Genomic DNA, 56,472 nt, shown 5'->3' on the forward strand with positions numbered 1-56,472 from the left:
ATTGGTTCTCTTCTTAGATCTGTTAAAAGGGGTAGCAGCAGTGTGGATAGGTAGGAAATTTGGCGGCGAAGCTATAGCCTCCATGGCTGGACTAGCAGCGGTGATTGGACATAATTGGCCCATTACAATGAAGTTTAAAGGCGGCAAAGGGGTTGCTACTACCATGGGCGTTGGCATCATGACGAATCCTTTTTTTGCGGCTATTTGCATTGTTTTGTCTATCCTTATAATTGCATTGACAAAATATGTGTCGCTGGCCTCTATAACAGCGGTGCCTATCTGGACAATTCTAGTATGGGTTACTGGAGAACCAAGTCAACATATTTTCTTAGGATTAGCGCTTAGTATATTGGTTTTATTTCGACATCAAACAAATATAGCGCGAATTTTTAAAGGAACTGAAAATCGTTTTTCTATAAGAGATAAAATGAAAAAAGAGGAGTGCTCGAAATGAAATCCCATCAGATCACAATTATGGGAGCTGGTAGTTGGGGAACGGCACTAGCTACTGTTTTAGCGAAAAATGGTCATTTTGTAACACTTTGGATGAGAAGTGAAATTCAAAAGAAACAAATTAACCAGAGTCAAGTGAATAGCAAATACTTACCAGATATAATACTCTCACAAAGAATAGTTCCAGAAACTAATGCGGTGCGGGCGTTGTATGATGCAGAGGTAGTCATTTTTGCCATTCCTACTCAACAGATCCGATCCGTATTAAAAATGTATAAAGAAGCTATTCCTGATAATGCACTTATTATTAATGTAGCAAAGGGCATAGAAAAAAGAACTCATTTGAGGATCTCTGAAATTATTGAGGAAGAAATTGGGAAGCGGGATTTTGTAGTCGTTTCTGGCCCTTCTCATGCTGAAGAAGTGGCTATGTGTCTGCCAACGACCTTGGTTGCTGCTTCTTCTTATCGAAAAGCAGCGGAAAAAGCACAGAGTTTGTTTATGAATGAATATTTACGAGTTTACACGAATCCAGATGTGGTTGGAGTGGAGTTAGCTGGTGCTCTTAAAAATGTTATTGCTTTTGGGGCTGGTATCGCTGATGGTATTGGATACGGTGATAATGCTAGAGCAGCACTAATGACGCGGGGGATCACAGAAATGGCGAGACTGGGCAATGTTATGGGAGCACGTTTAAATACTTTTGCTGGTCTTTCGGGTATCGGTGACTTAATTGTAACTTGCACGAGTATGCACAGTAGAAATCGTAGAGCTGGTATTTTAGTAGGGCAAGGAAAATCACTGGAAGAAGCCTTAGAAGAAGTAGGTATGGTGGTAGAAGGTGTTTCTACCGCTCAAGCAGTACATGAATTAGCCGAAAAACAACAGGTAGAGGTTCCTATTGCCAAGGCTATTTATGATGTATTATACCAAAACGAAGATGTGAAACAAGCGGTCTACAATTTGATGACCAGAACCAAAAAAAATGAAATGGAAGAAGTGGTAGAGGACTATGGGATGGATTGGAATGCATAATAAGATACTCTAAAATAAACCTTGCATGTTTCTTTAAATTCTATTATAATGTCCTTGTGTTCCAAAATGATTAACCTTAATCGGGCTGTGGCGCAGTTTGGTAGCGCGCATGACTGGGGGTCATGAGGTCGCAGGTTCAAGTCCTGTCAGCCCGACCATCTACCAAAATAACCGCAAAACATTCGTTTTGCGGTTATTTTATCATGATTTAATGAGAAACTCATGAATATATGTATACTCATGGTAGGTCAATTATTTTGGGAATCCTAAAATGTGAATGGAGGAGTTTGATGGGGGAAAAGAAGTTTCACCCGGGTTGGCCGGTAACGATTGCTGGAGTAGGCGTTAATTTAATGCTAGGAGTTTTATATACTTGGAGGGTTATTTCTGCGGCTTTGATTGATCAGCTAGGATGGAGTGCAACGGTATCTCAGGTACCATATATGTTTGCATGTGCCATGTTTGCGTTTTCAATGGTTCCAGGTGGGCGTCTTCAGGATCGATTAGGGCCTAAGCCAGTTATCATAACCTCAGCTATTTTGGTTGGAGTTGGGTTTATTGTATCGGGTCTTTTTTTAACACCAATTGGTCTTACGATATTTTTTGGTATTATTGCAGGCATGGGAATCGGCACAGGGTATGCAGCCCCAACGCCAGCTGCAGTTAAATGGTTTAGTCCTAAGAAAAGAGGATTGATTTCAGGAGTTGTTGTTAGTGGATTTGGATTAGCACCGCTCTATATTGCTCCTTTAACGAATTACCTTCTGAGCACTCAAGGAATTCAGCGTACTTTCTTTATTCTAGGAGCCTCTTTTTTAATTCTTATTATGATCCTAGCACAGTTTATCAAGAATCCTCCTGTTGGCTATACACCTCCAGATGAAGACGAAGTACCGATGAAGAGTAGTGCAGTAGATACTGTAAGTTTAAAAATAGATTATGAATGGCATGAAGTCCTTAAAACAAAACAATTTTATCAGTTGTGGACTATGTTTTCCTTTGGAACTTTTGCAGGCCTCTTAATTATTGGGCAGCTATCAAAAATAGGACTAGAACAAGCTGGAATGGAAAACGCCTATATATTAGTTGGAATATACGCTTTTTTTAATTTTGCAGGGCGTATTGGATGTGGCGTTTTGTCTGATAGATTTGGAAGGATGCACACACTATTAGCAATGTTTATACTACAGGTGATTGTCTATGCATTTTTCTCGACATTCACGAGTCCTCCAATTTTGATGATGGGAGTATCTGTAGTTGGTTTTACTTTTGGTGGGATGTTAACCATCTTCCCGTCAGCAACCGTAGATTATTTTGGAATCAAAAATTTCGGAATGAATTATGGAATGGTTATTACGGCTTGGGGAATCGGCGGTGTACTTGGTCCTTTGTTGGGTGGTATAGTTCGTGATATGACAGGCACTTATGGTATTAGTTACCTTGTGTCAGGGGTTCTAAGTGCAACAGGAGCTGTGCTGACGTTGATTACCAAACCGCCAGTTGAAGAGTCTAAAGAAGCTGAGATTGAAGTGAAAGCAGCAACACCTTGAGAATTGGAGACCTGAGGTCATCATTTAGCAAGTGGGACGGACAATAAAACCTTGAATGCGTTTCTCTAAGGATAGAGAAGTTGTAACAACTGTATAAACATCTGCGTTGGATGGACCTATATGTGCCCATTTTTCCATTTCATCTACACGTGCATGGTCGCCTTGGGCTAATATTTCAACGGATCCATCTTTTCGATTTCGAACCCAACCTGTTAGGTGCAAAGCTAAAGCTTTTTCTCTGGCGCTATAACGAAAGGCTACTCCTTGTACATGACCAGTTATAACTATTTTTATGGTTTTCATGTTTTTCACTCCCGAGTATATTTTTATGGTTATACCCTTTTTCTATAAAATAATCACAGGTTTTGTTGTATGAAAAATGAATAGCTGTAAGGAAAAAGGGTAAGATTAAAAAAATATGTTGGGGGTGTGCAGCATGCAAAAAGTGAAGCTAATGGAAAAAGTACCAGATTTTACAAGGCTGGACCAGCATGAAAACTGGATAAAGCTCAGTGAACTTAGAGGCAATAAAGTGATTCTTTATTTTTATCCGAAAGACAATACTCCAGGATGAACAACTGAAGCCTCTGAGTTCAGAGACCATTATAAAGCTATTAAAGAAATGAATGCGATAGTCCTTGGTGTCAGTCGTGATTCCCTTAAATCACACCAAAAGTTCGCAGAAAAAAATCAATTGCCGTTTTCTTTGTTAGTTGATGAGGATGAATTATTACATCAGCAGTTTGATGTTATAAAAGAAAAAAAGATGTTTGGAAAAATTGGTATGGGAACTGAGAGATCCACTTTTATAATTGACGAAAAAGGTGTTTTAATTAAAGAGCTAAGAAAAGTTAAAGCGAAAGGACATGCCGATGAGATAGAAAAGGTAATAAAAAAGTTGGAGGAGCGGTAAAAACAACTATATTTTCACTCTTTCTATGAGACGGTTATGTTAGCTGTTTGATCAGTTTATCATACCTGTCTCTTTTATTATGTGGTACAATATAATCTGCAATAAGATTATACCAATAAGTGGTGATAGGAATGGAAAAGAAACGAAAGCGTAAGAGCGGACAAAAGTTCATGATGATGATATTGGTTATTCCTATGATCGTTATTGTTACCTTGTATTTTTTTATTCGATTAAACCCAGTTATAAGTCAGTTTAGAGTTAGGACAGATATCGTAGAGTATGGAACTCTGGAGGCAAATATAGAAACATTAGGCGTTGTCATAAGAAATGAAAGTCCATACCCTGTGCCAAAAGCAGGTCATATTAACTGGAGTGTTAACAAAGGGGAAAAGGTGGCACGTCAACAAAAAATAGCGGATGTATTGGTATCGGAATCTGATCAGTCGTTGATAATGGAGCATGAAATGATAAGAATAAGAATGGATTTAGTTGAATCTGGAGAAGATGTGGAATCTTTTTCAGCTGAAACGGTAAATCAGTTAGAGACAAGAATCAAAAATTTAATTGCTGATTTGACTTTGAACATGAAACAAAATCAATTTGAGCTCGCTTATAAGAATCGGTATATATTAGAGGAAACTGCTAGGCAATTAGAAATATTAGAAACAAGCCAAGAATTGCCAGAAATGAACTTGAAAGAACTCAAAGACCAAAAAATTGAAATAGAAAAAAAATTGGATGCATTTTCAAACGAAATAAGATCGGAAAAAGCAGGGATTTTTTCGATAGGAAGTGATGGATTTGAAAATGATTTAATTGCCTTAGAAGAAGAAACGTTTGAAAAGCAGATGGAAAAAGTGCTAGAATTATTGGAGATGAAATCCAGCATCGAAACAGATGAACAGCATTATCGAATTATTTCAGAACATCGTTGGAATTTCGCAACAAAAGTTCCGGTGGAATATGAGTCTATGTATGAAGTAAATAAACGTGTATGGGTGCGAGACTTACATGAGGACCGAATGATTCGAGGGATTGTATCGAAGATTCATGAAGCACCTGAAAGCCCTCCTTTGATGATACTTGAGTTTAATGTACCCATAGAAGGATGGCATGAAAATAGGATGTTAAATCTAGAGTTGATCCCTCATCGATTTGAGGGGCTAATTGTACCTAGGTCCTCTATTGTTGAACAATACGGGATTAACGGTATTTTTAGGGTAGATGTCAATGGATACGCGGTTTTTATGCCCGTTGAAGAGATAGGAAGAAATGACGAAGTCGTTGTTCTTAAGGAAGGACTTGTTGAAGTGAAGCCCAACAATGATCCAGAAGGGGAAGCGGAGATGGTGGAAACATTAAGAAGGTACGATCGTTACATTCTAAATCCTGAAGACATTCAGGAAGGTCAAAGAGTAAGATAGGAGGTATTGGAAAAGGTGAATTTATCTGAAAAAATTCAATTAGTAAAAGAAAATATCGCTGAAGCCCAAAAAAAATCATACGACCCTGAACAAGAAATTCATATGATAGCGGTTACTAAAACTATTCCTACAGAGGTAATTCAAAATGCGATCCATCACGGGATAGTGAACCTGGGAGAAAATAAAGTACAGGAGCTAGTGACAAAGTTTGAAGCTATTGGAATGGAATCACAATGGCATATGATTGGACATTTGCAGCGAAATAAAGTAAAATATATAGTTGATAAAGTTAGTCTTATTCATTCCTTAGATTCTGTTTCCTTAGCTAAAGAGATCAATAAAAAAGCTGGTGAAAACAATCGTAAAATGGAAGTGTTAATTCAAGTAAATGTATCAGGAGAAGAGAGTAAGTATGGGGTGGATCCAGCATCTGTATATCATTTCATTGAGCAATTAGAGCCTATGAAGTGGGTGGATATTAAAGGCCTAATGACAATGGCTCCTTTCACATCCAATAAACAGGTGACAAGAGATTGTTTTAAAAGACTTTTTGAATTGAAAGAAAAACTAGAAGCCGATAAATTTGAACATGCTGAAATGAAATATCTTAGCATGGGTATGTCTAATGATTACAAGATAGCTGTAGAAGAAGGGTCTAACATGGTTCGGATAGGTAGTGCCATTTTCGGCAACCGGAATTATGATTAAGAGAGGAAGGTTGATATGGCGGAAAAATTTGTAGATAAAGTAAAACACTTTATGGGATTGGATGTCTTTGAAGATGAAGATGATGAGGAAGTTTATACGGAACCCTTATATCCATCCCAAGAAGACATGAGAAATGATAGTCAGCAAAAGACTAATAAGGTGGTTAATATTCACACAACTAGTCAGATGAAAGTAGTTATTTTTGAGCCAAACGCCTATGATGAAGTGCAGAATATAGTGGATAATTTAAAAAATAGGAAGCCGGTCATTGTTAATTTGGAAACTTTGGAGTCGGATGTAGCTCGAAAAATATTTGAATTCTTGAACGGGGCTATTTATGCACTGGATGGCAGCATTCAAAAAGTATCATCAGATATCTTTATTTTAGCGCCCAATAACGTAGAAATAGCAGGGAACATCAAAGAAGAGCTTAAAAGCAAAGGGGTATTCCCTTGGCAAAACAGATAAAAGGAGTGTGAAGGTTTGTTTTCGACAGCAACAGTGATTATGGCAGTTCATTATTTTGCTCGCCTCTTAAATTTCTTTATATTGATTAGAGTGATATTCTCGTGGATTCGAGTGAATCCTTATAGTCCATTAGGGCAATTTATTTATGGAGTTACAGAGCCAATACTTGCACCAATAAGAGGCATGATCCAGAATGTTTTTAAGTATCAAGGAATGATTGATTTTTCACCTATCCTTGGCATTGTTCTTGTTAACATGATGTCAAATTTTGTTATTAATTTGCTAAGATAAATACTGTTTACACTAAAAGGATTGAAATAGTCTAATGAGTGATATCAACTTAAAATTTATTCCAGATCACCTTGTGCGAAAGAATTGGGAAACCATTCTAGATCAGGCATATCGAGCAGTGGAAAAATATCAACCAATCAATACTTCTTTTTTAACACCAGCAGAATGGATATATGCTGAAGATATTTTAAATGGAGTATCCGACTTAAGCTACTCTGTATATGGAGGATATGATAAAGCAGAAAGAAAAGTCATAACAATGAAACATTGTGATTTAACAGAGGTTTCTTTAAAGCCCTCTATTCATATCCTTTCTATTGAATATGCTTCTAAATTTCATACTCTTACGCATCGCGACTATTTAGGATCAATACTTTCTCTTGGCATAAAGAGAGAAAAAATTGGAGATTTACTTGTAAAAGAGAAGAGTGCCATCGTTTTTGTATTGGATGAAATGGCGAAATACATCGCTTTGCATCTCACTAAAATTGGGAATTGTCCTGTAAAAATCAGTGAGATGTCAAATGAGGAAGTACACTTTATAGAGCCAGTGTACACAGTTGTAAAGGGATCTGTTGCTTCTTTACGGGTTGATTCTCTGATTTCTTTAACATATAAGCTATCTCGAAAGGAAGCACAAACTCTGATTAATCAAGAAAAGGTAAAAATCAATTGGAAGTCCATTCATAAATCCATGGTGGAACTAAAAGAAAATGATACGCTATCAGTAGCTGGTTATGGTAGAGCTGTTCTTTTGGAAGTTGGAGGAACTACTCGATCAGATAGAAGGCACGTTAAGATTGGACGTCGATGCTAAATTGGAGGATATGCTATGATAACACCCCTGGATATTCAGAATAAAGAGTTTAAAAAAAGTGTACGGGGATACAATGAATCAGAAGTAGATGCTTTTTTAGATGAAATCATGGCCGATTATGAAATTCTTTATAAAGAAAACCTTGAAATGAAAGAAAAATTGGAGATTGATGAAAAACAAGTTGAGAAATATAAACAAATGGAAAATACATTAAAAGAAACACTAGTGGTGGCACAATCGACTGCTGAAGAAATGAGAATGAATGCTGTTAAAAAGTCGGATGTAATTATTGAAGAAGCAGAATTGAAAGCAAAAAAAATGATCAGCGAAGCAAGAGTGGATTTAGATAAAATTTATCAACAATATGATGAAATGCTACGACAAGTTCAAATATTTAAAACCCGCTACAGAACACTCTTACAGTCTCAAATGGATTCTTTGCTTGAAGATGTTGAATCCTTAGCTGATGAACTGAAAACTAAATATCCCGAAGAAAAAAATAGCATAGATTCCCAATCCTCAGAAGTTAGGAGCGAAACATCTGAATGAAATGGTTTATTATTATAGGGACTATCTTGCTTGATCAGGTGAGTAAGTGGATTGTCCTTCGTCATTTAAAGGAAATAGGGCAGAAGCCAGTAATAGAAGGTTTTTTTCATTTACGCTATCTTGAAAATCGCGGAGCCGCTTTTGGTATTTTGCAAGATCAGAGAACTTTTTTTATTGTGATGACGGTATTGATTGTGGGGGGGATTTTTCTATTTTTCATTAAAACTCCTCAATTAAACCCATTATTAATGCTTTCCCTAAGTCTAATAGCAGGTGGTGCCATAGGTAATTTTATTGACCGTTTGTTTTTGGGGTATGTAGTTGATTTTCTGGATTTTCAGATATGGCCGGTATTCAATATTGCTGATATGGCAATTGTTGGTGGTCAGGCATTATTAATTTATTTTATTTTAAAAGACCAGCCAATTTCTGAAGGGATGAAGTAAATGAAAAGTATTTTATTTCAAGTAGATAACGAAAGCGACGGATTAAGACTTGATCAATTTCTTGCAAGTATGATGGAATCCTATAGCCGAAGTTTTTTACAAAAGTGTATCACAGAACAAAAAGTATTAGTGAATGATGTGGCAAAAAAAAGTAGGTATATGGTGAAGGAAGGAGACTACATAAATGTTAAAATCCCTGAACCTGAAAATGTTGAGATTGAGCCACAGAATATACCGATAGACATTATATATGAGGATGATCACCTTGTAGTGATTAATAAGGCACAAAATATGGTTGTTCATCCATCGGCAGGTCATAGTAGCGGTACTTTGGTGAATGCACTATTATTTCATTGTAAAGGGAAGCTGTCTGGCATTAATGGCATGATAAGACCTGGAATTGTACATCGGATAGACAAAGATACATCAGGACTATTAGTAGTGGCTAAAACAGATCAAGCTCATAGTTCTTTGTCATCTCAATTAGCAGATCATTCGATGCAACGAAGTTATGAAGCCATAGTACGGGGAGTGATAGCTGAGTCTCACGTAACCATAGAAGCTCCCATTGGCCGTCATCCCAGTCAAAGAAAAAAAATGGCCGTTGTAAAAGATGGTAAACCTGCCGTTACCCATATAAAGGTCCTTAAAAATTATGCGGCTCATACCCACGTGAAAGCTGAATTAGAAACAGGTCGCACCCATCAAATTCGTGTGCATATGGCTTATATAGGGCATCCGATTATAGGAGATGAATTATACTCCAGACCTGGACGTAGGTTTAATTTAAAAGGTCAAGTGCTGCATGCAAGAGAATTAGGCTTTACTCATCCTGCTAGCGGGGAGCATTTGCAGTTTAAAGCACCTGTACCTGAAGATTTTTTAAAAGTCCTAACATCCTTGGAAGAATAAAGGTATTTTAAAACCCCAGTAGAAGGAGATCCTTCTACTGGGGTTTTTATAAAGACAAAAATAGAGAGATTTTAATAAATAGAGCTACTAAAAGCATTGCCTCCAGGCTTTCTTTCTTTAAGCAAAAGATCTGCCATTTCATCTGCTATTTCCCGGCACTTAATAAACTCTTCCTCTTTGGGTGTAGATAAAGCCTCAACAGATTCTGCTACTTGTTGCCACTTGATTTTTTCAGCAAACTTATTAAGGCTAGAAACACCTCCTCCACTCCAAGAAGCAGTGCCAAAAATACCAAGGTAACGGTCTTTAAGCTGAGAGTTTTCAATCTTGCCTACAAGAGTTTCCATAGTGGGGAATAAACCAGTATTGTAAGCGCAACTACCAAGAATAACCCCTTTAAATCTCCATAGGTCACTAATGATGTAGGACATATGAGTTTTAGAGGCGTCATAAATACGAATATTCTTAATGCCTCGATCTGAAAGTCTACGGGCAATTAAATCTGCCATTTGCTGGGTATTGCCATACATAGATCCGTAAGCGATAACTACGCCTTCCTCTGTGGCAGCTCTAGACCATCGATCGTAATAATGCATGATCATTTCTGGTGATCTTCGCCAAACAGGTCCATGTGTTGGTGAGATGATTGATATGTTGATTCCAGATTCTTTCACCTTTTTGAGGGCTTTCTGCACCATAGCTCCATATTTTCCGACAATATTAGAATAATACCTTCGAGTTTCATCCATATAGAACTCTAGGTTAACTTCGTCATCAAATACGCCTCCATCAAGAGAACCAAATCCACCAAATGCGTCTCCTGAAAAAAGAATTTGAGCTTTGCTTTCATAGGTCATCATGGTTTCAGGCCAGTGTACCATGGGCGTCATAATAAATTTAAGTTCGTGAGTTCCAAGAGACAAAATATCCCCTTCTTCAACTATCAAATAGGAGTCCATTGGGCCATAAAAATTTTCTAGGATTTCGAAGGTCTTTTTGTTTCCGACGAGTTGCATATTTGGATAGCTTGCTTTTAGGGCTTTGATGGCTCCAGAATGATCTGGTTCCATATGATTAATGATGAGATAATCAACAGGCTTTCCCTCTAATATGCTATGAATTTTTTCGATATATTCATTAATTTTTGTGTTTTTTACGGTATCGAAAACAGCCACTTTTTCATCCTTAATTAAGTAGGAGTTATAAGAAACGCCTTTATCAAGAGGCCATAAATTTTCAAAAAGATAAGTTTCTCGATCGTTGACGCCAATATAGTAGATGGACTCAGTAACATTGACAGTTGTTAACATAGTACCGCCTCCTTTATTATTTTTTATATGCGGATGTAGATAGTATATCATAATTTAGGATAATACAGGTGTTAATTTCATATCTCTTTGTTGAGTTATAGTTGACTTTGATTTATAATGGTACCGGTATTAACATATGTCATACAGACATAAAATTTGAAGAAACAGGAGGAATAAATGATGTTAGAACTACTAAAAAACAGAAGAAGCATAAGAAAGTATACATCTAAATTAGTTGAAAAAGAAAAAATTGATCTAGTGTTACAAGCGGCTTTGCTATCTCCTTCCTCGAAAAAAAAGCAGCCTTGGGAATTTCTTTTGATTACGGAGAGGGACATAATTACAAAACTCGCATACTCAAAAGAAGCAGGAGCAGCATTTGCGAAAGAGGCTCCTGTTGTTATTTTGGTTATGGCGGATGAAACACGAAGTGATGTGTGGGTGGAGGATGCCTCTATTGCATCAACGCTAATTCATTTACAAGCTCACTCCTTGGGATTAGGATCTTGTTGGATTCAACTTAGAAATCGATCTTTTGATCAAACTAAATCAACAGAAGCATACATTCGAGAAGTTCTTTCGATTCCTGAAAATATCAAAATAGAGGCAATGATCTCCATAGGCTATCCCGCAGAAGAAAAAGAAGCCTATAGCGAGAAAGATTTGCGTTGGGATAAGGTATTTGTAAATCAGTATGGCAAATCCATAGATTCATAAGGAGCCTGACTCATGCGATTTTAGTAAAGAAGATAATCGAAATGAACATAAAATGAATCATGAGACAGCGTATCAAAGCCATACCCTTGTGATTTTAGATTTCGAATAATGGATGGTAAAGCTTTAACTGTTGTGGTTTTGGAGCCTGAATCATGAAATAGTATAATGGCATTGTGGTGACCAGAAACATATTTCATAGTATTTTCAATAATGATATCCGCATCTAATGTTATGGCGGCAGCGTCCGTTGAACTAGAGGTCCAGTCAAAATACTGCATTTCTTTTTCTTGTAAGGCTTGCATAATTTCAATCATAATGTATGGGTTCTTTTGTTGCACTTGACGATAGATCCGATTGTTTGAACCTGCAGGAAAACGAAAGACCTTAGGTCGGTAACCGGTAGAGCATTCTAGGAAATTCTGTAACTTTAGTACATCCTCCATAAATGCTTCTGGAGACTGATAGATGAGATTATAATCGTGAGAGAAAGTATGATTCCCAAGTTCGTGGCCTTCCTCTACAATGCGTTGGTACATTTGATGAGCAAAGTCTGTATCATAGCCATTGACGAAAAAAGTAGCTGGTACATTTTGTTGTTTAAGAATATCCAAGATTTTTGCCGTGTTATGACTTGGCCCATCATCAAAAGTCAGATAAACAATACGGTCATCTTTACGATTGCCTGTACGGGTACTTCCTGTATGCCTTAAAGTAATTTTTTTTTTAGCTCTTGATTTTCTTCTTTTAAAGCTTCTGCTTCCTCTTGTAAACTCTGAAAGGCTCGTTGTGATAATTCTAATTCATGTTGAATGGATTCTAAATGATGGTTGATCGCTTGTTGTTCATCCTGCAGTTTTTGCTGAACATTGCTATAAGCTTCGCTGTTAAGGTTAAGATCAGTCTGTATTTTTTGAGTATTCCCGTAAAGGTGAAAAACTGAAAAAGTATTGAGAATCAAAAGTGTTGCAAGCAAAATATTGAAACTGGGGTGGTTAATAAAAGTTTTCATCTGGGCCAATTCCTTTCAAGTGGTGATTGATTGAATAGTGCTGTTATTTCTCTCAATTATCATAAAGGTAGTATAAAGCCATGTCAAGATATATGAAGATATTTAACGAATCATATAGTTCCTAATGAAAAGGATAGAAAGATGAAAATGTATTGAACTTGCATAGCAAGTTTGATAAAGGGTATGATAAAAATAGAAGTGTAAAATAAAGGAGGTGCATATTCCGTATGAGAATAAAAAAAATAACCTTAGTTTGTGTTTTATTCCTTTCAATGATATTGATGATTGCTTGTAGCTCCAAAGAAGATTTGTCGTCGGAAGTAGTAACACACCTGAAAGATGTTGAAATTTCAGAGTATTTCCCTTTTCATCCAGATACGATATTGACCTATGAAGGAAAAGGAAGCGAATATGCAGATCAAGTTGTTTTCTTTGATTATCAAGAAGACAGCAAAATCCAACGAAGGGTTCAAACTACGGGAACTACAATGGGACAAGTAATACAAGTAGAAGATGAAAAAATAGTTATTTCTAATGAACAAGAAGAGTTCTATTCATTTTTTCCATTATTAAGAGAAACACCAAATTCATCAGAGGTATTGTTGATGAAACCCCTAAGCGTTGGAACTGAATGGAAGCTAGATGATGGAAGAAAACGCTCCATAACTAAAGTTCAAGCTCAAATATCCGTTCCTTATGGTGATTTTGAAGCAATTGAAGTAACAACAGAGTTAGAAGACGCCGTTCACCGAAGCTATTATGTGAAAGGGATTGGTTTTGTTAAAGGAATTCTAGAGTCGGAAAATGGCGTTGAACCTATCACAACCGTATTGGTATCAATGGAAGAAAATGCTTCATGGGAAACAAATTTAAGAGTATATTTTCCTGAATGGGAAGAACAGCAGAGTGTATATAAAGATTTTACGGTATCATTAGCGACGAACGAATCGATTGAAGCTGTGTTAACAAAATACCTACAGCAACAACCAGATATGAATACCGCCGCTGCAGTTTTGCAGGAAAATATTGTTATCCAGAACATTGAACGAAAGCCAGAAGAGCATCTAGTAAAGGTTGATTTCAATTCCGAACTAATAGAAGTAGGAATGGGAAGTGATTTTGAAAGCCAAATGTTACAGTGCATTGTGAATACCGTGGGTGAATACTACGGGGTGAATCGTGTGCTTATAACCGTTGAAGGTGGTCCTTATGAAACGGGGCACTATTATTTAGGCCCAGACGACTACCTAGTACCAGATACAGCAAATGCTAAAAAAATATAATTAAAGGCTATCTTTTCCTGAAGGAAAACATGGTACTACTATTTTTAAGTAGAATCTCGCCAAATACTTATTGAAGAAGTTTGATTTGGCGAGGTTTTTTATGCCATAAAAAATATCATGTGCAATGTTGTTAAGGATAGGATGAAGATGCTTAGGATGGGTACTGTGGACGTTTTTTAAATATGTTTTCCAATGGTGAGTTATCGTAGGTGGAAAGAATTTTTCTGATTTATTTAAAGATAGAATGGTATAAATTTGAATAGTAGGATTTTGCCAGGTATAATTAAATTTTGAGAGGAGGATGTGGAGAGTGAATAAATATTTCACTGTATTGATTGGAGGCATTCAAGGAGAAGGGGTTGCAAGCGTAGGCATTTCATTAATGAAAGCACTGTCCCGAAAAGGGTATTATACATTGAGTGAGCGAAAATTTTCATCAAGGATTAAAGGTGGAAATACACACATTGCCATTACAATTGCAAAAGAAGAGGTAAATCATGTTGAAAGCAGTTACGATGTTATTGTGGCAATGGATCAGGAGAGTATTCACTTAAATATGCATCAGCTAAAATCCAACGGTATTTTGTATTTTGATGAGGATATGACAAGAAATGAAGAGTGGGTTGATCGTCTCCATAGTATTGCTTTACCCTTGTCAGAGATAGCGAAAGATAATGGAAAAATATTTATGAAAAACACCAGTGTAGTTGGATATTTAGGAAGAATTGTTGGATTAGAAACAGAGGATCTAATAAAACTGATAAAAGAAGCTTACGCGGGTAAAGGGGATGAAATCCTTGAACAAAATTTAGCGGTACTATCAACTGCTATAGAGCATGCTTCAACTCTTATCAATAGGGCATCTTATTTTGATACTGATATTCAAGTAACCAACAAGAAAATGATAATGATTGGAAATGAAGCAATCGCTATTGGAGCAGCAATGGCAGGTTGTCGATTCATAGCTGGATATCCTATCACACCAGCATCGGATGTGATGGAGAATTTAGCTCGGATTTTTCCATCTTTAGGTGGTAAGACAGTACAGACTGAAGATGAAGTGTCAGCCATCGCCATGGTCCTTGGTGCCGCTCATGCTGGTGTTCGAAGCATGACGGCAACATCAGGGCCAGGAATGACTCTAATGGCAGAAGGCCTAGGATTGGCAGGTATGACAGAGACACCAATGGTGGTGATAGATGCACAAAGGGCAGGCCCTAGTACAGGAATGCCAACTAAGATGGAGCAAAGTGATTTATCTTTTTTATATTATGCAGGCCACGGTGAATACGCTGCCATTATTTTATCGCCATCGACTATTCAAGAGTGTTATGAAATAACAATAGAAGCTTTTAATTTAGCAGATCAATACCAATGTCCAGTTATAATCCTAACGGATTTAAATCTTAGTTTATCAGCAAAAACCTTTGATCAACTACGGTTTTTTGAACCTATCATTGAACGTGGAGAATTTGCCAGTTCAGAACTCCTCGATTCTTTTTATGATGGAGGGTTTCCCAGATATCAGTTAACAAAAAATGGTGTTTCAGCCAGAGCGTTACCAGGGACAAAGGGTGGTCAACACCAGGTGACGGGATTGGAACATAATGAATTGGGACGACCTTCAGATCATCCAGAGAACCGCAAAGTTATGATGGAGAAAAGAATGAAGAAAATTACGCCCTTAGAGAAAAGACAATCTATTACGGTAGAAGGTAATAGGACAGGAGATATCTTGTTTTTAACCTTTGGATCTCTTTACGGAATAGTAAAGGAAGCTCAGTTAAGAACAGAAAAGTCAGTTGATATAGCTCGAATTGGACAAATAAGGCCATTACCGCTTCATCAATTAGAAGAATTGCTGGAAAAGTATAAAAGCATAATCGTAATAGAGTGTAATTATCATGGCCAATTAGCTAAAATCATTTGTCAGGAAACGAAACAGCCAGAAAAGATAAAAAGCGTAACCAAATACGATGGGAATACTTTTAGCGTGGAAGAAATCATAGAAGCAATGGATAGGTGGTGTCAATAATGGAAATGAAGGATTATGGAAATGGATTAAATCCTACCTGGTGCAAAGGTTGTGGACATTTTTCCGTCCTTAGATCTTTACAAACAGCTGCTGCAAGAATGAATATTTCAAGAGAAAGTCTAGCTGTTGTTAGTGGAATTGGGTGTTCTGGTCGAATCTCAGGTTATATGAATGCCTACTCCTTTCATAGTGTACATGGTAGAAGTTTACCTGTGGCTCAGGGTATCAAATTAGCAAACCCTGACTTAACCGTTGTAGCAGCTGGTGGAGATGGAGACGGTTTTGCCATAGGAACGAGTCATACGGTACATGCTATTCGAAGAAATATTGATATGACCTACATTGTCATGAATAACCAAGTCTACGGCCTGACTAAAGGCCATGTTTCACCAGTAAGTGACCAGGGTTTCAAGACAAAAACGTCACCAAAGGGTTCTGAAGATATGCCGATAGAGCCAGGTTTATTAGCATTAGCTTCTGGTGCTTCCTTTTATGCTCAGGGCTTCTCAGCACAACAGGATGAATTGATAGAATTGATACAAAAAGCAATTCAGCATCCAGGTTTTTCTTTAGTTCAAGTGTTTAGTCCATGTGTAACCTATAATAAAGTCAATACCTATCAGTGGTTCCGTGAGCATCTTAAATCCGCTGAACAAGAACGAAAAAGTGATGCATCAGATTATTTGGGAGCAGTACAGTTGTTAAAAGAAACAGAAGGTTTATGTACTGGCATTGTATATCAAAATATAAACAAACCTTCTTATGAAGTTCTTCACAAGGATGTAGAAGATAAGAATTTGACATCCCAAAGACATCAAATGACGGAAGATATTTTTCAGCAAATTACAGAACGGTTTATGCTATAAAATTCGCCTCCTAAATATTGTTTTAGGGGGCACTTATATGGGCAGCGATTCATTGAAATATTGCATGATGTATGAGAGAATACTTAAAGATAGTGAGGAAGAACCTCCTCAATTTTTTAGAAAGAGGTGTGTGAATGAATAAATACCTTAAATATGCAATTGTAGTTCTAGTGTTGGCAGCGGTTATATTTCCCTTCGCTCGAAGAGGGTATCGAATGTATCAATATACTCAAGCCGTAGATCAAATAGTACTTAAGGGCGGAGATTTGCCTGCCTTAGAGGATGGAATTTTTCAAGGGAGCTATGATGCCGTTTTGGTGAAGGCTTTTGTCACAATTTATGTGGAAGATGGAAAAGTTCAAGATATTCAGTATGAGCATATTCATGAACGGGGAGCTCAAGGAGAAGTAGTAGTAGAAAGAGTCATGGAAGAGCAATCACTCCAAGTAGACACAATATCAGGTGCAACAGACAGCAGCAAAGTGTTGCTGAAAGCCATTGAAAATGCCTTGTTTAAATCAAATTAATAGTGGAGGAAAAAATGGAATACTTTTTATTTTTGATCAGTGCATTAATGGTGGTTGTAGCTGGTACAAAACTAGCTGATTATGGAGACATACTGGCAACTCATACATCCTTAGGATATACATTAGTGGGTGGGGTTTTGATAGCAACCGTTACCAGTCTTCCAGAAATCTCTAGTAGTGTTTCGGCTGCAATGATGGGGTCTCCAGATCTTGCATTTGGAAATCTATACGGTAGCAACGCTTTTAATATTGTGATTATTGCTATAGTAGATATTGTTCAGGGTCCTGGGAGTCTTTTGAGAATGGTTCGAGAAAGTCATATTCTATCTTCTGTATTCGGTATTATTATGACCGTTATTAGTATCATGGCCATTGTACTGGTTCCATATGGAATCTTTGAAATTACAATTGGATGGGTTAGTAGTTTCAGCGTCACCATCATGATCGTTTATTTAGCTTCTATGATTTTGATGGTGCGTTATGAAAACAAACATCCTATAATATCCAAAGAATCGGAGACCTCCAATAAAACAAAGGAATCCAGTAATTTGATTGTTGAAACATCAATTAAATTTATTGGGATGGCAGTGGTTATTGTGATAGCGGGGATACAATTATCCGTCAATGCAGATATCATTGCTGAAAGTACAGGCTTAGGGCATGCCTTTATAGGGACACTTCTAATGGCAGGAGCTACATCACTTCCAGAATTGGTAGCATCTATAGCGGCTATTAGAATTGGTGCCTACGATATGGCTGTTGGAAATGTGTTAGGCAGCAATCTTCTCAACATATTGATTATAGCGATAACAGATTTATCTTACCTACAGGGATCTATATACGGATCCATTAGTCAACAACATTTATTAACTGCAATGATAACTATTCTTCTTAGTGGAATTATTGTAATAGGGTTGTTCTATCGGTCTAAACGAAGTTTTATGACAATGGGATGGGATTCTATTTTAGTGATCCTATGTTATTTGATGATGCTACATATGTTACTTGCCATCTAATCCTAATCTAGGAGGGGGCACCATTGAAAATTGTAACCAACGAGCAAATAAGAACATTAGATAAAAGAACAATAGAAGAGTATGGGATTCCAAGTCTTCTTTTAATGGAACATGCAAGTTTAGCCCTGGCCCATGAGATAATAAAACATACGTACAATAATAAAAGGACGGAATACGTTATTTGTTGTGGTCCAGGAAATAATGGCGGTGATGGTTTAGCATTAGCGAGACATCTACTGAGAAACAATGAAAAAGTATGGGTATTTTTATTCTCAGATCCAGAAAAATTAAAAGGAGATTGTAGACAAAACTATCAAATCTTATCAAGACAGGCAACGAACATATACTGTATATACGATCATTGTATGAATAACTCCCAGAGACATATGAAAATTTTTGAAGAAAAGCTAAAAGAGGATAATATTGTGGTTGACGCCCTGTTTGGGACTGGATTAGATCGAAAGATAAGAGGTGTATCGTTAAAAGCCGTTGAAAAAATAAATTTATCTTCTTGTGAGGTATTATCCGTTGATATTCCTTCGGGAGTCAATGGGAACACTGGTGAAATTATTGAGCATGCAATTAAAGCCGATAAAACCATATCTTTTCAGTTACCTAAAGTGGGCAACCTTCTATATCCTGGAGCTGCTTTGAATGGTGAATTAAGTGTAGTGGATATTGGAATACCTAATAACCTAATAAAGGGAACAGAATTTGTCGCTATGAAAACAAAGGCAGAAAACCTTGCTTCATGGATACGCCCTTGTAATAAAAACGATCATAAAGGACATGGGGGAAATATTCTTATAATGGCTGGATCCAAAGGAATGACAGGAGCTAGCGTGTTAGCGGCAAAAGCATCTTTGCGTAGTGGTGCTGGGCAGGTTCGAATAGTCTGTGAAGAAAACCTTAACGATCTTTATGAGCAAATGATACCAGAAGCAACAACCGTCTCTTATTCGACGTATGAAAATGGATATTTAACATGTAAGGCCAGAGAGATAGTGAAAAACCAAATAGCAGATGCCAGTGTAATTGTAGTTGGTCCAGGCTGGGGAAAAAGTATGGGGCGTGAAGATTACCTATCTTTTCTATTACAAAGTACAGACAAACCAATGATTCTAGATGCAGATGCTTTAAATATTTTGTCGAAACACAAAAAATGGATTGGAGCAAGGACCCGTTCATGGATCATGACTCCTCATCCCTTAGAAATGGCACGTCTAACAGGTCTAACCGTAGAAGAAATTAATAACAATAGGTTGGAAGTAGCCAAGAATTTTGCTGAAAAGTGGAAGATAACTATTCTTTTGAAAGGTGCAGGAACAGTGATTGCTGATGAAAATGGTGAAACCTGGGTGAACACCACGGGAAATCCAGGTATGGCTACTGCTGGCAGCGGTGATGTCTTAACTGGAGTAATCGCTGCTCTGTGTCATCGGACTAATAGTAGAGTAAGAGCCGCCGCTGCTGCAGCATACATTCATGGACTTTCAGGAGATATTGCTGCAGAGACAATGGGAATGATAGGTATGAAGGCTGGCGACTTGATAGAATTTTTACCAAAGGCTTTAAAAAAAGTAATCGAGTGACCAATGTGGTCACTCGATTTTTTAAAATGGTGCAAATCCTTGATCAAACCAGTTCGTTTGCATTGCTTGCTGATATTCTTCATGGAAAAGGCGACGATGCTCATTTTCCCATTGGAATAAGGTCGTGAGCAACTTTTTGCCCTTTGGATCATCTGTTTGTTCTGCAGCTTTTTTATAGTATTCAGCAAAGTCGTTTTCAATTAAATAGGCCATTCGTAAAATAGATAAATCTGCGTGGCTGTGTAAATTTTTTTCATGGACATTTTCATTTAGCTTTCGTTTTTCAAAAAGAGATTCATCAGGATTTTTTGAAACTTCGTCACTAATATCTAACCATTCGCCATGATCATTTAAAGAATCTAGTTGCTTTTTTAAGATCTCGTAATGTTCTTTTTCAGTCTCAGCTAAGGACTTGAACCATACCTTAGCGGTTTCATTGTCAACCTGATCCGCAAAACTCTGATAAAATCGTTGTCCTTGAAGTTCCATCGTCATAGCAAATTTAATAATATCTTTTTCTGTTTTCATAGTAGTACCTCCCTATTTATTCCCCTTATTGAACGATGATCGTGTCATAATAGATGTTTTTTGGTGTAATATCCATATTAGATTCAAAGGTAGCAATGAGATCGCGTTCTAATACCTCTAGATAATCTGCACTGATCAGCAACTCAGCAGATACATCATTAATAGTCTGGGAGATGATTGCTTTTGATCGTTCTGAATAATTGTTTATATATCGTAAATCTCCATGGCTACTGAGTTCAAGGACCACAGCCATTTTTACATAGGCTCTTCTGGAACCATCCTCAGGTGGAGCTGCTTGCGTAAGAACTTCTAAAGGAATGGTGTATAGGCTAACAGCATCACTTGCAAGATTTGTTGGCTGGTCCATGGTATACACGATTAAAAAGGTGGCAATGATAGCTATGGTGGCAATGATAATTAAAAGCAGGAGTATGCCTAGTTCTTTTTTTTTATGTTTTTTAGCCAACCTTTTCATAAATAATCATGTCCTATCATTTTATTTTTCCACTTAGAAAAAGCTCCCTTTTTTAAGCAACATTTCAATGTATTGTACCCGCTCGTATGCCCAAGGATCTTTTTGTTTATCTTTACTCATTTTACCACAAAAATCGTTAATATGATTATATCCTTTTAATTCCATCCATTTGAGGATACCTTCATTTATTTTTGTAATTTGATCCGTACCATTTTTATACAATGCACTCACAACTTGGACAGATTTTGATCCCACAAGCATGGCTTTAACAGCTTCTTCATAATCGAGAATTCCATTGCTCGCGGTTAAAGGAATGTCTAATCGATCGCTAAGGAGTGCAATCCATTGAATGGCCAATAAATCATCCTGTGTATCACTGAAAGAAAAAGTAACTGATTCTGTTTCGCTCATTATGTCTACATCTGGTTGGAAAAAACGATTAAACAGAGTAAATCCATCGGCACCTGCATTCTTTAAAGCTTCTGTGACATTCATTAAATGTGTGTAATAGGGACTTAGTTTAATGCCTACGGGGATTGAAACAGCAGCTTTGATCTTTTGAACAACCTCTATCTGCTTCTGGATAATATCATCGGCTGCTATCTGACCATCGACTGGAAGTGCATAAAAATTTAGCTCCAATCCATCGACGCCAGTTGCTTCTAAATCTTTTGCATATTGTATCCAACCTTCCATTGTCACGGCATTAAGACTTGCAATGACGGGAATCTTAACAGCATTCTTTATTTTTTTTACCATTTGTAAATGCGCTGCATCACCAGCATGATCTAAATGTGGGAAGTGAGTTATCATTTCAGCATGCAAATCATTATATTTCTCTAACTGTTCATTTAATTGGAATCGTTCCAGTTGAATTTCTTCCTCAAATAAAGATTTAACAATAAGAGCACCAGCACCTGCTGCTTCTAGTTCTTTCACTTTGTCTGGTCGCGATGTTAAGGTGCAAGCACCAACTACAACAGGACTCTCCATAGGAATTCCATAAATTTCTGACTTTAGTGTGGACACATTAATTCCTCCGTTTCCTTATTCTATTGAATAAAAGGCGATCTATCATAATACTACCTAAAATTTAACTAAATAAACAATGATAACAAGAATAGAATGCTTTATTACATTGGTAATTGAAAATTATTAGATAGGAGTGGGTTATAAATGGATTGATTTTTGAAGCAAAAATGATATAATAAAAACATAAAAGTCAAAGAAAGTCAAACGAATGGAAGGCAGGTGAAAAAGGTGCAATATAAGGATTATTATAAAACTTTGGGCGTTGATGAAAGTGCAACACAAGCAGCCATAAAAAAAGCATACCGAAAGCTAGCAAAAGACTATCACCCAGATACTCACCCTGGGAATCAGGAATTAGAAAATAAGTTTAAAGAGTTGAATGAAGCTTATGAAGTACTTGGAGACCCAGAGAAAAGAAAAAGATTTGATCAATTGAAAAAACAGCAGGGATTTCAAAATGGGGTTGAATTTGATCCTCACCAGTATGGATTTAATTTCTCGAGAAATAGTAAACAAGAAACATACAATCAAAGCAAAAGCAGCAGTGATTTCAGTGATTTCTTTGAAGCTTTCTTTGGGGGGGCTTCGGGATTTAATGAGACGGATATATTTGGAGATTCGAATTTTTCTTCACACGCTTCTGACCAACAGGAACTTGATGTGGAAGCTGAAGTAAGTATTTCATTAGATGAAGCCTATCATGGAACACAAAAACAATTTATCATCAACCTTGGAAATCAAGAAAAAAAATTATCAGTAAAAATCCCAGCAGGTATTGTATCTGGCGAACGCATTAAATTGAAGGGACAAGGACATCGATCAGCGGGAGGATCTTTAAGAGGAGACTTATTCATAAGAATCAATATTCTTAGTGAAAAAAATCGAAAGATTGAAGGCTTAGACATATACCAAACTATGTATTTATCACCTTGGGAAGCTGCTTTGGGTGCTGAAATTACCATAGAAAGCCTGGATAGTGGGATCAAAGTTAAAATACCTAGTGGGAGTCAATCAGGGAAAAAAATGAAACTAAGTGGGAAAGGGTATCGCGATCGAAGAGGAAAAAAAGGAGATTTGTATTTAGAACTAATGATTAAAAATCCAGAATCCTTGTCAGCCAGTGAAAAGAAACACTATGAAATCTTAAGAGATATATCGAAATATAATCCAAGAAAGACAGGGGAGGCGAAAAAATGAATATAGATCGATTAACTGTCAAATCTCAAGAAGCAATGATGATGGCTCAAGAAATTGCCATCGAATACAATCATCAACATATTGATGGAGAACATTTACACTTAGCGTTATTAAAGCAAAAAAACGGGCTCATAGTCACTTTGTTGCAACATATGAGCATTCCTGTTAATCAGTTGATAGCAGATATTGAAAAAGAATTAAAAAAGCTACCTTCTGTTACTGGGAGCGGAGCATCTGAGGTTTATGGGACCAAGAGGATAACTCAAATTCTAATACAGGCTGAAAAATCAGCTAAAAGTTTTAAAGATGAGTATATCGCTGTGGAACATATTTATCTTGGACTGATACGAGAAAGCAACACCACATCTGCAGGATTACTAAAAAACTACCAGATTACTGAGGATTCTTTTTTGAAAGCACTCACTGAAGTTCGTGGTAATCAACGTGTCACGAATCAGACTCCAGAAGATACTTATAGCCCTTTAGACAAATATGGCAGAGACTTGGTGGAAATGGCAAGAAAAGGAAAATTAGATCCTGTGATTGGTAGAGATGCAGAAATCAGACGAGTGATTCGAATTTTGAGTCGACGCACCAAGAATAACCCAGTGCTCATAGGAGAACCAGGTGTTGGTAAAACTGCTATTGCCGAAGGGTTAGCTCAGCGAATTGTTAAAGGCGATGTACCAGAAGGATTAAAGAATAAAACTATTTTTGCTTTAGATATGGGCTCTTTAATTGCAGGAGCAAAATATCGAGGGGAGTTTGAAGAAAGACTTAAAGCTGTACTAAAAGAAATTGAAAAATCCGATGGTAATATTATTCTATTTGTGGATGAGATCCACAATATTGTGGGTGCTGGTAAAGCGGAAGGATCTATGGATGCAGGAAATATTTTAAAGCCAATGCTAGCTCGCGGAGAACTTCACTGTATTGGTGCCACCACTTTGGATGAACATCGTCAATACATTGAAAAAGATGCAGCCCTAGAAAGAAGGTTTCAAAAAGTGTTAATTGACGCTCCGGATGTTGAAACAGCCATATCTATTTTGAGAGGACTTAAAGAAAGGTTTGAAATTCATCATGGTGTTCGTATAGCAGATAATGCGTTGGTAGCCTGTGCGGTATTGTCAGATAGATATATTTCAGACCGCTTTCTTCCTGACAAAGCCATTGATTTAATGGACGAAGCAGCAGCAATGATTCGAACTGAAATTGACAGTATGCCAACGGAGTTGGACGAGTTACAGCGGCGAATGATGCAACTAGAAATAGAAAAAGAAGCGTTGAAGAAAGAAAAAGATCAAGTTTCAAAAGAAAGATTGGAAGAATTGGAGAAAGAAATTAATCAGTTGAAGGAAAAACAAGAACACTTAAAGACTAGATGGCAACAGGAAAAAAACGCTTTGGTTAAGGAAAAAGAGTTGAAAAGCAAACTAGAAGAAACAAGACAAGCCATTGAAAAAGCAGAAAGACAGTACAACTTAGAAGAATTGGCAAGGCTTCGATATGGACTGTTACCAGAAATAGAGAAAGAAATTCATGAACAGCAAAAAAAACGGGAAGCTTTTGGAGATTCACGTATGTTGAAAGAAGAGGTAACAGAATGTGAAATTAGTGAGATTGTATCAAAATGGACAGGAATTCCTGTTTCTCGATTGTTGGAAAGTGAAAAAGAAAAACTGTTAAATCTTGAAGAAATATTACATCAGAGAGTGATTGGACAGCATGAGGCCGTAAATGCAGTTAGCAATGCGGTAATCCGTGCTCGGTCAGGTTTAAAAGATTTTCATAAACCTATGGGTTCTTTTTTGTTTTTAGGACCAACAGGAGTTGGAAAAACAGAGCTAGCCAAGGCATTGGCAGAGGCGCTTTTTGACAATGAAAGCAATATCCTTCGGATTGATATGAGCGAGTATATGGAAAAGTTTTCCGTATCTAGATTAATTGGAGCACCTCCAGGCTACGTGGGGTATGAAGAAGGAGGGCAGTTGACAGAAGTTGTCAGACGAAAACCTTATAGCGTTGTACTACTGGATGAAATAGAGAAAGCTCATCCGGATGTTTTTAATATCTTATTGCAACTACTGGATGATGGCAGACTGACGGATAATCATGGCAAAACCGTGGATTTTAAAAATACATTAGTAATTATGACTTCTAATGTGGGTAGTCAGTATATTCTAGATGATTTGACACAAGGCACTAAGGTAACAGAAGAAACAAAGAATAAAGTACATCAAGAATTGCAACTACTTTTTAAACCAGAGTTTTTAAATCGAATAGATGAAACGGTTTTATTTAAACCTTTGGAGCGTCAAGAAGTATTTCAGATCATTGATTTATCCGTGCAAGAAATTGAAAAGAGGTTGAAACAACAAAAAATTAATGTTCGAGTTGAAAAAGAAGCGAAAGAATACTTGTTGACTAAAGGATACTCTCCTGTATATGGTGCGCGACCAATTAAGCGTTTGATTCAAAAAGAAATGGAGACTGGGATTGGAAGAATGATTCTCAAGGGAGAAGTCCCTGCCCACAGCTTGATAAAGGTTGGTTGTAAAAAGGGTGAATTAGTTTACCATGTAGAGAAAAACTAATGATATGTTTCAAGTTTATCTTGATTAATGATAAAATAAAATGTAATCATGTATTGGAGGCATCTGTTTATTGTTAGGAGGTAAACCATGCGAGAAGCTATGTTTTATTCTAATTCGGAAAACGGTACAGTAGTATGCATGCTGTGTCCTCACAGGTGCCATCTCATGCATGATCACTTTGGGAAATGTCGTGTAAGAAAAAATTTAGATGGACGTTTAATGAGCCTGAACTATGCAGCAGCAACAGCGATTCATGTGGATCCCATTGAAAAAAAGCCGCTATTTCATTTTATGCCTGGAACTCAAACCCTATCCATTGGAAGCTATGGATGTAACTTTCATTGTCCCTACTGTCAAAACTATCCTATTTCTTTGGAGAAACCCTTAACTAGGGTGATAGAACCTGAAATGATTATTAAGAAAGCAATTGAATTAAATCTTCCGAGTATTTCCTACACCTATAATGAGCCTGTTGTTTATTATGAATATGTGTTTGAAACGGCAAAGCTAGCTAAAAAGAAGGGGATCGCCAATATAATGGTGACAAATGGGTTTATAGAGAGTGAGCCGCTGGAAATGCTGTTGCCATATATAGATGCGATGAATATAGATTTAAAAGCTTTTTATCAAAAAACATATCGAAGCTTTTGTGGTGGGGATTTAGAGCCAGTATTGAAAACAATAGAACGAGCACATCATGGGTGTCATATCGAAATAACCACTTTACTTGTGACGGAAATGCACACAAAAGAGGAATTAGAAAATTTATTTTGTTGGATCGCTGGTGTTTCTCCTAATATTCCACTTCATCTTAGTCGCTACTTTCCAAAGTATCAACACCAGGCTCCGATGACATCAAAAGATTGGTTAAGCATGGTGAAAGAAAGTGGGGAGCAGCACCTGAATTATGTTTATCTAGGAAATGTATCGACGAAATGAAGGGAGGAAGTAGGATGTCACCAATTATTGGAGCTGCATTTGCACCTCATCCGCCAATTATTTTATCCGAGGTGGGAAAAGGAAAAGAACAGGAAGCCAAGAAAACCACAGAAGGAATGCAACAATTGGCACGAAAAATCGCTGAACTGGCACCTCAGACCCTGGTAGTTCTGACACCACATAGTAATGCCAGCGGGATTTTAACCATTGCATCCAATCATCATTGGAATGGAAGTTTATCCAAGTTTGGATACACAGATATTCAGCTAACAACTCAAAACAATCTTTCTTTGGTGAATAGAATCACTGAAGAAATAGGATTGTCCAGAAGGACGCTAGAGATGGATCATGGAACACTGATCCCTTTGCATTATATTCAAAAGGAATATAATGCCTTTAACGTGGTATTAATTGGTGTGGGTCCCCATCGTTCTGAAGCACTCCTGAGTGTGTCTAACCATTTAGGTACCTTGTTCCAAAAACAAAACGAAAAGATACTGATAGTCGCCAGCGGAGATTTAAGCCATCGGCTCAAGGAAGAAGGTCCCTATGGATGGCATCCTGCAGGCCCTATGTTTGATGCTTTAGTAGTAAAAGCCTTTCGTGAAAATAACTTAAACCAATTGAAAAAGATAGAACCTAAAATACGAGAAAATGCAGCTGAATGTGGTCTTAATCCTTTTTTAGTTGCATATGAAATGGTTCAGGGATCATATGGTGAAATGGAACTTATATCTTATGAAGGGCCGTTTGGTGTCGGGTATTTAACCGCATTTCTTCACTGTCAGCAAGAATCAAACCATCCGTATGTTCAAGTTGCGAGAGAAGCAGTTCACCAATATATAAGGACGGGGAAAGAAATTGATTCGGAAAAAAGTCTGACCAAAATACTAGAAAAAAACTGGTTAAAGGAGAATCTCAAGAAACAAGCGGGAGTTTTTGTGTCTTTGCATTTATACGGAAATCTAAGAGGATGCATTGGTACGATCATGCCTGCCTATGATAATCTGATTGATGAAATCATTCAAAATGCCATAGCGTCAGCCACAAAAGACCCAAGATTTCCACATGTGGAACTAGAAGAACTGAATGACTTGTCTGTTAAGGTGGATGTATTAGGTGAGATGGAAGGAGTTGAGTCAACAGAATCTTTGGATCCACAGAAGTATGGAATTATGGTGGAGTCAGCCTATAAGAGAGGGGTGTTGCTACCAGATTTGGAGGGCATCGACACCGTGGCAAAACAATTAGAAATTGTAAAACAAAAAGCCGGTATAGGTCAGGATGAAGCCATGACAATATACCGGTTTGAAGTTCAACGATTTGTATAAAATTTGAAAAAATATTGCTATTTATATTCGCTATGAAAAACTAGTCTTCAAAAACATCCATAGAGTCCTCTAGGTAAGTTTCGATAATGTTTTGCAGCTGATCGTCTTTTAAAATAATTGATATTTCGATGCGTCGATTTTTAGCTCTTCCAGCAGAGGTACTGTTACTCGCTATTGGTCTAAATTCAGAATAACCAGTAGCAGCAAAATAATCAGCATATTTTCTTTCTAGATTCGGATTGGAATTCATCATATGGTCTACTACAGAAGTGGCACGTCTCGTAGAAAGTTCCCGATTGTATTCAGGACTTCCAGTATTGTCAGTATGCCCTTGAATACTGATGGCATCCACATTGTTTCTAGTAGAGCGGTCATTTAGAACTCGTTCAAAAGCGATTGCCAATTGATCGAGCAATTCTCTTCCGTCAGGTTTTACAGTTGAAGAGTTATAATCAAAGACGAGTCCTTCGTTAATAATGATGTTTCCATTTTCTGCTATGCTTACTAATGGTTGGCCATCAGCGGTTGTGGTTCCAAGTTCTGCCTCAATGGAAGTCTTTACTCTTTCTAGGACATCTAATCTTAAAACAGCAACGCTTTCCAGACGGGTTCGCAGCTGTCCAAGTTCACGATTGCTTTCCGCTATTATGTCTCGTTGCTCTTCAATTTCTTCTTCAGATAATTGGAGGGCAATTTCCCCCTCCTCTACTTCAGCCTTGACTTTTTCCAGCCTATCTTCAATTAATCTTAGGTGATCTTCTGCTTGGCTGATTTCAACATTGGCTTGTTCTAGTCGCTGCTGAGTATCCACTACTTGGCGCTCTGCAAACTCTAAGTTTTTTCCTGAAATAATATTTTGGATATAGGCTAATAACATCAAGAAAAAAAGCACCAATGCAATGGTTGAAATCATGTCAGTGAAGGAAGGCCAAAAATTCTCAGGCTCAGATTGTTTTTTAAAGTTTCTTCTTCTGATTTTCATCAAAGGACCGCCTTTCAATAATTCATGGACTACTGATCATCAAGCTTTCTATTAGTAGCTTTTAGAGACTCAGTTAAATCAGAAAAACCCACATTCATACGGTCGATATTGCTTCTTAAATGATGATTAAACTCAGAGAAATCTCTAGTATTCTCTCGGAATTTATCGATGGAATGATCAAATTGTGTGATGCTTTTGAGTAATTGATCTGAAGCATTTCCTATTTCAGCTGTAGCTGCCTGAAGTGGTCCCTGAAAACCATCTACTACGTAATTCAAGCTGGTTTCCATCTTTGTCGCAAAATCATTTAAGGTTGTTTGCAACGCCTTGCTTAGCATTTCATACTCACTTTCTTTTTTCTTTGACAACTCTAAAGCCACAACATTATCCAGATATTCTTCGATATCAACAAATAATGTTTCTCTCGCTGATTCAATATTACTAAAAATATGGACAATGGTTAAGATGACCGAACAAGAAATGGCAAAAAGCGAAGTGACAAAAGCCACAGACATTCCACGAACGGATTCAATTAACCCACCTACAATGGAATCCATACTGGTCAGCATTTCCACGTTTTCACCTGCGCTTAAAAGTTCTACTAATTTTCCGATGGAAAGTGTCAGTCCGTAAAAAGTTCCTAAAAGACCAAGAATGATCATTAAAGAGACAGCACTTTTTGTAAATCGTTCAGCCAACATAAGGGAGCGAAACTCACCGTTGAAAAACCGTTCAATAATTGCCTGGGTGTTTACTTCATGTTGATTTCCTGAAGCCGCCTGCTTATAATTATCAACAATAGATTTTAAAACTGGGTGACCAGTATGATCTGATTTAATAGCATCTAAGCTATTTCCAAGTTGTCGGTATTTTAATCGAACTGTAAAAGAAATGATAACCGAACTAAAGAAAATAACCAGAATTAAAACGATAATGACCAGCGCCAGTGGATTTAGTTGATGGAATATACCCATGTAAAACTCCTCCTTTTTATATGCTTCTATCTTTTTTTTATGATAATATATTAAATAACTTTACTCATTATAACATATCAACTCAATAAAAAAAGCTGATTATGAAAGGAGCTAATACAATGAAGTTAGAATTCCATCAGTCAATAAATAAGCTGGCTGACTGGGTTCAAAAATCTTGTAATACCGTAGTATTTACAGGAGCGGGAATGTCAACAGAGAGTGGCATCCCTGATTTTAGATCAGATAAGGGTTTATGGACGAAGACAGATCCGATGCAGGTGGCAACAGTGGAATCGATGTATCAGCGGTACGATCTTTTTCATGAATTTTACACGCTGCGCATAGAAAATGTGCGAAAATCTATCCCCCATGAAGGTCACAAGATCTTGGCTCAATGGGAAAGAGAAAAAAAACTGACTGCTATTGCAACACAAAATGTAGATCGTTACCATCATTTAGCAGGAAACAAAAATGTATACGAATTGCATGGATCTTTGGAAACCATTCGATGTATTGAGCAAGGACATTCCTCTACTAGTGAAGCATTCATTAATAAGAAACCTTGTTCAAAGTGCGGGAGTTTACTGCGACCAGGGGTGGTACTATTTGGAGAAATGCTACCACATGAAACTTGGTCCAGAGCATTGCATTGCGTCCAAGAGTCTGATCTATTACTCATTATTGGAACCAGCTTGCAAGTACACCCAGTGAATCAGCTACCTTCAATGTCTAAAGGCAAAGTGGTATTGATAAACCGAGAAGATGTTCGTGCTACGAATGTCTTTGATTTAGTATTAAAAGGGTCAGCAGGTCAAATACTACAGCAAGTTAATCAAGTCCTTAAAGGAGAAAAAATCAAATGAAGCACGGTGAAGTAAAGTGGAATTACCTTAAAAACAATCATTCGCTTCCAGGTGTTTATCATCCTGTAATCGAAAAGATTCTGTTGACAAAAGGAATTAATAGCATCGAAGAGATGGATGAATTTCTTTCTGAAAAACCAGTTAAAACCTACAATCCATATTTATTACATCAAATGGATGAAGCAGTTGACAGAATTCATTTAGCCTTGGAAAAAAAGGAAAAAATTGTATTTTATGGAGATTATGACGTTGACGGGATTACTTCCGTTGCACTTTTAATTGATTTTTTCTTTCAAGCTACAAAGAATATAGATTATTATATTCCTATGCGGCAAGGAGAAGGGTATGGATTAAATAGGGAAGCAATCCACCAAGTCAAAAATGAATATGGGGCTGATTTAATCATTACAGTCGATTGTGGCATAAGTGCTTGGGAAGAAATTGAATATGCTAAAACTTTAGGTATGGATGTAATTGTAACAGATCACCATACTCCTGGTGATAAACTGCCAGATTGTATCATTATTAATCCCAAAAAAGAAAACTGCAGTTACCCATATAAAAACTTATGTGGGTGTGCCGTTGCATTTAAACTAGCCCAGGCATTGCAAGTGTCATTAAATCTACCGAAAGCTAATTTGAATCGATTATTAGATTTAGTAGCTATGGCAACAGTGTGTGATGTAGTACCTATGGTAGATGAAAACAGAACTTTTGTGAAGTATGGATTGCGTATGATTAATAAAAAACAAAGAACTGGTTTAAGAGTACTTTTGGAGCAAATAGAGATGGCAGAAAAAGAGATTACAATAGGACATATAGGATTTATGATTGGGCCTCATTTTAATGCATCAGGTCGTATGGATGATGCATCCTTGGGCGTACGATTATTGATGACGCAAAATGAAAAAACAGCTCAAACAATTGCATCAACTTTGGTTGCTTTAAACAAAGAGAGGAGACAGATACAAGATCAAGGCTTAGAAATTTGTCAGAATCTGGTAGATACCCAATATAGTACAGATCTATTTTTATTAGTGGAAGCTTCGGACTTGCATGAAGGAGTTATAGGAATTATTGCTGGAAGACTTAGAGATCAATATTATAAGCCTGTTATTGTTCTAACACCTTCGGAAAATCCTGGATTTTATACTGGGAGTGGAAGAAGTGTCAATGGTTTTCATCTTTTTAACGAATTATCTAGCATAGCTCATTTGATGGAGAAATTTGGAGGACATGAGAATGCATGTGGACTCACCATTCACCGTGATAAGATTCACTTGTTACGAAAAGAGTTAAACCAACGAATACAACAGAATTTACAAGATGAGCCTGATTTGCTAATGAAAAAAATTAATATTTACTCTGAAGTTTCACAAGCAACCTTGACAGAAAAGCTTATTGAACAGTTGGAAAGGTTAGAACCTTTTGGAATGGGGAATGAAAAGCCGTTATTTATGATGGGGGAACTATCGGTTTGTGATAAAAGCAAAGTAGCTTTCATGGGCAAAGAAAATCAACATATTAAAATAGGGAAGTTTAATCAAGGAGAAAAAAAGGTGAAGGATGGTATTGAAATTCTAGGTTTTGGGTATACAAAAGAAGCGACTAAAATTATGGATCAATCCAGTTACTTTGATTTAGCATTTTATCCACAGATCAATCAATGGAGAGATAAAAAAACAATACAGTTATTAATTAGCGACATGAAGTCTACCTCAAGATAAGTCGTAGAAAATTTCCCGATGGAGGAGTGATTAAAATGAATATTCTTATTCGAAATGCAATGATCCTTACAATGGATAGAGATGAAATAGTGCAAGGGCATATTGGAATCGAAAAAGATCGAATTATATTTATTGGTAGTATTCCTGAAGACTTCAAGGCGGATTATGAAATAGAGGCCAAGGACCATCTGGCCATGCCAGGGATGGTGAATGCCCACACCCATAGCGCAATGTCTCTGTTGCGAAACTACGCAGATGATATTCCTTTCTGGGAGTGGCTTACAGAAAAAGTATGGCCTATTGAAGGAAAAATGAATGAAAAAGATGTTTACTGGGGTACTATGATTAGCATTGCAGAAATGTTCCGATCTGGAACGACAGCGTATGCAGATATGTACTTTCATTCAGAAGAAACCGCTAAAGCATCCTGTGAAGCTGGTATTCGATGCTCTGTTGCCAAGGGATTAATTGGGTCTTCTGAGGAAGATGAGCAACGGTTTTCAGATACACGAGCCATTCATAGAGAGTGGAACGGTGCTGGGGAAGGTATCATCACGGTGATGGCCGGACCCCATGCACCCTACACTTGCGATCCCAGTTTTTTGCATAAAGTCATTGATTTATGCGATGAATTACAGATGCCACTTCATATTCATTTATCAGAGAGTCAAAAGGAAATCGAAGAAAGTATCAAAAAATATGGAAAATCACCTATTGCTCATGTTCAAGAATTAGGATTATTTACACAACACACTTTAGCGGCACATTGTGTCCATTTGTTGCCAGGAGATATCTCTTTATTAAAAGAAGGAGGAGTGCATGTAGCCCATAATCCTCTAAGCAATCTAAAACTTGGAAATGGAACGGCTCCGGTTTCAGATATGCTTCAAGCTGGCGTGAACCTTTCTTTAGGAACAGATAGCTCTTGCAGTAACAACAATTTAAATCTTTTTGAAGAAATGAAAATGGCATCTTTATTAGCTAAAGGACAAACGGCAGACTCCACTATATTATCAGCTTTTGAAACATTAAAGATGGCTACGCAAAATGGATATAAAGCTTTAAGATTGGATGAAAGCTTAGGAACACTTAAAGCAGGAAGCAAAGCGGATTTAATTTTAGTAGATATGAATCAGCCACATTGGTATCCGCATCAAAACTTAAAATCATCTTTAGTCTATTCGGCTCAAGGATCGGATGTATCAACCGTCATTGTGAATGGTAAGATTGTAATGGAAAAGAAAGAGATGAAAACCATTGACTTAGAACGAGTAAGATATGAAACAGACAAAATCATTAGTAGAATATATGAATAGAGCACTTAGTTGACCAAGATGAGCGAGAGGGAGATGAGTATGAAAGGGACCCTGATAGCAACGTGGATTCAGACAGCTCGTGAATTGTTTGGAGAAGAAGAGGTGAATGAAGGGATGCTGGCTGCAGGTTGGAAGCCGGGCCAGATATTCAAGTCTTCTGATGACGTGGAGGACCAAAAAGCTTTCCGTTTTGTAGAGTATATTGCTCAACATCAACAAGTGGAAGTTGGAAAGGTCTGGCATCAAATAGGGTTAAAAAATGCGAAAACTTTCTATGAAACATACCCATATTTTTTTCAGCATAAGCATTTGGTGCCTTTTTTGAAATCACTCTACAATGTTCATGTCATTATGACTAAAAAAATCACTGGTGCTACCCCACCTTTCGTTGAATTAGAGCTGCGTTCTCAGCAAGAAGCAGTGTTTACCTATAAATCTTCACGACGTTTGTTTGAATACATGAAGGGTATTCTTGAAGGAGTGGCACATCATTTTGGGAACCGTGTTAGAATTAAAGAGTTAGAAAAGGAAAAGGATACTTGCAAAATGTTATTGGTTTTTCAAGAGCCAATACCCAAAGAAAGCTCTAGTTTGTTGAATTGGAAACATATGGGATTTCATATAGGAATCATTACTCTTTTTAGTATGATTGTTCTTGTGCTGAGTGGAGGATTATTTTTTAGTGAATATGGAACAATGCCTTTTGGAATAGTACGCTTGATATCTGTACTGATGGCAATCAATGCGGTCTTAGGCATTTCTTTTTATCGGAAATTTGTTAAACCATTTCTTGTTTTGAAAAACATGATGAAAAGCTTTTCGATTGGTTCAAAAGAATTAACAGAAAGAGTACCTGAGTATAGTCATAATGATGTCGGGGAACTGGCTGGATACACCAACGGATTTGTTCAAAATATGCAGCAGATTATGAGTAGTGTCTATCATACTACGTTGAGCCTTAGTGGAGCTGCCAGAAACTTATTAAGCATAGCTCTAGACATGTCAGTTAACAGTGATCAAATGAATTTAAAGTCTGTGGAAGTCGGCAAAGTCATGAGAAGAATAGCTACTCACACAGATCAAACTGCAGAGGCGGCTCAGGCCACAAGTGATAATGCTACTACCATGGCATCGGCAGTAGAGGAAATGACTTCTACTATACGAAACATCTCATCATCAGCTGAGGTAGCCTCAGAAAATGTATCTAGTGTAAGTGAAGCAGTGGTTGATATTACCGGGCATGTAGACGATGTTGCAGAAGCTGCGAGAGCTGTTTCGGATTCTGTTGGAAGCATTTCTGTAGTGGTGAAGGAAATCGATTCTTCCTTGACAAACATTACTGTAAACTGTCAACGATCCATGCATATTGCAAAAAATGCAGAGGAAAAAGCCAGCACTACAAATAACTCTATCGATGAGCTTAACCAAATGTCTATGCAGATTGGAAAGATCATTAGTGTTATTAATGATATTGCGGATCAGACGAATATGTTAGCACTGAATGCAGCTATAGAGGCAGCGGGAGCTGGTGAAGCTGGCAAGGGATTTGCCGTAGTAGCCAATGAAGTAAAAGAATTGGCCAAACAAACATCAGAAGCGACAGAGGAAATCAAAGAGCAAATTGATCGAATGCAATTAAAAACGAATAATACAGTTGCCTCAGTCGAGGAAATTACCAATGTCATCAAGGAGATAACTCAAATTACAACTGTTATTGCTACAGCTGTGACAGAACAGTCATCCAGCACAGGAGATATATCCGCCTCTGTTGTTCATGCAGCTAAAAAAATCAACGACATTACACATCAGATTGATGCGGTGGCGATTAATATGCAAAGAGTATCCTCTAGTACAAAAGAAACAAATGATGCTGTTAGTCAAGTGGCAAGATCTGTTGCAGAGTTATCCGTAGCATCAGGCGAGGTGGCCCATAGGACGGAAAACGCATCTCAAAAAGTATCTGAAATTGCAACTGCATCTAGAGAAATATCTGGGGATTTAAATCTTGTCAATAATGATTTGGAAGAAATGCAAAAGGTTTCACATAACACAGCATCCCAGTCAGAAACGGTTAATCAGTCGGCGAGAGAGCTATCAAAAATTGCCCAAGAGCTTGAATTTTTAGTGGAACAGTTTAAATCTGACTAATGGAAAGCTGAAAGGAGATTATATTTAATGGACTTAGAGATAAACAAAAAATATCATGGCTTTACGCTTGAGGATAAAAGAAAGATGGAAGATTTGAACGCTACAGGATATCTATTTCATCATAAAAAAAGTGGTGCAAAACTTTTTTATCTTTCAGCGGAGGATGATAACAAAGTATTTTCTGTTTCCTTTAGAACACCACCTTTAGACAGTAGTGGATTGCCACATATTTTAGAACATTCAGTATTGTGTGGATCGAAAAAATATCCCTTAAAGGACCCTTTTGTAGAGCTAGCCAAAGGATCGATGAATACCTTTTTAAATGCAATGACTTTTTCCGATAAAACCATGTATCCGGTTGCCAGTCGCAATGAAAAAGATTTTATGAATTTAATGGATGTCTATTTAAATAGTGTATTTTATCCCAATATATATCGACAACCAGAAATTTTGCAACAGGAAGGATGGCATTATCAATGGGATGAGGAAAATAATAGAGTGTCCATTAAAGGGGTAGTATATAATGAGATGAAGGGAGCCTTTTCATCCCCTGAACAAATATTATTTCGAAAAACGCAAGAAACACTATTTCCAGACACACCCTATAGCAACGAATCTGGTGGAGATCCAATGTGTATACCAGAACTTACACAAGAGAAATTTCTTGACTATCATGGTAAATTTTATCACCCTTCTAATGCATATTTATATTTGTATGGAGATGGTGATTTACTAAGCCACCTTCAGTATATTGACAAAGAATACCTGGATGGTTTTCAGGCGATAGAACCAAATTCCTTTATACCTTGGCAGAAATCATTTACAGAACCAATTGTAAAAACCATTGAATATTCCATATCACCAGAAGAAAAGACACAAGATAAAACATATCTAAGCTTAAATTTTGTTGCCGGAGATTCGAGAAATCCTGAACTGAGTCTGGGGATGGATATGTTGAATCATTTATTGCTAGGAACCTCGGCAGCACCGCTGAAAAAGAAATTGATTCAATCTGAGCTAGGAAAAGATGTATTTGGCTACTATGACAGTTCTATCCAACAGCCTGTTTTTGGAGTTGTTGTTAAAAATAGCAATGAAGACCTTGCGGATTCCTTTAAAAAACTGGTATTTGAGGCATTAGCTGATTTGGTAAAAGAAGGAATAGATAAAAAATTAATTGAGTCGGTAATCAATGCCCATGAGTTCCAATTACGGGAAGCGGATTTCGGTAGATATCCAAAAGGATTGATTTACGGAATGAAATTGATGGAGAGTTGGCTTTACGAGGAAGACCCTTATCGTCATTTAGAGTATACAACAATACTAAACAACATCAAAAGTTCCTTATCGGAGCCTTACTTTGAAAGATTGATTCAAACTTACCTATTAGACAATAAACATCATAGCCTTGTGATTGTTACACCAAAACCAGGTTTAAACGAAGAAAAAGAAGAAGCATTTCTTTTGGAAATGGAATCCCTAAGAGAGAACATGTCGGATCATGAGAAAAATAGTCTGATAAAATCCAATCAAAAACTGGAGTCATGGCAAAAGGAACTACCAACAAAGGAAGAAATTGAATCAATACCGCAACTATCCATCAAAGATTTGGATATGGAGCCAGAAAAAGTTCCGCTGGAAGTATCCACCATAGGTCAGGTTCCTGTTTTAAGACATCCAATCTTTACAAATGGTATTGTTTATGCCAATTTATATTTTGACCTGAAGTACTTAAAACCAGATCAAATGCCGTTAGCAGGCTTACTTATAGGTCTAATGGGAAAACTTAGTACAGAAAAATATCAGTATGAAGACTTATCTAATGAAATCCATCTTCATACAGGTGGTATAGGTTTTAGCTTAGAAGGGTTTCCTATAAAGGAAGACTCCATAGAATATAAACCAAAGTTACAAGTGAAAGCAAGGGCCTTATCAGATAAAAACCTTGAAATGTGGGATCTGATAGAAGAAATTTGTCAGCGGACGATATGGACGGAAAAAAAGAGAATGAGAGAAGTGATTCGAGAAATGAAATCTCGTTTGGAGATGAAGATGCTCCAAGAAGGTCATATGGTTTCAGTGAAAAGAGCGCTTTCTTATCTGTCGCCGGTATCACAATTTCTCGAATCAACATCGGGTGTTGAGTTTTATCATTATATTGCGGAGTTAGATGAAACCTTTGACGAAACATATGATGAACTAATTCATAACTTGAAAGAGATTCATCATAGAATATTTCATAGTAACAATTTAACTATAAGCCTGACAGCAGATGAAAGTGAATTAAAGGAAATGGAAAAACCTTCACTGGACTTTATGAGTCATCTCAATCAAGAGAAGCTGGAAGAGGTGTTGAAGAGTGATCGATCAACAAGTCCCTGGAAAAATGAAGGGCTATATTTAGCAAGCGACGTTCAATATGTGGCTAAGGCAGGAAATTTACTGCAGGCTGGCTATGCCTACAACGGTAGCTTACAAGTATTGAAAACCATCGTCAGTTTAGATTATCTCTGGAAACAGATTCGAGTAACAGGTGGCGCCTACGGTGCTATGGCTGGATTTCAGCGGAATGGAAATGTATATTTTGTATCTTATCGTGACCCAAATCTTGAAGAAACCCTACAAGCATATGATATGCTAGCTGATTATGTGGAAAATTTTTCTGTGAATGAGCGAGAAATGACAAAATATATTATTGGCACTATGAGTCGTATGGATGCGCCGTTGACACCAGCGATGAAGGCAGAAAAATCAGATGGACTCTATTTTTCAGGCATCACCCAAGAAGATTTAGTAAAAGAAAGAAAAGAAATCCTAACAACAACACCGGAAATAATTGCTTCCCAAGCAGAAAAAATCCGAGGAAGCATGAAAGAAGAGTATGTTTGTGTGTTGGGCAACGAGAATCGAATAAAAAATTCAGAAGGGATTTTTCAACGATTAGTTCCTGTTTTGCGATAGAAAAAAGAGTTCTATTGTGTAGAAAGTTCTTTGTATATATGAGCGGCGAATTCAGCCGCTCTTTTTTTTATATTAGGGCTTTGGAGAATACTTCCAGCTTCATAGGCAGTAGCGGTTAAACAAAAGGATGGAGGAAGCCAAAATCCTTTATTCACGTTTAATGCACCGATTAACTGTCGTGCCACAGAATCACTACCAGAATTACCAGAAACAATCACCGCAAATATTGCTTTGTCATAAAAGGACATAGTTCGATATAAGGCGGTCATACGATTGATGACAGCTGAAAGATTTGCTGATATCGCATCATTATAATTTGGGCAGACCCATACTAGCGCATTGGCTTTTTCCATAGCAGGAAATATTTCTTTAATGACATCCCCACCGTAAAAACAACTTTTTTGTCGTCCGTAATAAAGACATGTTTGATAACGGCAACCGACGCAATCCACTAAGGTTCCATTTTCAACATGGAACTCATCAATTTCTAAGGAAGGCAATAGATCTTGAATCATATGCCAAAGATGGAGAGTATTGGATGTCCCCTTAGAACTTGCATGTAAAACCGCTAATTTTGGTTTCTTAGTCCCTGGGTAGGAAAAATCAAGCAATCGCTGGATGCCTTGATGTCCCATTTGATAAATTAGTTCTTTTCGTGGAATCCCAGATGTCTTTTCCCATCTGGCTAGATTATTGAGATGATGTGTCATTTCCAGTAAAGGATGACCAATAAAGCGACATCCCTTTTGATTAAGTACAAAAATCAACCCAGAAGTAAAAGACTTTGTAAACCATTCATTGCAACTTTTAACGACGAGCATGGCCGTACACCCTAGGAATGCATCAGCATGTATTAGATCTATTTTTTTTAGAATGTGTATTAAAGACAAATTATGTCCCCATTCATCAAGCTGTATTATAAATAGGATACGAGTCATTTTCATAATCCTATCTTTGGTGATCCCCTTTACATGATGAATAAGATCGTAATCTACATGCTTTAAAAGTTGATGAGCATATTGTTCTAATTCATTTGATGGACTTGGCATAAAAACAGTAATCATTTTGTTTGATCCAACTTTCTCCAGGTATTTTCTAAGGTTGTGATCACGGATTTCGGAAGGTTGTATGTTTCCCAAGCAGGACCAAAAGGTTCTAGCCAATTACGACAACCAAAGTAGACACCTCCAAGGAACGTAGTGCTGTAATGTTCCTCCCCATTGATGGCCGCTAAGATGGAATAACATCCTGAAGATAAGGCTGGTGCAATATAAGGTTTAAAACCAGTTTCTCGTATGTTTAGATTTGCTCTTAGCGTTTTTTGTGTTAAATCAAGAGAAATGCTTTCGTTATAATTAAAGAGGGAATCAAGGATAAAAAGGCCTAGGCCATGGGGCCCGAAAGCACGACCTTCTTTAAGATAATGTCTACTATTATCGTTTTTTACAGCAAAGTAGTTTGCTCTGGCGTTCATAACACCTAAACCAAAGCCTTTTACCTGTTCTGGAAATAATCCTTTGAAATCAATTTCGCCAGATTCATTATGATTGCTTGATTCATAGGCAATTTTACAAAGCTGATCAACGGGATCAGAAACAACAGCAAACATTCCCCTGAATTTTGATTGTCGTGCTTTTTGAGCATAATCTCTAATTATGCTGGCATTGGCTTCCAATTGAGCCATTCTAACATCACTAACATTAGCTCCGATCTCTGGTATTTGTTTTGCGATACAAAATAGAAATACATCACAATCAAAAAGCTGATGTTCACTTATTACGTGAATAGGTGGATGTTGATCATAATTCACGCTAGCTATTTGATTAGCTTCCTGTTCCCATCGGTTCATTCTATCCGCAGATAAATCGAAAATACCTATAGAACTAATGGTATCAACGGACTGCATACGTAGACCAGTAAGAAGTGTGCCACCTACATCGCCAAGGCCTGCGATATGAATCCTTGTCCCTCTTAGGATTGGATGATTTAATCGTTCTTGCCAGCGGGGATGAGTAGTGTTGAGACTATAGACTTGTTTCGCATATATCTTCTCTACAAGCCAAGGTATATCAGTCTTTAACTTTTCAACTGAATCATCTTGAAGAGGAATCGATGTTTGCTTCTTGTTTAATAACGCCAGAGACTCTTCTTCTAAAAAAAGATGCCAAGGCTCCATCACGCAGGCACAAAGGTGACTACGAAGAGGGTTTCTTTGAACAAGCCAGTAAATGGGGTTTTGGGTTGAAGCTGCAATTTCTTGACTAATACTAGTAAGCTCTGGATATTGGTGATTTGAAATCAACACAAATTTATTTATTTGGTAGAAGTAATACAAGTTAATTGCCTCCTTTTAAGATGTGATTACCATTAGTTCTAATCTTTGTAATAACTCTAAATCTTTTTTTAAATGCTCTGAAGGAGCAACACTGAAATCATATTCCATATGTGGTCCATTGTCAGGGTATCGTGGGTAAATAAAAACTTCTCCTAGTAAAGACAGGGTTAGTTTTCGTTCATATAATTTTTGATATTCTTTTTCAAGTACATGTAGAATATTAATAGAGTTTTCAATGCACGTTTCTGACATATTATAAAGTTGGCGGTTGGTGACACCTTTTATAAAGCTTGGAGATGTATAGGGCATTATTTGGTTGATTGAAGGCATTAAATTGCTAGTGGGATAAGCACCTCGCCATAAAAAATCGCCACCAATAAAAGGATACATTAAAGCTTCGTTAAACCATAATCGAAGCTTTGGAATAAAATAAGCACTATCCACTGCTTGGTTTTGAATCTCCATTAATTCTTTTCCGCGTCCAGATAATAGACCAACAACAATTTTTTTTACATGAAGATTCTCTTCTTTTAATAAAGGATCCAGTCCTCGAATTCGATAGCCTTTATTTAACAAATCATCCACTAAAATAACAGGCCGATTAAAAGATTTAATCATACGGATCTGATGCTTTAAATCTAAATAGTAAGGAAAGGATCGGATATTGAAGCTTTTCATGTCAGAATTAAACATACGCTCTGTATGGAGCGATTTAGTAACGGTATTGGGGACGATAATTCTATTTAGAACATTGCCAAACGGAACGCACATAGCTTCTCCGAGTTTTTTTGAGCTTAGAGGTACGGGAGGTACTTCATTTTCATGGCATATTTTTTTGATCAAAGTTTCGTCTATGATGCTACGGTCAAAAGATAACAATAAGTGTCCTGGGTATAATTCAGTCAATACTTTTTGCATACGCTTTCTGGTGTGATTAATAGCTTTTTGGACATTATGATTGCTCTTGAAAGGTTCTTTAATGATGGTCATAATATCCAGGTTTAGGGTGCAAGGGTTTGACATATCAACAGTGAAAACAGGACTTCCTTCATTGTCATAATCCAAAGCCGCAAAACCATGTAACTTTAAAATGTCGAAGACGTTTTCTTCTGTTTGTTGATCAATTTTGTTTTGGAAAACAGCATAACCATAGTCATTTTTAAGAGCATATGCAATTGTTTCTGTGAGTATAATCTGGTGTAAATTATCAAATTGATGGTGGTCAACAGCAAATAGTCCGTCAATAGCAATAATGCGCCCAGTATATTCTTCTCTAACATGCCGAGAAATAGTTTGATCTTGAAATTCTTGATAAATCATCTCTGAAGGGACCCAATGAATAGCTGCATAAGCCAGCACCTTACCATTTTGTTTCACGTCACGAATGAGAATAAGGCGACCATTCGGTTTCTTTAAGACAGACTCAATTTGTTTAAATGAATAGTTGTAATGATCATGAAAGGTAGATACAATACTGTTGATCAACTCATAAGTAAAATGATCTCTAATATCAATATCCAGTGAGATTGTCTGGATTAATGATTTGTATTGAGGTTCATTTCGATAAAGATTTTGCTTATAAATAAAATGTTGGCATAGAGGGTCGATCATTCGTGATATATCTCGATTTTCGTCAATATAGTTTCTAATTTGCGAAGAGCTGATATCTTCATATTGGGGTGCTAGATTCAATCTAATTACAGGCTTATTGATTTTTTCAATCAATAAATTTAACAGATCATAGTTATACGGCGAATAATCCGCATTGCGTCTTTCAAAAATAACATGTCCAAAGTCTAATATAATTTCGTTTTCTTTGTTTCGGTATGCAGATGCGTTAATTAACACATCACTGCCTGCTACAAGATAAACTTCAGAACTGTGGAATAGTTGCTTAAGAGTTGCGAGATCTTTTGGGTTTGCAAGGTTTATGGGTAGTTCTTCAGGAAATAAAAACACATGAAGTTCATCTGCAATAGACATGTTAGCAATACTCTTTCGAATAAGATTAGGTTGCGTTCTTTTAGACCAAGAAAACTCATCAATTGCTAGATAAACCTCGAAGCCTTTATCACGAATAGCTGTTGTGATTTCTTTATGACCCAAGGTAAAGGGATCAAAAGATCCTGGAAAAAAAGCTACTTTCTTAGGTATTGAAATCTCCATGGGATTATGAAAAAATGCATAATCCGAAATAAAACGATAGATATAATTTAAGCTAGAAGAGTTTGTAAGAAAAAGTAGCTCGTGATCCTCTGTTTCTTTGGTTAAGGTAAGCAATTTTTTTGCAATCATTTTAAACAAATGAGCTTTTTCTTCTAGTGTCAGAAGAGCAGAGCCAAAAATATCTTTCCCTAAGACACTAAATGAAATTTGTTGGATCTGGAACTGATTATGGACCAAACCATTTAATAAAACACCCATCATTTTTTGTAAACGAGTGTCGTATTCTTCCTGTGATTCATTAAAAAACTCCTGATATTTCGGATAATTTTGGATGAAAACACCGATGGTCTTTAATAAAAGGGTATTAATTTCAGAATTACCTTGCTTAATTTTTTCAGTTAAATCCATAATAAGTTCGTCGATTTCAACTCGTTGAAGATAGATGATGATTTGCCCCAGATAATCTGGAATGTATTTAGTGTGTTGAGCTCCATCAATTTCAAGAGCGCGTAATAGCTCGATGGCAACATCATTTCTTTGCTCCATTGGAAGCTGAGGGAAAAGACTAACAAGGGACTCGCCAGCTTGAATTCTTACATTTTCAACACTGCTAACTTTTAATAAGTTGCAAAAGTGCATAGCAGTATAAAGCTTATTCAACGTAGGATTTTGACTTAAATAATCAAGTAAAAGCTCTACGTGGATTCGCTTAGTAACCCAGTTGGTTGCAGTTTTTAAGTTCGTCAGATGAATATCGGGCACTTTGTGAATGTCTAACTCATAAAACTCATGGTAGGGACGGATGGTTTCTTCATCTGTGAATAATTTCTTAGCAATACGAAGCATCATATAATTTTCAGCTGGAACTGGCGATTTAGATGGTTTTTTAGAGAATAAGGATTTTACATACTCAATTTCATCGCTATTAAAACTAAAGTAATCCACTAAGTAATTAAGAGATTCCAGTACGGACATTCGGAGATCTAGATCTTCTTGAATACTCTTTTGTCCTAGGGCTGATCGAAGATATTGAAAAAAGACACTTAATGTCGGGTCCCCTGGATATACTGGTATTTTAGGAATGGCCATAAGGTAATTAATATCAACTTCTTTTGCATAGTCATGAGATTCTTGGAAAAACTCTACGATGATACTCTTATAAGGGCTTATATCTTGTTGATCACAAGTTGTAAAAAGCCGTGATAGCATATTAGTTAAGTTATATCGAATCCAATGAGAATGAAGCTCTGTTATTTTATGGTCAGGGTGTATAAATTGTTTCATATATTCACGTAGCAAATCAAAGCTAGTGATATCAGGAGGCGGAATTTCTGCATCTTCTGGCAATTCTTTTCGATAATTTTCATCGAACTTAGCAATGATCTTTCCTATCAGTTCAGCGCACTGACGTCGTATGTCTTCTTCTGGATGAGTTAATTTTTCATAAAAAAACCGTAAGGTTACAATTTTTTGTTTTTGAGTAAAATAAGCGTTGTATTCCTCAAATAAATCTAAATATTTACGTAGCGTCTTATCATTTTTTTCATTGCGTGCCAGTTCGATGATTTCACTTAACGAATCTTCATCTCTAAAGCGATGGAGCAAATGTGTATTGTGCTGTATTGCAAAAAATTTTAAGTTTTGAGTGACTTCGGTTCCATGCATTAAAGAATAATGCTTTTTGCCTACATTTTTGATGGATTCTAGGGATGCATCAGGGTCTGTTTCAACTCCTAGATCGATCATGTAATCTTCGAAGTCTTTTAATTTGGCATAAACACGTTGATAACGTTTTTCTTTTGCTTCGTCTACATTGTCCAATTTGCTTAAAATAACTTGAAAGGATTCGTCTAAATTGAAAAAAGACATAGTAAAAGGATTTTCCTTAGTCGCTTTGTTTTTAACTCTAAAATCTGCATAAATAAGGATGAGGGACTCTAAGGGAAGATTTTCAAGTTCAAGATCCCATACAGAATGATTGAGTGCAACATGGCCAATATTAAAAATCTCTCGATTTTTAAACCATTGCTCTGTGTAATAATAGTGAAGATACGCCACTCTTTTTGATTCAAAGCTTCTACATCCAAATTTGCCTAAATCGTGTCCAGCTGCAGCACCAGAAACCTTGCCGACATCAACTGGAATATCAAATTTATAAAGCTGTGTTGCAATGCGAACTGCTAGATAATGAACGCCGCAAATGTGATCCAGTGTATTATGGTTTGTAACTTCAAAATTCAAGCGCATCATTTCATGAATATATTCACTTTCAAAAGCCTTTACAAAATATCGATACTCTTTGGATTGGGCAGCGTTGCTATTTAAATCTTCGATCTTAAGACGTAATGGATATTTTCCTTGAAAGGAAATTTCATCCGTATCTGTTTTGATCTTGGTAGCGATTCGTAAGCCTTCTAAGTAACATAAGCATCCTTTGTCATACTTTTTATCAAGATTAATTTCAATAGCATGTGGGAAAGAAAAAGAAAGTGCAAATTGATAAAGGTAGGTAAGTGGATTTTCAGGTTCTTCATAGTCCCATAGATCTAATAATATGGGCTGTAGTAAGTCGTAAACCGACGAGCAACCATAATCCGTATAATCAATCATATTTTTTAATTTGGCTGTTAAAGTAGCGTCCTTTAGATAAGATTCCATCTTTTCATGTGACATTTCAAGGAAATTTAAAAACCTATCCTCTAAAAAATGAGAATAGAGCATATCGTAAAAATCTTGATGTGTTTTCATAATGGGGTTCCCCTTTCTACCTGTTATTATAAATCATGTTACCCCAATTATGAAGAAAGGATTCAGCATAATAAGGATAAATATACGGATCGCTTAATGATTTGGAATAGGAAATTGAATTAGATATGGAACTGACTTTTTTATAAGGCAGGAATATGCTACAATAGTGACGGTAATTAAAGGGTTAAATTCATAAAAAAAGGAAGAAATTAATGAATTCAAAAGCATTAAACTTATTGGAGTTCAATAAAATAAAACAATCTATAAGCGAACTATGTGTTTCGGAACTGGGGGCTGAATTGGCTAGAAACCTATTTCCAATAAAAGACATAGGCGCAATTGAGGAAATGCAAAAGCAAACGAGCGAAGCGGAAGCTATACGAAAGCAAAAAGGCCCCATGCCTTTTTTTGGACTAAAGAATGTAAAAGCCTTATCCAGAAAGGCAGAACTAGGATCCGTTTTAGAACTGAGTCAACTTATAGTCATAAGGCAACAACTGTCAGCAGCAAGAAAATGCAAAGCGTTTATAAATTCATTTGAGGACAGAGATCAGACACCAGTTTTCAAAGAGAAGGCTCAATTACTAGAACTGAATAAATCATTGGAAGAGAAACTGGAAAATTGTGTGCTTAGTGATACAGAACTATCAGACAACGCCAGCGTAGTATTAAAACAAATACGCAAAAAAATACAGCAGAAAAATGAAGGAATAAGATCGAAGTTAAATGGGTTTGTGCAGTCTAGTAAAAATCAAAAATATTTACAAGATGCAATTATAACCATAAGACAAGGTCGTTTTGTCGTTCCAGTAAAGCTTGAATATAAGGCTATGGTTCCCGGAATGGTCCATGATCAGTCTTCTTCTGGAGCCACACTTTTTATTGAACCCATGGCTATTGTTGAAATGAATAATGAGTTGAAAGAGCTAAAAATGAAAGAAGAAGTTGAAATAGAACGGATTTTGATGGAATTAACCGAAGAAATTGCCGCTGTAGCGGATATACTTAGGCATAATCAGGACATATTGCAGCAAATGGACTTTATGATGGCAAAGGGCGAAATGGCTGTAAGTATGAAAGCCATTTCGCCCAAATTGTCAAAAAACAGAAAGATTAATATTATAAATGCTAGACATCCGCTTCTTGATCCCAAAGAAGTAGTACCCATTTCAGTAAAACTTGGAGAGGTACATCAAGCTCTCATTATAACAGGTCCCAATACGGGAGGTAAAACCGTTACCTTAAAAACAGTTGGACTACTAACTTTAATGACTCAAAGTGGTCTTCATATACCAGCTGACTATGGAAGTGAGATGGGTATTTTTGATCAGATATTTGCTGATATTGGTGATGAACAAAGCATTGAACAAAGTCTCAGTACTTTTTCTTCTCATATGACAAATATTGTAGAGATTCTAAAAAAAGTTACAGGAGATTCTTTAGTGCTGTTGGATGAATTAGGTGCCGGAACAGATCCAACTGAAGGTGCTGCTTTAGCAATGGCTATTCTTACGTTTTTAAGAAATAAATCATCAACGGTACTAGCGACTACTCATTATAGTGAGCTAAAGCAATATGCACTAATGAATGAAGACACAGAAAATGCTTCCGTTGAATTTGATGTGGAGACTTTGAGCCCTACTTATAGACTCTTGACGGGCATTCCAGGGAAATCGAATGCTTTTGAAATATCCTCAAAACTAGGAATAGAGCAGCAGATTATAGAGGATGCTAAAACCTTTCTCACACAAGACAATATTGCTTTTGAAGATGTCCTGCGTTCGATCGAAGAAGATAGGATTTTGGCGGAAGAGGAATCAGAAAAAGCTGTTTTATTAAGAAGGGAACTAGAACATAAAGAACGCGTGCTGGAAGAGAAAGAAAGAAAAATTCTAGAACAAAAGGATCAATTGATTTCAAATGCTCGTAAAGAGGCATATGTACTTATGAAAGAAGCAAAGCAAGAAGCTGACTCATTAATAGAAAAAATACGAAAAATGAGGCATCATCCTCATGAAGTAGATCAGAATAAAGAAGCAGAAAGAATTAGAAAACATATCCGTGGAAACTTAACAAGGTTAGAGGATGCGGATACTCAGAAATTTATTATTGATGAAATATCTACAACAGAAGCCGCAGAAGCTTTGAAAGTAGGAGATGAAGTAAATATCCCTTCCTTAAATCAACAAGGAATAATCGTGTCATTAGAACAAGAAAAGAGATCTGCTTTAGTGCAAGTAGGTGTAATGAAAATGACGATGCCATTGAAGAGCCTTATAAAGCTAAAGCAAGAACAGCCAAAAGTGAAAAAAGGACTTCAAAAGATCATTCAGCATAAAACAGAGCATACAGCAAAAGAATGTGATGTACGAGGGGAGGATTTAGAAGAAGCACTTTATGTTATTGATAAATACTTAGATGATTCTTATTTGAGTGGATATAACGATATAACGATTATTCATGGTGTTGGCACAGGAGTATTGAAGCAAGGGATTCAAAAAATGTTAAAGAAGCATCGGCTAGTGAAACATTTTAGAGAAGGTGTTTATGGTGAAGGTGGAACGGGAGTTACAATTGTAACCTTTAAAACAACCTAAATATAATCAAAGGGGAATTGAGAATGATAGCCAGCGGAAATTCTTAATGGAACGGGTATCCAGGTTCTTGAAGGAAAGTGCAGGATTGCTGACTGTTTTGGTAATGATGGGAGTTTTACGAAGAAACAAATACCTGGACTTGGTGTTACAGCGGCTTTATTCCATAAGGCAGGAATATCAATTTGTCATGAATCATACATTACATTAATCAACATAAGGGGATAAAAGGAGGAAAAAAATGAACACCAGCAGAAGCATTGGGATTTTAATGATTGGAACACTTGTGATAGCCATGGTTATAACTTTGAGTGGATGTCGTAATGAAGAGCCAGAACCAACTTTCGAAGAATCAACACAGCAGGAAGAAGAGAGTGAAGCAGAGGAAACGGAATCGGATCCCTTAGCAGAGGAAATCAATGAACGAATTCAGTATGTGCTCTACCTCAAGCATCAAGAACATCCCTTTATTTTCTCTGACTCTCATCAGATTAACGAAAACGATCAAAGACTTGAGGAAAAAAGCTTATCTGAGTTTGTATTAAATGAGTTGATTAATCAAGAAGGAATAGGGGAATTAATTAACCCAATTCCTAAAGATACAAAAGTACTCGCTGTTGAAAACAAAGAACGGACAGCTATTGTGAATTTATCCCAGGAGTTTGTTGATAATATCCAGGGGACAGAAGAAGATATTGAAGCGACTATAGCTATGATTGTGAACAGTTTAATTACATTACCAGAGAATGACAGAGTTCGTTTATTAGTAGAAGGCGATAAAATTCATAAAATAGGAGATTTACCAATACAAAATGAGTACAAATTCATCACAACCTATTATCCAGATAAATGATAAGATAGAAAGAGTAAATACAGAAATAATTAGGAGGACGATCGATGAATCCCTTTAAAAAAACGTTAGCAGCAGCCATTACAGAAGCACTAGAAAATCATTCATACGAAGAAATTATTGAATGGATAGAAACACCACCTAATAGTGAGATGGGAGACTATGCATTTCCGTGTTTTAGGCTAGCAAAAGCATTTCGAAAAGCACCGCAGGTCATAGCACAAGAGCTTGCTGATAAACTTCGATTGCCAGCACCTTTTGAAAAAGCAGAAGCTGCAGCTGGATACTTAAATTTTTATTATAATAGAAAGAAGCTAGCAGAAACAATCTTAACCAAGGTTTTATTGGAAAAGCAGTCTTATGGATCCAGTACTGAAGGGGAAAACCAGGCGATTTGCATCGACTTTTCTGCACCTAATATAGCCAAACCATTTCATGTAGGGCATCTTCGATCTACGGTGATAGGAAGCTCTCTCTACAAAATATACAAACATATGGGATATCGTTGTATTGGGATTAATCATCTTGGCGACTGGGGAACTCAGTTTGGAAAGGTGATTGTCGCATATAAATACTGGGGAAATGAAGAAATAATTAAAGAGGAACCAATACAAGGATTGCTAGATCTTTATGTAAAGTTTCATGAAGAATCAGAGAAAAATTCGTCCTTAGAGGATGAAGCTCGGGACTGGTTTGTGAAAATGGAAAAGGGAGACGAAGAAGCACTGACCCTTTGGAAGTGGTTTAGCAATGAAACGATAAAAGAGCTTCAAAAGATTTATCAGTTACTGGATGTACAGTTTGATCATTACACTGGGGAGAGTTTTTATAATGATAAAATGGATCCAGTTTTAAAAGAGTTAAACGAAAAAAATCTACTAAAAGAAAGTGAAGGTGCCATCCTTGTTGATTTAGAGACATACAATATGCCTCCTTGCTTGGTGCAAAAGAAAGATGGCAGCACTCTATATGCCACAAGAGACATAGCGGCGTCTATTTATCGCAAAAATACTTTTGATTTCACCAAGTGTCTATATTTGACAGATTACTCACAAAATCTACATTTTGCTCAGTGGTTCAAAGTGGTTGATCTTATGGGGTATGATTGGGCTCAAGATCTAGAGCATGTTCCTTTTGGACGAGTAACCCATGAAGGAAGAAGAATTCAAAGTCGAAAAGGAACTGTTGTCCTGCTAGAAGAAGTAATTCATGGAGCAATTGAAAAGGTTTCAGAAATTATTGAGGAAAAAAACCCTGGATTAGAAAACAAAGAAGAAACTGCCATTGCTGTAGGAGTTGGAGCTGTTATTTTCAATGATTTGAGTCACAATAGAATTAAAGACATTTCTTTTTCCTGGGATACGGCTTTTAGTTTTGAGGGTGAAACAGGGCCATACGTACAATATACACACGCTAGAGCAGGAAGTGTTTTAAGAAAGGCTGGGATTCAAGGAGGAAATTGGCAACCAAATATCAATGGTGCTTATCTTGAAGATGAGGTATCGAATAAAGTTATTCGACAAATGGAAATATTTGGGGATGCAGTTAGGGATGCCATGAAAAAAAATGAACCATCTATCCTCACTAGACATATTGTAGATTTAGCTCAATCCTTTAATCGTTTTTATCATGATCATCCCATTTTAGTGGAAGATAGGGAACTACGAGAAACACGGCTTGCGTTAGTAATGTCCGTTAAAGAAATATTAAAACTAGGGTTAAGTCTATTGGGGATTAAAGCTCCAGATCGAATGTAAGTATAAAAAAGCTCTTGCAGGAATCATAGCAAGAGCTTTTTAAGTAGATTTAATTCAAGAATCCTGCATATGTGAAAACAGTTCTTCAACACTGACTTCAGATAAGTCAGTTAGCTGCTGGATTAAATCATCCTTTAGATCAAGAAATTCTTGGATGCTAGTTTGTTCGCCAGTATATTCCAGAGCTTGTAGAATCATCAAAAAGTCTTTTTTAGAAATGTTTTCGATGGATATGTGGTCAAAATTTTCCATAAGTCCCTCTCTTTCTCACCTTATTTCTTTAAGGCAGTATGATATCATCAGTATTGTATCGAAATTAAGTGAGGGATGCAAGAGAATTATGCAACCGCTGGACAAACAACCACTTGGCTTGTAGCATGCTGAACAATCATAGAAGCTACAGCTTTAACTGCGAACAGAGAACTATCGATATCGTTTTCCATGTTTTCTCCCTGGGATTCATAGCGTTGATGTAGAGCATCTAAATATCGTTTTACTTGATTCAATTTTGTAAAGTCTATGCCTTGAACCAGATTAACTTTATGGTCTCTATCCGAAATGGTGTTTTTAAAGGATTTGTGTAGTGCACCTTCATATTTTAAATGATCCCAAAAATGGTCCTGGTATGTTTTTCGATCATTATGTGGAACACAAAAGTAATCTGCCACATAATGAGTAATAATACCGATTTTTTGTGAGATATAGGCTAAATGGGCTCTATTATCGGATAAAGAAACACTGGATACTTTTTGTATTTCCCTGCAGATTGCGTCGAAGGACTGTGGTTTAAAGTGTTTTAGTTTTGGGAGTCCAGAATAGATATCAGGCTTGACACTTCCAAAAATTAATTGGGTTTTATCCAATTTGATATTAAGGTTCTTCTCAACATCTTGGTGAATTTCTTTGGCGATAATGACATGCGTTTGTGGTATCAAATTCAAATGGCCACCTTTCAAATGGTTTTAACTGTGTTATATTATAACCAAAAGCTATTATATTTGCAATAGGTTTACATAAAATAACAAAAAGGAGTCAACATATGAAAACGATGATTGTTGGAATTAACGCTAGATTTGTGCATACAAATCTAGCTGTAAGATATTTAACGGTGGCCTTAAGAGAAGGCGGTATGGATGCGGATTTCAGAGAGTATACGATTAACCAGCACTATGAAGATATACTTCAAAATTTATATCTAATGCGATGTGATATCATGGCTTTTTCATGCTACATATGGAATATTGAAATCATTAAAGAATTAGCCTTGAGTCTCAAGAAGCTTCGCCCCGAATTGATGATTGTTCTAGGAGGCCCTGAAGTATCTTATGAAGGAGTTCGATTGATGAATCATAACGATGGCATTGATCTTATTTTGACGGGGGAAGGTGAGATGACTTTTGTCGAGTTGGTACGGCGTTTGTATGAAAATGAGGATTATGCAGATATGTGTGGCCTCATTTTTAGAGCAAGGGGAGACGTGTATGAAAATCCAAAGCATTCCTCTTATATGGATTTAATAGACCTACCTAATCCATATGGGTGCGAAGAAGAAATAAGCCCAGAAAAGATTTATTACTATGAAACGTCTCGTGGGTGTCCTTTCCGTTGTAGTTTTTGTTTGTCTGGAAATGATACCAGTACACGATTTTTACCAATGGAAAGGGTGAAACATGAGCTATTGTTCTTTATTCATAATAGAGTGAAACAAGTTAAGTTGGTGGATAGAACCTTTAATGCCGACCAAGATAGAGCTTGTGAGTTGTTTGAGTTTCTAATTGAAAATGACAATGGACATACAAATTTTCACTTTGAAATAGGCGGTGAACTTATAAATGAAAAAACAATAAAAATATTAAAAAAAGCACCAGTTGGACTATTTCAATTTGAGATCGGAATTCAGTCAACTAATAAAGAAACACTATATGCAATTCAAAGGAATGTTAATCAAGAGGTACTGTTTCGGAACATACTAGAATTAATAAAGATAAAAAATATTCATATACATGTGGATTTAATAGCAGGCTTGCCCTACGAAGATTTCTTTCTCTTTCGAAATTCATTTAATGATGTTTTTGAGTTGGGTGCAGATATGATACAATTGGGATTTCTGAAGTTGATCAAAGGCTCTAAACTCAAAACACAGGAGAAAGAGTATAACTATATCAGCATAAGCAAACCACCTTACGAAGTATTATCCTCTCATTGGATTGGATATAGTGAACTGATACAATTAAAGAAAGTGGAAAGAATGCTTAATTTATTTTGGAACTCTGGGAAAATGAGAAATACAATTAACTACGCCTTAAAAACTTTTGAATCCAATGCGTTCAAACTATTTGATGATATGGCACGTGAATGGAGCCGTGAAAACGATGAATTTATTAGCCATACAAATCAAAAAATGATAACTTTTTTTCAACAGTTTTTATGTAATCGCGCAGGCGATCATGCAGAAATTGTTTATTATTTAATGCATTTGGATTATTATAAAGATAACAAGCAACATAAAACCTGGTATGATAAAAAAGTGGAGGATCAAATCTCTTTATCAAAAGCTGAGATGCATGCCATTCTTCAGAACGGAGATTTTATGAAAAAATCTTTGCCGGCTTACGCAGACAAACCTGTCAAAACAATTCTTTCGTCGGTTCATTTAGTATGGGTGCCCATTCAAATGAAAAAGAAACTGAAACCATATGTATCTGAAGTCGTTGAATGCTTTGGCGGAGAAAATCTATCGGATGATTTAAAAGAAATCTTTGAAGAAAAAGCGATTCTTCTTTTTGACTATCCATTGTTTTTAAGCAAACGCTCAAAGGTATCGAACATAAAATGGGTGGGGTTAGAAAGAAACTAAATAGAATCTAAGGACAAATTCAAAGGAGAATATACAAAATGAAAGACAAATTTTTCGAATTGTTAAAACCGTATACAGAGCATCTCACGTTTGTTACCTTGCGACCACATGCTAATCTTGGCCTGAAAGATTACTGTGTCCCACCACAGGGTTTAGATGTTCCGATGAGAACCAGTGATATGGCGGATAGAATTAAAAAACATGGAGAAAATCAAGTGCTTAATATTCCTATGATCATCATTGGAATAGGTAATATATTGGGGATTGACAACTTGTTTCCCTATAAAAATAAATATATAGATCTTATAAATGCAACCGAAATAAATGCATCCCAGCTATGGATAGCAGAAGCAATTAAACATCAAAAAAGAGAATCCTATCAAGAAGCCTTTATCTTTGCTAGAGCCGCATTGCTATGGGATATCAAAAGCCATCACCCACGATTGATGATAGGGGTGTCCGCATATCAAGTGGCTTTATCAATGGGTCTAAAAGATCCGAGAAGAAAAATATTTTTAACAGAATCCCAGAATTACCTTGAAGAATTATATGAAGAAAAAGTAGGAAACCCTATGATCAACTATTATCTTGGAATGATCTATCGAGAAAACAAAACATATAATAAAGCGATGAAAGTTATGGAAGCATCATCAAAAATAGATATGAGCGAAGACGAAAAAGCGATGATTACAAAGCAAATGGATACGATTAGAGATTTAGCTACGTATGAAGATGGATATCAATTGGTTCTTAAAGGAGAAGGAAAAAAAGGATTGAAAATATTGACACCTCTGCTGCAAGTGCATCCTAATTGGTGGAACTTAAACTTTTTTGTGGGACTAGCATATGAGCAAGTAGGGGACTCTGTCAACGCCTTAGTGCATTATAAAAGAGTAATTGAAGAAAAAGGATTTCATGAGGAAACATATCTTCAGATGTCCAAGATATATCTTGAATTAAATGAAGTAGACAAAGCACTATCAATGATGGAAACCTTACAGAGCAAAGATTCGAAAAATAATGAACTGAAATGTCAGACTGCTTGGATTGCTCATCTCGCTTTACAAACAGAAAAGTCAAAAAAATTATTATCCGAAGTTGAAAATTCAGATCCGGAACATGAATTACTTCAAATTGTAAAACAACAGATCCAAGGACTTTCTAAATAAAGAACATAGTGGTATAATAAAAATTACAAAATAAAAGCAATGAATCAAAATATTTAGCAAAGAGGTGGGATTTGTGATACAACATTTAGACGATTTACTAAAAGTGGCTGCTAAAGCAAAAAAAATGAAGTTGGCCGTTGCGGCTGCACAGGACGAAGATGTCCTTAAAGCCGTTAGCGAAGCAGCTAAGATGGAAATAGTAGAACCTGTCTTGTTTGGGAATGCATCAGAAATTCGTGACATTGCAGAACGGATCGGGATGAATATTGATGCAGTAGAACTTTTTCATTGTGAAGACTTTCAAAAATCCTCAGCTAGAGCAGTTCAAGCTGTTTCTTCAGGACAAGCAGATTTCTTGATGAAAGGACTTACGGATACATCTGTTCTACTAAAAGAAGTCTTAAATAAAGAAGCGGGTTTACGAAGGAATAGGTTACTAAGCCATGTAATGGTATACTCACCAAAGGCGTACCATAAATTACTTCTACTAACAGACGGAGGAATGAATATAGCTCCGAATTTACAAGATAAAAAAGAAATAATCATGAATGCCGTAGAGGTTGGAAGAGCATTAGGGATAAAGCCTGTAAAAGTTGCATGCTTGGCTGCAAAAGAAAAGGTAGACCATAAGATGGATGCTACCGTGGATGCATCACAATTAGCACAAGCCCAGGACAAAGGCGATTATGGCGAAGATGTTATAGTTGAAGGGCCTATGGCTTTTGATTTAGCGGTTTCAAAAGAAGCTTGTAAAATCAAAAAATTTATAAGTCCTGTTGCTGGAGAAGCAGATGTATTGCTAGTACCTAATATAGAAATGGGGAATGGCATAGGAAAAACTATGACATATATGGCGCAAGCAGCATCAGCGGGGATTATCATGGGGGCCAGAGTTCCAATTGTTTTAGTGTCTAGAGCAGACGAGTTCGAAACGAAGCTCTACTCGATTGCCCTGGGTAGTATGATCGCGATGAACAAATAGGGCCTTTCTAAAAAAGGCCAACA

General features: G+C 36.7%; 48 protein-coding genes and 1 tRNA gene (1 of these 49 running past the window's edge). 35 read left to right on the forward strand and 14 right to left on the reverse strand.

The features are described 5' to 3' along the window. The 4 genes from plsY to ACZ47N_RS12810 all read left to right on the forward strand — a co-directional run. Window positions 1–454 carry the 3' portion of a glycerol-3-phosphate 1-O-acyltransferase PlsY gene (gene plsY / locus ACZ47N_RS12795; protein WP_464886937.1) on the forward strand. Its footprint begins 161 nt before the window's first position, so the window shows 454 of its 615 coding nt (coding positions 162–615); its start codon lies off the left edge, out of view; it ends in the stop codon at window positions 452–454. Beyond that, window positions 451–1,488, forward strand: coding sequence for an NAD(P)H-dependent glycerol-3-phosphate dehydrogenase (locus ACZ47N_RS12800; RefSeq protein ID WP_464886938.1), 1,038 nt, complete (start codon window positions 451–453; stop codon window positions 1,486–1,488). Before plsY ends, ACZ47N_RS12800 begins: the two co-directional genes overlap by 4 nt. 81 nt (window positions 1,489–1,569) lie before the next feature. After that, window positions 1,570–1,646: transfer RNA gene (locus tag ACZ47N_RS12805), tRNA-Pro, on the forward strand. Between the two features lie 132 nt (window positions 1,647–1,778). After that, on the forward strand, window positions 1,779–3,038 hold the full coding sequence (locus ACZ47N_RS12810) for an L-lactate MFS transporter (RefSeq protein ID WP_464886939.1): 1,260 nt from the start codon (window positions 1,779–1,781) through the stop codon (window positions 3,036–3,038). 24 nt (window positions 3,039–3,062) lie between these two features. Here ACZ47N_RS12810 and ACZ47N_RS12815 read toward each other — a convergent pair whose 3' ends face one another. Continuing rightward, complete coding sequence (locus ACZ47N_RS12815; RefSeq protein ID WP_464886940.1) at window positions 3,063–3,341, reverse strand: acylphosphatase; 279 nt, start codon at window positions 3,339–3,341, stop codon at window positions 3,063–3,065. Between the two features lie 151 nt (window positions 3,342–3,492). Here ACZ47N_RS12815 and ACZ47N_RS12820 point away from each other — a divergent pair, with 151 nt between their 5' ends. The 9 genes from ACZ47N_RS12820 to ACZ47N_RS12860 all read left to right on the forward strand — a co-directional run bounded on the left by ACZ47N_RS12820 (window position 3,493) and on the right by ACZ47N_RS12860 (window position 9,566). Then, window positions 3,493–3,951, forward strand: a complete 459-nt coding sequence (locus ACZ47N_RS12820; protein ID WP_464888443.1) for a peroxiredoxin — start codon at window positions 3,493–3,495, stop codon at window positions 3,949–3,951. 131 nt (window positions 3,952–4,082) lie between these two features. Next, the gene (locus ACZ47N_RS12825; RefSeq protein WP_464886941.1) at window positions 4,083–5,375 is read left to right on the forward strand and encodes a biotin/lipoyl attachment domain-containing protein; all 1,293 of its coding nucleotides are present in this window, start codon (window positions 4,083–4,085) and stop codon (window positions 5,373–5,375) included. 15 nt (window positions 5,376–5,390) lie between these two features. Beyond that, the gene (locus tag ACZ47N_RS12830) at window positions 5,391–6,083 is read left to right on the forward strand and encodes a YggS family pyridoxal phosphate-dependent enzyme (RefSeq protein ID WP_464886942.1); all 693 of its coding nucleotides are present in this window, start codon (window positions 5,391–5,393) and stop codon (window positions 6,081–6,083) included. A gap of 15 nt (window positions 6,084–6,098) precedes the next feature. Continuing rightward, on the forward strand, window positions 6,099–6,551 hold the full coding sequence (locus ACZ47N_RS12835) for a cell division protein SepF (protein WP_464886943.1): 453 nt from the start codon (window positions 6,099–6,101) through the stop codon (window positions 6,549–6,551). Window positions 6,552–6,566: 15 nt separating this feature from the next. Then, window positions 6,567–6,842, forward strand: a complete 276-nt coding sequence (locus ACZ47N_RS12840) for a YggT family protein (RefSeq protein ID WP_464886944.1) — start codon at window positions 6,567–6,569, stop codon at window positions 6,840–6,842. 34 nt (window positions 6,843–6,876) lie between these two features. Next, window positions 6,877–7,659 carry a YlmH family RNA-binding protein gene (locus tag ACZ47N_RS12845; RefSeq protein ID WP_464886945.1) on the forward strand — a complete coding sequence of 261 codons (783 nt, stop codon included), beginning with the start codon at window positions 6,877–6,879 and terminating at the stop codon, window positions 7,657–7,659. A 15-nt stretch (window positions 7,660–7,674) separates the two neighbouring features. Beyond that, window positions 7,675–8,208 carry a DivIVA domain-containing protein gene (locus ACZ47N_RS12850; RefSeq protein ID WP_464886946.1) on the forward strand — a complete coding sequence of 178 codons (534 nt, stop codon included), beginning with the start codon at window positions 7,675–7,677 and terminating at the stop codon, window positions 8,206–8,208. Then, window positions 8,205–8,654: a signal peptidase II gene (gene lspA, locus ACZ47N_RS12855; protein ID WP_464886947.1), complete on the forward strand. Its 450-nt coding sequence runs from the start codon at window positions 8,205–8,207 to the stop codon at window positions 8,652–8,654. The genes ACZ47N_RS12850 and lspA overlap by 4 nt, the downstream gene beginning before the upstream one ends. Continuing rightward, window positions 8,655–9,566 carry an RluA family pseudouridine synthase gene (locus ACZ47N_RS12860; protein ID WP_464886948.1) on the forward strand — a complete coding sequence of 304 codons (912 nt, stop codon included), beginning with the start codon at window positions 8,655–8,657 and terminating at the stop codon, window positions 9,564–9,566. It abuts the gene before it with no gap. Between the two features lie 71 nt (window positions 9,567–9,637). On the opposite strand, the gene ACZ47N_RS12865 is transcribed toward ACZ47N_RS12860, so the two are convergent. Then, on the reverse strand, window positions 9,638–10,876 hold the full coding sequence (locus tag ACZ47N_RS12865; protein ID WP_464886949.1) for an FprA family A-type flavoprotein: 1,239 nt from the start codon (window positions 10,874–10,876) through the stop codon (window positions 9,638–9,640). Between the two features lie 180 nt (window positions 10,877–11,056). On the opposite strand from ACZ47N_RS12865, the gene ACZ47N_RS12870 reads away from it, so the two are divergent. After that, a complete protein-coding gene (locus ACZ47N_RS12870; protein ID WP_464886950.1) occupies window positions 11,057–11,593 on the forward strand; it encodes a nitroreductase family protein in 537 nt (178 codons plus the stop codon). 20 nt (window positions 11,594–11,613) lie between these two features. Here the strand turns inward: ACZ47N_RS12870 and ACZ47N_RS12875 are convergent, their stop codons facing one another. Both ACZ47N_RS12875 and ACZ47N_RS12880 read right to left on the reverse strand, forming a co-directional pair. Next, on the reverse strand, window positions 11,614–12,393 hold the full coding sequence (locus ACZ47N_RS12875; protein ID WP_464888444.1) for a polysaccharide deacetylase family protein: 780 nt from the start codon (window positions 12,391–12,393) through the stop codon (window positions 11,614–11,616). Then, window positions 12,300–12,602 carry a hypothetical protein gene (locus ACZ47N_RS12880; protein ID WP_464886951.1) on the reverse strand — a complete coding sequence of 101 codons (303 nt, stop codon included), beginning with the start codon at window positions 12,600–12,602 and terminating at the stop codon, window positions 12,300–12,302. Before ACZ47N_RS12880 ends, ACZ47N_RS12875 begins: the two co-directional genes overlap by 94 nt. Before the next feature lie 227 nt (window positions 12,603–12,829). On the opposite strand from ACZ47N_RS12880, the gene ACZ47N_RS12885 reads away from it, so the two are divergent. The 6 genes from ACZ47N_RS12885 (at window position 12,830) to ACZ47N_RS12910 (ending at window position 19,921) form a co-directional block, all read left to right on the forward strand. Next, entirely contained in the window at window positions 12,830–13,885 is a 1,056-nt protein-coding gene (locus tag ACZ47N_RS12885) for a GerMN domain-containing protein (RefSeq protein WP_464886952.1), read from the forward strand. 310 nt (window positions 13,886–14,195) lie between these two features. Continuing rightward, entirely contained in the window at window positions 14,196–15,920 is a 1,725-nt protein-coding gene (locus ACZ47N_RS12890) for a 2-oxoacid:acceptor oxidoreductase subunit alpha (protein WP_464886953.1), read from the forward strand. Continuing rightward, entirely contained in the window at window positions 15,920–16,786 is an 867-nt protein-coding gene (locus tag ACZ47N_RS12895) for a 2-oxoacid:ferredoxin oxidoreductase subunit beta (protein WP_464886954.1), read from the forward strand. Before ACZ47N_RS12890 ends, ACZ47N_RS12895 begins: the two co-directional genes overlap by 1 nt. Window positions 16,787–16,920: 134 nt before the next feature. Then, window positions 16,921–17,313, forward strand: coding sequence for an FMN-binding protein (locus ACZ47N_RS12900; protein ID WP_464886955.1), 393 nt, complete (start codon window positions 16,921–16,923; stop codon window positions 17,311–17,313). A gap of 14 nt (window positions 17,314–17,327) precedes the next feature. Continuing rightward, window positions 17,328–18,329, forward strand: a complete 1,002-nt coding sequence (locus ACZ47N_RS12905) for a sodium:calcium antiporter (protein ID WP_464886956.1) — start codon at window positions 17,328–17,330, stop codon at window positions 18,327–18,329. Between the two features lie 23 nt (window positions 18,330–18,352). Beyond that, window positions 18,353–19,921 carry an NAD(P)H-hydrate dehydratase gene (locus tag ACZ47N_RS12910; protein ID WP_464886957.1) on the forward strand — a complete coding sequence of 523 codons (1,569 nt, stop codon included), beginning with the start codon at window positions 18,353–18,355 and terminating at the stop codon, window positions 19,919–19,921. Between the two features lie 21 nt (window positions 19,922–19,942). Here ACZ47N_RS12910 and ACZ47N_RS12915 read toward each other — a convergent pair whose 3' ends face one another. From ACZ47N_RS12915 to ACZ47N_RS12925, 3 genes are read right to left on the reverse strand one after another with little or no spacing between them, the layout of a single operon-like run. Then, a complete protein-coding gene (locus ACZ47N_RS12915; RefSeq protein WP_464886958.1) occupies window positions 19,943–20,449 on the reverse strand; it encodes a ferritin-like domain-containing protein in 507 nt (168 codons plus the stop codon). 25 nt (window positions 20,450–20,474) lie between these two features. Next, on the reverse strand, window positions 20,475–20,924 hold the full coding sequence (locus tag ACZ47N_RS12920; RefSeq protein WP_464886959.1) for a hypothetical protein: 450 nt from the start codon (window positions 20,922–20,924) through the stop codon (window positions 20,475–20,477). A gap of 33 nt (window positions 20,925–20,957) precedes the next feature. Further along, window positions 20,958–21,953 carry a dihydroorotate dehydrogenase-like protein gene (locus tag ACZ47N_RS12925; protein ID WP_464886960.1) on the reverse strand — a complete coding sequence of 332 codons (996 nt, stop codon included), beginning with the start codon at window positions 21,951–21,953 and terminating at the stop codon, window positions 20,958–20,960. Window positions 21,954–22,184: 231 nt separating this feature from the next. On the opposite strand from ACZ47N_RS12925, the gene ACZ47N_RS12930 reads away from it, so the two are divergent. The 4 genes from ACZ47N_RS12930 to amrA all read left to right on the forward strand — a co-directional run bounded on the left by ACZ47N_RS12930 (window position 22,185) and on the right by amrA (window position 28,020). Further along, window positions 22,185–23,153 (forward strand): DnaJ C-terminal domain-containing protein, encoded by a 969-nt coding sequence (locus tag ACZ47N_RS12930; RefSeq protein WP_464886961.1) that lies wholly within the window; start codon window positions 22,185–22,187, stop codon window positions 23,151–23,153. Beyond that, window positions 23,150–25,750, forward strand: a complete 2,601-nt coding sequence (gene clpB, locus ACZ47N_RS12935) for an ATP-dependent chaperone ClpB (protein ID WP_464886962.1) — start codon at window positions 23,150–23,152, stop codon at window positions 25,748–25,750. The genes ACZ47N_RS12930 and clpB overlap by 4 nt, the downstream gene beginning before the upstream one ends. A gap of 87 nt (window positions 25,751–25,837) precedes the next feature. Next, entirely contained in the window at window positions 25,838–26,689 is an 852-nt protein-coding gene (amrS, locus tag ACZ47N_RS12940; RefSeq protein ID WP_464886963.1) for an AmmeMemoRadiSam system radical SAM enzyme, read from the forward strand. A gap of 14 nt (window positions 26,690–26,703) precedes the next feature. Then, complete coding sequence (gene amrA / locus ACZ47N_RS12945; RefSeq protein ID WP_464886964.1) at window positions 26,704–28,020, forward strand: AmmeMemoRadiSam system protein A; 1,317 nt, start codon at window positions 26,704–26,706, stop codon at window positions 28,018–28,020. 40 nt (window positions 28,021–28,060) lie between these two features. Here amrA and ACZ47N_RS12950 read toward each other — a convergent pair whose 3' ends face one another. After that, window positions 28,061–29,002: an OmpA family protein gene (locus tag ACZ47N_RS12950; RefSeq protein WP_464886965.1), complete on the reverse strand. Its 942-nt coding sequence runs from the start codon at window positions 29,000–29,002 to the stop codon at window positions 28,061–28,063. Window positions 29,003–29,031: 29 nt separating this feature from the next. Next, a complete protein-coding gene (locus ACZ47N_RS12955; RefSeq protein WP_464886966.1) occupies window positions 29,032–29,976 on the reverse strand; it encodes a hypothetical protein in 945 nt (314 codons plus the stop codon). A gap of 119 nt (window positions 29,977–30,095) precedes the next feature. Here ACZ47N_RS12955 and ACZ47N_RS12960 point away from each other — a divergent pair, with 119 nt between their 5' ends. The 5 genes from ACZ47N_RS12960 to ACZ47N_RS12980 are packed head-to-tail and all read left to right on the forward strand — an operon-like array spanning window position 30,096 to window position 38,991. Beyond that, the gene (locus tag ACZ47N_RS12960; protein ID WP_464886967.1) at window positions 30,096–30,839 is read left to right on the forward strand and encodes an NAD-dependent deacylase; all 744 of its coding nucleotides are present in this window, start codon (window positions 30,096–30,098) and stop codon (window positions 30,837–30,839) included. Continuing rightward, entirely contained in the window at window positions 30,836–32,566 is a 1,731-nt protein-coding gene (gene recJ / locus ACZ47N_RS12965; protein ID WP_464886968.1) for a single-stranded-DNA-specific exonuclease RecJ, read from the forward strand. The genes ACZ47N_RS12960 and recJ overlap by 4 nt, the downstream gene beginning before the upstream one ends. 35 nt (window positions 32,567–32,601) lie before the next feature. After that, on the forward strand, window positions 32,602–33,882 hold the full coding sequence (locus tag ACZ47N_RS12970; RefSeq protein ID WP_464886969.1) for an amidohydrolase: 1,281 nt from the start codon (window positions 32,602–32,604) through the stop codon (window positions 33,880–33,882). A 39-nt stretch (window positions 33,883–33,921) separates the two neighbouring features. Next, entirely contained in the window at window positions 33,922–36,030 is a 2,109-nt protein-coding gene (locus tag ACZ47N_RS12975; protein WP_464886970.1) for a methyl-accepting chemotaxis protein, read from the forward strand. Between the two features lie 27 nt (window positions 36,031–36,057). Then, window positions 36,058–38,991 carry an insulinase family protein gene (locus ACZ47N_RS12980; RefSeq protein ID WP_464886971.1) on the forward strand — a complete coding sequence of 978 codons (2,934 nt, stop codon included), beginning with the start codon at window positions 36,058–36,060 and terminating at the stop codon, window positions 38,989–38,991. An 11-nt stretch (window positions 38,992–39,002) separates the two neighbouring features. On the opposite strand, the gene ACZ47N_RS12985 is transcribed toward ACZ47N_RS12980, so the two are convergent. From ACZ47N_RS12985 to ACZ47N_RS12995, 3 genes are read right to left on the reverse strand one after another with little or no spacing between them, the layout of a single operon-like run. Beyond that, entirely contained in the window at window positions 39,003–40,055 is a 1,053-nt protein-coding gene (locus ACZ47N_RS12985) for a flavodoxin family protein (protein WP_464886972.1), read from the reverse strand. Further along, window positions 40,052–41,326, reverse strand: a complete 1,275-nt coding sequence (locus tag ACZ47N_RS12990; RefSeq protein WP_464886973.1) for a lactate/malate family dehydrogenase — start codon at window positions 41,324–41,326, stop codon at window positions 40,052–40,054. The genes ACZ47N_RS12985 and ACZ47N_RS12990 overlap by 4 nt, the downstream gene beginning before the upstream one ends. Before the next feature lie 15 nt (window positions 41,327–41,341). Then, complete coding sequence (locus tag ACZ47N_RS12995) at window positions 41,342–46,240, reverse strand: cytidyltransferase (RefSeq protein ID WP_464886974.1); 4,899 nt, start codon at window positions 46,238–46,240, stop codon at window positions 41,342–41,344. A 212-nt stretch (window positions 46,241–46,452) separates the two neighbouring features. Here ACZ47N_RS12995 and ACZ47N_RS13000 point away from each other — a divergent pair, with 212 nt between their 5' ends. The 3 genes from ACZ47N_RS13000 to argS all read left to right on the forward strand — a co-directional run bounded on the left by ACZ47N_RS13000 (window position 46,453) and on the right by argS (window position 51,441). Next, window positions 46,453–48,837 carry an endonuclease MutS2 gene (locus tag ACZ47N_RS13000; RefSeq protein ID WP_464886975.1) on the forward strand — a complete coding sequence of 795 codons (2,385 nt, stop codon included), beginning with the start codon at window positions 46,453–46,455 and terminating at the stop codon, window positions 48,835–48,837. Between the two features lie 238 nt (window positions 48,838–49,075). Next, on the forward strand, window positions 49,076–49,687 hold the full coding sequence (locus ACZ47N_RS13005) for a GerMN domain-containing protein (protein ID WP_464886976.1): 612 nt from the start codon (window positions 49,076–49,078) through the stop codon (window positions 49,685–49,687). A gap of 44 nt (window positions 49,688–49,731) precedes the next feature. Next, window positions 49,732–51,441 (forward strand): arginine--tRNA ligase, encoded by a 1,710-nt coding sequence (gene argS, locus ACZ47N_RS13010; protein ID WP_464886977.1) that lies wholly within the window; start codon window positions 49,732–49,734, stop codon window positions 51,439–51,441. Window positions 51,442–51,495: 54 nt separating this feature from the next. On the opposite strand, the gene ACZ47N_RS13015 is transcribed toward argS, so the two are convergent. Continuing rightward, complete coding sequence (locus tag ACZ47N_RS13015; RefSeq protein WP_464886978.1) at window positions 51,496–51,693, reverse strand: hypothetical protein; 198 nt, start codon at window positions 51,691–51,693, stop codon at window positions 51,496–51,498. Between the two features lie 86 nt (window positions 51,694–51,779). Then, complete coding sequence (locus tag ACZ47N_RS13020) at window positions 51,780–52,376, reverse strand: zinc dependent phospholipase C family protein (protein WP_464886979.1); 597 nt, start codon at window positions 52,374–52,376, stop codon at window positions 51,780–51,782. Window positions 52,377–52,480: 104 nt separating this feature from the next. Here ACZ47N_RS13020 and ACZ47N_RS13025 point away from each other — a divergent pair, with 104 nt between their 5' ends. The 3 genes from ACZ47N_RS13025 (at window position 52,481) to ACZ47N_RS13035 (ending at window position 56,449) form a co-directional block, all read left to right on the forward strand. Next, window positions 52,481–54,298, forward strand: coding sequence for a B12-binding domain-containing radical SAM protein (locus ACZ47N_RS13025; protein WP_464886980.1), 1,818 nt, complete (start codon window positions 52,481–52,483; stop codon window positions 54,296–54,298). Window positions 54,299–54,336: 38 nt separating this feature from the next. Continuing rightward, window positions 54,337–55,467, forward strand: coding sequence for a tetratricopeptide repeat protein (locus tag ACZ47N_RS13030; RefSeq protein WP_464886981.1), 1,131 nt, complete (start codon window positions 54,337–54,339; stop codon window positions 55,465–55,467). Between the two features lie 73 nt (window positions 55,468–55,540). After that, the gene (locus ACZ47N_RS13035; protein WP_464886982.1) at window positions 55,541–56,449 is read left to right on the forward strand and encodes a bifunctional enoyl-CoA hydratase/phosphate acetyltransferase; all 909 of its coding nucleotides are present in this window, start codon (window positions 55,541–55,543) and stop codon (window positions 56,447–56,449) included. Window positions 56,450–56,472: the final 23 nt, after the last annotated feature.

Source organism: Tindallia texcoconensis (assembly GCF_055383815.1).

Bases quoted from the DNA above. Each gene is read 5' to 3' on its own strand.
- ACZ47N_RS12800 (WP_464886938.1), top strand. From the start codon at position 451: ATGAAATCCCATCAGATCACAATTATGGGAGCTGGTAGTTGGGGAACG.
- ACZ47N_RS12810 (WP_464886939.1), top strand. From the start codon at position 1,779: ATGGGGGAAAAGAAGTTTCACCCGGGTTGGCCGGTAACGATTGCTGGA.
- ACZ47N_RS12815 (WP_464886940.1), bottom strand. From the start codon at position 3,341: ATGAAAACCATAAAAATAGTTATAACTGGTCATGTACAAGGAGTAGCC.
- ACZ47N_RS12825 (WP_464886941.1), top strand. From the start codon at position 4,083: ATGGAAAAGAAACGAAAGCGTAAGAGCGGACAAAAGTTCATGATGATG.
- ACZ47N_RS12835 (WP_464886943.1), top strand. From the start codon at position 6,099: ATGGCGGAAAAATTTGTAGATAAAGTAAAACACTTTATGGGATTGGAT.
- ACZ47N_RS12845 (WP_464886945.1), top strand. From the start codon at position 6,877: ATGAGTGATATCAACTTAAAATTTATTCCAGATCACCTTGTGCGAAAG.
- ACZ47N_RS12850 (WP_464886946.1), top strand. From the start codon at position 7,675: ATGATAACACCCCTGGATATTCAGAATAAAGAGTTTAAAAAAAGTGTA.
- lspA (WP_464886947.1), top strand. From the start codon at position 8,205: ATGAAATGGTTTATTATTATAGGGACTATCTTGCTTGATCAGGTGAGT.
- ACZ47N_RS12860 (WP_464886948.1), top strand. From the start codon at position 8,655: ATGAAAAGTATTTTATTTCAAGTAGATAACGAAAGCGACGGATTAAGA.
- ACZ47N_RS12865 (WP_464886949.1), bottom strand. From the start codon at position 10,876: ATGTTAACAACTGTCAATGTTACTGAGTCCATCTACTATATTGGCGTC.
- ACZ47N_RS12870 (WP_464886950.1), top strand. From the start codon at position 11,057: ATGTTAGAACTACTAAAAAACAGAAGAAGCATAAGAAAGTATACATCT.
- ACZ47N_RS12880 (WP_464886951.1), bottom strand. From the start codon at position 12,602: ATGAAAACTTTTATTAACCACCCCAGTTTCAATATTTTGCTTGCAACA.
- ACZ47N_RS12885 (WP_464886952.1), top strand. From the start codon at position 12,830: ATGAGAATAAAAAAAATAACCTTAGTTTGTGTTTTATTCCTTTCAATG.
- ACZ47N_RS12895 (WP_464886954.1), top strand. From the start codon at position 15,920: ATGGAAATGAAGGATTATGGAAATGGATTAAATCCTACCTGGTGCAAA.
- ACZ47N_RS12900 (WP_464886955.1), top strand. From the start codon at position 16,921: ATGAATAAATACCTTAAATATGCAATTGTAGTTCTAGTGTTGGCAGCG.
- ACZ47N_RS12905 (WP_464886956.1), top strand. From the start codon at position 17,328: ATGGAATACTTTTTATTTTTGATCAGTGCATTAATGGTGGTTGTAGCT.
- ACZ47N_RS12915 (WP_464886958.1), bottom strand. From the start codon at position 20,449: ATGAAAACAGAAAAAGATATTATTAAATTTGCTATGACGATGGAACTT.
- ACZ47N_RS12920 (WP_464886959.1), bottom strand. From the start codon at position 20,924: ATGAAAAGGTTGGCTAAAAAACATAAAAAAAAAGAACTAGGCATACTC.
- clpB (WP_464886962.1), top strand. From the start codon at position 23,150: ATGAATATAGATCGATTAACTGTCAAATCTCAAGAAGCAATGATGATG.
- amrS (WP_464886963.1), top strand. From the start codon at position 25,838: ATGCGAGAAGCTATGTTTTATTCTAATTCGGAAAACGGTACAGTAGTA.
- amrA (WP_464886964.1), top strand. From the start codon at position 26,704: ATGTCACCAATTATTGGAGCTGCATTTGCACCTCATCCGCCAATTATT.
- ACZ47N_RS12950 (WP_464886965.1), bottom strand. From the start codon at position 29,002: ATGAAAATCAGAAGAAGAAACTTTAAAAAACAATCTGAGCCTGAGAAT.
- ACZ47N_RS12955 (WP_464886966.1), bottom strand. From the start codon at position 29,976: ATGGGTATATTCCATCAACTAAATCCACTGGCGCTGGTCATTATCGTT.
- ACZ47N_RS12960 (WP_464886967.1), top strand. From the start codon at position 30,096: ATGAAGTTAGAATTCCATCAGTCAATAAATAAGCTGGCTGACTGGGTT.
- recJ (WP_464886968.1), top strand. From the start codon at position 30,836: ATGAAGCACGGTGAAGTAAAGTGGAATTACCTTAAAAACAATCATTCG.
- ACZ47N_RS12970 (WP_464886969.1), top strand. From the start codon at position 32,602: ATGAATATTCTTATTCGAAATGCAATGATCCTTACAATGGATAGAGAT.
- ACZ47N_RS12975 (WP_464886970.1), top strand. From the start codon at position 33,922: ATGAAAGGGACCCTGATAGCAACGTGGATTCAGACAGCTCGTGAATTG.
- ACZ47N_RS12980 (WP_464886971.1), top strand. From the start codon at position 36,058: ATGGACTTAGAGATAAACAAAAAATATCATGGCTTTACGCTTGAGGAT.
- ACZ47N_RS12985 (WP_464886972.1), bottom strand. From the start codon at position 40,055: ATGATTACTGTTTTTATGCCAAGTCCATCAAATGAATTAGAACAATAT.
- ACZ47N_RS12995 (WP_464886974.1), bottom strand. From the start codon at position 46,240: ATGAAAACACATCAAGATTTTTACGATATGCTCTATTCTCATTTTTTA.
- ACZ47N_RS13000 (WP_464886975.1), top strand. From the start codon at position 46,453: ATGAATTCAAAAGCATTAAACTTATTGGAGTTCAATAAAATAAAACAA.
- ACZ47N_RS13005 (WP_464886976.1), top strand. From the start codon at position 49,076: ATGAACACCAGCAGAAGCATTGGGATTTTAATGATTGGAACACTTGTG.
- argS (WP_464886977.1), top strand. From the start codon at position 49,732: ATGAATCCCTTTAAAAAAACGTTAGCAGCAGCCATTACAGAAGCACTA.
- ACZ47N_RS13015 (WP_464886978.1), bottom strand. From the start codon at position 51,693: ATGGAAAATTTTGACCACATATCCATCGAAAACATTTCTAAAAAAGAC.
- ACZ47N_RS13025 (WP_464886980.1), top strand. From the start codon at position 52,481: ATGAAAACGATGATTGTTGGAATTAACGCTAGATTTGTGCATACAAAT.
- ACZ47N_RS13030 (WP_464886981.1), top strand. From the start codon at position 54,337: ATGAAAGACAAATTTTTCGAATTGTTAAAACCGTATACAGAGCATCTC.